The 46,733-nt window shown below is 34.5% G+C and carries 28 protein-coding genes; 21 read left to right on the plus strand and 7 right to left on the minus strand.

Features of this window, described 5'->3' with window-relative positions; translation table 11 throughout:
- The coding region (locus CRO00_RS20060) for an InlB B-repeat-containing protein (RefSeq protein ID WP_202615598.1) at positions 1-2,274 on the plus strand (2,274 nt) is incomplete at its 5' end.
- Positions 2,275-2,562: 288 nt separating this feature from the next.
- Here the strand turns inward: CRO00_RS20060 and CRO00_RS00960 are convergent.
- Both CRO00_RS00960 and CRO00_RS00965 read right to left on the minus strand, forming a co-directional pair.
- A complete protein-coding gene (locus CRO00_RS00960; RefSeq protein WP_097071780.1) occupies positions 2,563-3,744 on the minus strand; it encodes an alginate O-acetyltransferase AlgX-related protein in 1,182 nt (393 codons plus the stop codon).
- Positions 3,745-3,753: 9 nt separating this feature from the next.
- The gene (locus CRO00_RS00965; protein ID WP_097071781.1) at positions 3,754-5,178 is read right to left on the minus strand and encodes an MBOAT family O-acyltransferase; all 1,425 of its coding nucleotides are present in this window, start codon (positions 5,176-5,178) and stop codon (positions 3,754-3,756) included.
- Between the two features lie 276 nt (positions 5,179-5,454).
- Here CRO00_RS00965 and CRO00_RS00970 point away from each other — a divergent pair, with 276 nt between their 5' ends.
- Together CRO00_RS00970 and CRO00_RS00975 are read left to right on the plus strand one after the other, a co-directional pair.
- Positions 5,455-7,029, plus strand: a complete 1,575-nt coding sequence (locus CRO00_RS00970) for a plasmid pRiA4b ORF-3 family protein (RefSeq protein ID WP_161946582.1) — start codon at positions 5,455-5,457, stop codon at positions 7,027-7,029.
- A 53-nt stretch (positions 7,030-7,082) separates the two neighbouring features.
- Positions 7,083-7,274 (plus strand): hypothetical protein, encoded by a 192-nt coding sequence (locus tag CRO00_RS00975; RefSeq protein ID WP_097071783.1) that lies wholly within the window; start codon positions 7,083-7,085, stop codon positions 7,272-7,274.
- 87 nt (positions 7,275-7,361) lie between these two features.
- Here CRO00_RS00975 and CRO00_RS00980 read toward each other — a convergent pair whose 3' ends face one another.
- Positions 7,362-7,856, minus strand: a complete 495-nt coding sequence (locus CRO00_RS00980) for a sigma-70 family RNA polymerase sigma factor (RefSeq protein ID WP_161946583.1) — start codon at positions 7,854-7,856, stop codon at positions 7,362-7,364.
- Positions 7,857-8,193: 337 nt separating this feature from the next.
- Between CRO00_RS00980 and CRO00_RS00985 the strand changes: the two genes are divergently transcribed.
- From CRO00_RS00985 to CRO00_RS01005, 5 genes are all read left to right on the plus strand, one after another.
- Entirely contained in the window at positions 8,194-8,661 is a 468-nt protein-coding gene (locus tag CRO00_RS00985) for a competence protein ComK (RefSeq protein ID WP_161946584.1), read from the plus strand.
- Between the two features lie 149 nt (positions 8,662-8,810).
- Positions 8,811-10,355 (plus strand): Ig-like domain-containing protein, encoded by a 1,545-nt coding sequence (locus CRO00_RS00990; RefSeq protein WP_161946585.1) that lies wholly within the window; start codon positions 8,811-8,813, stop codon positions 10,353-10,355.
- A gap of 220 nt (positions 10,356-10,575) precedes the next feature.
- Positions 10,576-11,358, plus strand: a complete 783-nt coding sequence (locus CRO00_RS00995; protein WP_097071787.1) for a hypothetical protein — start codon at positions 10,576-10,578, stop codon at positions 11,356-11,358.
- A gap of 63 nt (positions 11,359-11,421) precedes the next feature.
- On the plus strand, positions 11,422-12,828 hold the full coding sequence (locus tag CRO00_RS01000) for a tetratricopeptide repeat protein (RefSeq protein ID WP_097071788.1): 1,407 nt from the start codon (positions 11,422-11,424) through the stop codon (positions 12,826-12,828).
- 301 nt (positions 12,829-13,129) lie between these two features.
- Positions 13,130-17,575 carry a cadherin-like beta sandwich domain-containing protein gene (locus tag CRO00_RS01005; protein WP_097071789.1) on the plus strand — a complete coding sequence of 1,482 codons (4,446 nt, stop codon included), beginning with the start codon at positions 13,130-13,132 and terminating at the stop codon, positions 17,573-17,575.
- A gap of 5 nt (positions 17,576-17,580) precedes the next feature.
- On the opposite strand, the gene CRO00_RS20065 is transcribed toward CRO00_RS01005, so the two are convergent.
- On the minus strand, positions 17,581-17,718 hold the full coding sequence (locus CRO00_RS20065) for a hypothetical protein (RefSeq protein WP_161946586.1): 138 nt from the start codon (positions 17,716-17,718) through the stop codon (positions 17,581-17,583).
- Between the two features lie 94 nt (positions 17,719-17,812).
- On the opposite strand from CRO00_RS20065, the gene CRO00_RS01010 reads away from it, so the two are divergent.
- The 3 genes from CRO00_RS01010 to CRO00_RS01020 all read left to right on the plus strand — a co-directional run bounded on the left by CRO00_RS01010 (position 17,813) and on the right by CRO00_RS01020 (position 23,766).
- Positions 17,813-18,901: an acyltransferase gene (locus CRO00_RS01010; RefSeq protein WP_097071790.1), complete on the plus strand. Its 1,089-nt coding sequence runs from the start codon at positions 17,813-17,815 to the stop codon at positions 18,899-18,901.
- A 108-nt stretch (positions 18,902-19,009) separates the two neighbouring features.
- Positions 19,010-20,761: a transglutaminase domain-containing protein gene (locus CRO00_RS01015; RefSeq protein WP_161946587.1), complete on the plus strand. Its 1,752-nt coding sequence runs from the start codon at positions 19,010-19,012 to the stop codon at positions 20,759-20,761.
- Positions 20,762-20,928: 167 nt separating this feature from the next.
- Positions 20,929-23,766 carry an Ig-like domain-containing protein gene (locus tag CRO00_RS01020; RefSeq protein WP_097071792.1) on the plus strand — a complete coding sequence of 946 codons (2,838 nt, stop codon included), beginning with the start codon at positions 20,929-20,931 and terminating at the stop codon, positions 23,764-23,766.
- Between the two features lie 49 nt (positions 23,767-23,815).
- On the opposite strand, the gene CRO00_RS01025 is transcribed toward CRO00_RS01020, so the two are convergent.
- Positions 23,816-24,811, minus strand: a complete 996-nt coding sequence (locus CRO00_RS01025) for a hypothetical protein (RefSeq protein WP_097071793.1) — start codon at positions 24,809-24,811, stop codon at positions 23,816-23,818.
- A 288-nt stretch (positions 24,812-25,099) separates the two neighbouring features.
- Between CRO00_RS01025 and CRO00_RS01030 the strand changes: the two genes are divergently transcribed.
- The 3 genes from CRO00_RS01030 to CRO00_RS20510 all read left to right on the plus strand — a co-directional run bounded on the left by CRO00_RS01030 (position 25,100) and on the right by CRO00_RS20510 (position 32,202).
- A complete protein-coding gene (locus tag CRO00_RS01030) occupies positions 25,100-28,354 on the plus strand; it encodes a hypothetical protein (RefSeq protein WP_097071794.1) in 3,255 nt (1,084 codons plus the stop codon).
- 14 nt (positions 28,355-28,368) lie between these two features.
- A complete protein-coding gene (locus tag CRO00_RS01035; protein WP_097071795.1) occupies positions 28,369-28,971 on the plus strand; it encodes an Ig-like domain-containing domain in 603 nt (200 codons plus the stop codon).
- Positions 28,972-29,145: 174 nt separating this feature from the next.
- Positions 29,146-32,202 carry an S-layer homology domain-containing protein gene (locus tag CRO00_RS20510; RefSeq protein WP_097071796.1) on the plus strand — a complete coding sequence of 1,019 codons (3,057 nt, stop codon included), beginning with the start codon at positions 29,146-29,148 and terminating at the stop codon, positions 32,200-32,202.
- Between the two features lie 72 nt (positions 32,203-32,274).
- Here the strand turns inward: CRO00_RS20510 and CRO00_RS01045 are convergent, their stop codons facing one another.
- Positions 32,275-33,744, minus strand: coding sequence for a carbon starvation CstA family protein (locus tag CRO00_RS01045; protein ID WP_097071797.1), 1,470 nt, complete (start codon positions 33,742-33,744; stop codon positions 32,275-32,277).
- Positions 33,745-33,929: 185 nt separating this feature from the next.
- On the opposite strand from CRO00_RS01045, the gene CRO00_RS01050 reads away from it, so the two are divergent.
- The gene (locus tag CRO00_RS01050; RefSeq protein WP_097071798.1) at positions 33,930-34,898 is read left to right on the plus strand and encodes a macro domain-containing protein; all 969 of its coding nucleotides are present in this window, start codon (positions 33,930-33,932) and stop codon (positions 34,896-34,898) included.
- 81 nt (positions 34,899-34,979) lie between these two features.
- Positions 34,980-35,600, plus strand: coding sequence for a vWA domain-containing protein (locus CRO00_RS01055; RefSeq protein WP_097071799.1), 621 nt, complete (start codon positions 34,980-34,982; stop codon positions 35,598-35,600).
- Positions 35,601-35,660: 60 nt separating this feature from the next.
- On the opposite strand, the gene CRO00_RS01060 is transcribed toward CRO00_RS01055, so the two are convergent.
- Complete coding sequence (locus CRO00_RS01060; protein ID WP_097071800.1) at positions 35,661-36,149, minus strand: hypothetical protein; 489 nt, start codon at positions 36,147-36,149, stop codon at positions 35,661-35,663.
- 664 nt (positions 36,150-36,813) lie between these two features.
- Here CRO00_RS01060 and CRO00_RS01065 point away from each other — a divergent pair.
- From CRO00_RS01065 to CRO00_RS01085, 5 genes are all read left to right on the plus strand, one after another.
- Positions 36,814-41,124, plus strand: a complete 4,311-nt coding sequence (locus tag CRO00_RS01065) for an Ig-like domain-containing protein (RefSeq protein ID WP_097071801.1) — start codon at positions 36,814-36,816, stop codon at positions 41,122-41,124.
- Between the two features lie 228 nt (positions 41,125-41,352).
- Entirely contained in the window at positions 41,353-42,042 is a 690-nt protein-coding gene (locus tag CRO00_RS01070) for an S-layer homology domain-containing protein (RefSeq protein ID WP_097071802.1), read from the plus strand.
- A gap of 186 nt (positions 42,043-42,228) precedes the next feature.
- Positions 42,229-43,347 (plus strand): CAP and S-layer homology domain-containing protein, encoded by a 1,119-nt coding sequence (locus tag CRO00_RS01075; protein ID WP_237658282.1) that lies wholly within the window; start codon positions 42,229-42,231, stop codon positions 43,345-43,347.
- Positions 43,348-43,571: 224 nt separating this feature from the next.
- Positions 43,572-44,495 carry a C40 family peptidase gene (locus tag CRO00_RS01080; RefSeq protein ID WP_097071803.1) on the plus strand — a complete coding sequence of 308 codons (924 nt, stop codon included), beginning with the start codon at positions 43,572-43,574 and terminating at the stop codon, positions 44,493-44,495.
- Between the two features lie 264 nt (positions 44,496-44,759).
- Positions 44,760-46,514 (plus strand): N-acetylmuramoyl-L-alanine amidase, encoded by a 1,755-nt coding sequence (locus CRO00_RS01085; protein ID WP_097071804.1) that lies wholly within the window; start codon positions 44,760-44,762, stop codon positions 46,512-46,514.
- Positions 46,515-46,733: the final 219 nt, after the last annotated feature.

Raw genomic sequence — 46,733 nt, forward strand, 5'->3', positions numbered from 1 at the left:
CCCGTACCACCAACAAAAGAAGGGTACAATTTTGCTGGATGGTATAAAGAAGAGAACTTAACCACTGCATGGAACTTTGCGACAGATACAGTTCCTGAAAATGGTATTACCTTACATGCAAAATGGGACATTAAAAAATATACGGTGACATTTAACAACCACGATGGCACAGAGATATTGACAGTAACCGTGGAACATGGATCGAATGCCATAGCCCCATCTAATCCAACAAGAATCGGCTACACTTTTACAGGATGGGATAAAGATTTTACTAATGTAACAAGCAATATTACAGTAACAGCCCAATATAGTGTGAATGAATATGCCATTACTTTTAGCAGTAATGGAGGAAGTACAGTTGCTTCGATAAATGCAAACTATGGATCATTACTGACATCCTTACCCCAACCAACAAGGACTAAATATACTTTTGAAGGATGGTATAAAGATAAAGAATTAACAAGATTGTGGGATTTAGCAACAGATACTGTACCAGTAAATGGAATTGAGCTTTATGCAAAGTGGAATATTAGTCTTGAATTGAATAATTTAACTTTAAGTGCGGGACAATTAAGCCCAAATTTTGATTCGAGTATATTAAGCTACACTGCAAACGTTGGATATGGGGTAACAAATATAACTATTACTCCTACTTTGGCAAATGATCAAGCTACACTGACAATAAATGGACAGAACGTGCTAAATGATCGTGCAACAGAACCTATTAATTTAAATGTAGGTAGTAATGTTTTAACTATAGAAGTTACGTCAGTGGAAGGATTGACAAAAACCTATACAATCCTTATAAATCGTGCACCATCAACTAATTCGGGTGGATATTTACCACCACCCCAATCAGAGCCATATCCAGGAGAAACACGAGTCATTCCTGTGCTCACTGGCGATCAAACACAAGTTGATGTTGAAATTTCAAGATTGATAAAAGATGGGAAAAAAGTAGATGCTGTATCTCTTGATGAAAAAAATTTAAATCAGGTAATTGGACAAGCAATTCAAAGTGGTCAAAACTACGTTAAAATGATGGTTACCGATTTACCGAATGATCCAGTACAAAAAGTAGAAGTTTCCATAAAAAAATCTTTTTTAAAAGGTCTAGGCGATAATAACATTGAATTAACAATCGAAACTGAAAATGGAGAAATTTCAATTCCAACACACACTTTAACAAATAATGAAAATAAGGATATTTTAATTGAAATTGAAAAAGTAACAGATCCTACTGAGTTAGGAAATACAAAAAATATGATTTCACAACTTACAAGTGGTGGAATTCCAATTAGCACACCATTAGAAATTAAAACAAACTATACAGGTGAATCAAAGATAGCATTATCACTCACAAATATTAATTTTCCATCGAATCCTGATGAATTACGAGAATTTTTAAATTCATTAGCTGTCTTTATTCAGCACAGTGATGGAGAGAAAAAGGTGGAAAAAGGAACTATTATTTATGATAGTTTTGGAAATCCTACAGGTATCGCATTTGTTGTAAATAAATTTAGTATTTTTACAGCTATACAGATACCAGAAAATCCTGATAATAATTGGGATATAAGAAAAGCAGAATACCCTGTTATGCCAGATAAGACATGGACAATTTCATTTAGTGAGCCAATTGATGAAACGAGTTTACATCAAAATGTTTATGTAGAAGATCAAGAAGGAAACAGAATTAATGTCCAAATCAATGTCACAGATGCTTCCAAATTAGTTGTTTCTCCTGTTACTTATTACGATCCTAACAAGGTATACTACTTGATAATAAACAATTTAAAATCAAGTTTTGGTAAAGAACTTTCACGCCCAGTTAAATTTGAATTTGAAGTTGCTAATTTTTCGCTTTCAGGTCAAAGTAAAAAAACTCAAGTAATTACAGATGTGCATAAACAATGGATAATTAAGTTTAATGAATCTTTAAATGAACTATTCATTACTCAAGACAATGTTTTTATTGTCGATGAAAATGGTTCAAAACATGAAGCAGTGATACAACTAAGTGATAATGATACAATTATTATCCAACCAATTGTGCCATATGACTTATCAAAAGCTTACTACCTCTTTATCCAAAATATCGAATCAACATCTGGAAAACGATTAAATCAAAACGTTTGGATGAAATTTTTTATTAATGAAGGAGAAGTAGTTAGTAAGATGTTAGATATTTCTGAGGAAAATGACTTTCTGAAAGAGAATGTTGGAGATGATGAATTACCGAATATAGATTTAATCATGGAGTTAGACAATTAAATGCCTAGATTATTTGAATCTCATTAAGGTTAAATTCTTTACCTTTGATGAGATTTTTTTGTTTAGTGGAAGAAAAAGGTGGTTAAAGAAGGGAAAAAAAGCGTTACTGTATGTAAACCCGAAATATAAAAAAGGGATTTATTGCACGTAAAGTGTGAGTCTCTATGAAGTTTATTCTTAGCGGTCACTATTTTTTATTTTTAGACAAGTTTCTTCACTAAAATTATTAGATAGAAGTTCCCTATAAATAAAAAAGAACAGCCCAAATTGAACTGTTCTTTCTATAAATTAATACTGCTCCACCACATTAAAGTTCCGATCATTATACGCAAAGAACACGTAATCCGGGTTAAGCTCTGCAATTAAATCAACCGGGTCGCCTTGTGTATGACGAAGGTCCACAATGGTTGTTTGCTTGAAATGGCTTGCCACGTGGAATTGGATGGCGTTCATGTATGAATCCTTAACAATGACGATATGCTTGTCTGAATCATAATCATTATTTAAAAATGTTAACATCGCGTAGTCTAAAGAATATCCAGTAGCATATGAAACGAGTTCATCTTGAGGCATATTCTTTGCTGCACCGTAAATATCATTAAACTTAAATTCTTTTCCTTCACCAACTTTCCCCATATATACTGTGAATTGACTTTCAAAGTTTTCAGGGTAGTTGTAACATATTTGATCATCGTTTTCGACGGTCATATATAACACTTTATTCCATGAGCCGCTAAAATCATTCGATAAACAGTTCATGTTGTTTTCGTCAAAAGGAATCGGTTGAATCTCTTCACCAATTCGCGCATTCATGTTTTTCATCATCGCCAAATAGCCTTGGTAAGCACCGTACATATTCCAGTGATGGTCGGTTTTGAAGAACATATTGTGGACGTCTACACCATTCGGAATGGCATCCATCATTTTTGCATTATCAATTCCGTTTGCCGTTAACTTTTCGTGAAGACGAGCGTTGTTTTTGATACCCATATCTTCCGGTGCATAAGATGGGCTTGGTTCACGAACGTACGTTGCTTTCGCAGGGAACGTGAAAAATGCCATTGGGATGTTGTGCGCGGACAAACCTTCATTGATCTTCGCAAAATCACCAACAAATTTATCCAAATCTTCTTCTGGAACAAGGTCTGCTGCTTTTGAAACAATCCAGCCTGTTCGAGCGTCTACATAGTATTGATCTTTAATGACGGTTTTTCCAGTGGCACTTTGGAATTTTACAAAGTTTTTCATCCAATCATCGCGAAAGGCAAATTGGTCGGAAATATAAGATTCCACTTCTTTCGTTAACTTTCCTGAAATAATATCCTGAACACTTGTTGAAAAATGCGCTGTTTGAAGCTCTCGATTTTCCATTTCTGAAACTTCTCGATCCTCTGTTGTAAAAAAGAGGGTTAAGCCTGTTACGAGCACTGCCAACATTGCAATGGGTAACAGGAGATTTAATATTTTCATGTGTCTCACCTAGAATCTAAAGTAAATAAATAGATTATGTGTTGCATTTACTAAAAACATCGTAATGATTAAAATCAACCCAACATAGAGAACGGTTTGCAAAATACGTAAAGGAATCGCAAACCCAATTGAGTTTTCTGCTTTTGTTTCGGACCATTTTTGATACATCATGTACACAGGAATTGCAAGTACAATTGCCGCTACAAAATAGATTGCATAGTCCATTAAATAAACGATTGTATTATAATCATACGAACCGTTTTCTGTCATAAAGAACATTGTTTTAATATAGTCCCATGAATAGGAGAAATTATCGGCTCTAAAGAATACCCACCCAATCATGACAAGTATTAGTACATACACATGACGGAAGAGGCGCGGTATTTTTTCTAGCCATTTCAATATAAATTTCTTTTCTAGGCAAATGATGATTCCGTAATAGAAGCCCCATGCCATAAAGGTCCAGCTTGCACCGTGCCAAAAACCTGTTAAAGTCCAAACAATTAATAGGTTACGATACACTTTCCATTGATGGCTTACACGGCTTCCGCCAAGTGGGAAATAAACATAATCTCTAAACCATGAACTTAATGAAATATGCCATCTACGCCAAAATTCTGTGATGGATTGGCTAATGTATGGATAATTAAAGTTCTCTTCAAAGCGGAAACCGAAAATTCGAGCTAATCCAATCGCCATATCACTATATCCAGAGAAATCAAAGTAGATTTGTAGTGAATAAGCGATAATTCCAATCCAAGCTGTACCTGTTGTTAGGTCACCAGCAGAAAGAGCAAAAATTTGGTCAGCCACTTCACCCATTGGATTCGCGATTAACACTTTCTTCCCTAAACCTTGAATAAAACGTCTTGTCCCAACCATTAAATCTGAACTTGATGTAAAGCGAGATTTAATTTGTTCGTCAATCGTTTGGTACCGAACAATTGGCCCAGCTACAAGTTGTGGGAATAATGTTATAAATAGGGATAAATCAATTAAACTACGATTTGCTTTTACATCTTTTCGATACACGTCAATAATGTAGCTTACGGCTTGGAATGTATAGAAAGAAATCCCAATTGGTAGGGGCACTGCTTCCCATACAATGTTCTGTCCTGTAATGTCGGAATAGATGTCGATAAAGAATCCCGCATATTTATAATAACCTAATATGGCTAGGTTAATGAGGATTGTGACAATCAGCAAGGTGAGTCGTTTTGATTTTGCATCTGCCTTATCAATGACAATCCCCATAATGTAGTTCACAATAATGGAGAGAAGCATTAATACAACATATTTTGGTTCACCCCATGCGTAGAAAAACAAACTCGCAATTAATAGCAGCGTGTTTCGAAACCACTTCGGTGAAATAAAATATAAAATAATGACAATTGGTAAAAATACGTATAAAAATATAAGACTACTAAAAACCATGAAGAATACTCCACTTTCTACAAAATTTGATTCAATGTTAGAAGTATACACTAGTACCCGGTACAGATACAAATGTGTACCGGGCACCGGAACAATTCTGAATTGTTCCGGTGCCCGGTACGCAAACAATTCTGAAAATTTAAGTCGATTTTATAAAAGATTACGTTTATTAAAGGATTTGCAATTTAGACGGATTGATACAGAAGTTGATGATATAATTTAGTTGAATTATGGAGAGAGTTTTAATAATAGATTAGAAATGTAGGTGCAATGAAAATGATATTTCAGTTTAAAATTACATTAATGGGTTCAAAACCACCAATTTGGAGGAGATTCGAAATTAAGGATACGATGACGTTTTATCATCTTCATCAAATTATTCAATTTGCTTTCGAGTGGGAGGATTATCATCTTCACGGTTTTGATGTGAGAAAAACAAATGGAGTTGCAATAAATGGAACGAACTCTATAGGGCCAACAGGAATGGATGATGATTTCGGATTTTTTGATCCAGAATATGATGAAGAAGACGTTATCCTTAAAGACGTATTTAAAAAGGAAAAAGATCGTGTCCTTTATACGTATGACTATGGGGATGATTGGGAGCATGAAATTGTATTAGAAAAGATTTTGCACGAAGAATCCAATACCTTCTATCCTCGTTGTACAAAAGTAATGCGAGAAGCTCCACAAGAAGATAGCCGTATGAGGTATCTTCAAACAGGGATTATTACTGGGGCGATAAATGGAAAAGAATATATGGAAGAACTGAATGAGATTTTCCAAGAAGTTTTCAGTGAAGAGCAATTAATGGATAGAGAAAATAATCGTTCGAATGTTGGAAGTACTAGCTGGTATACATTGCTAGATTTAATAGATGAATATAAAGAGCTACAGCCTTGGAAATGGATGGATGATGACCAAATTTTCATCGTACAAGACCCTGAAACAGAAGTATTGGTCTTCTGTAGCGTCTTAGGGAAGGCTGGGATTGAATACGGTCTAGCTGCTTTTATTGGGGATAAGGGGCATACGTTTCTACAAGGGCTTAACAAACTCGAAAACGCTAATTCTAAGTTCTTTATGAAACAAAGAAGTCTGCATTTAAGTTTTTCCAACAGAGACGAGTTAGCACCAGAAGATTACCAATTGCTCAAAGCACATGGCCGTTCATACCGTGGAAAAAATCAATGGCCACAAGTTCGAAGCTTTGTTCCCGGTTTTTATCCATGGTTCCTAAATGACGAAGAGGTAAGGTTATTGGCGATTGTTTTAGAGCAAACAATTCAAGTATGCAAGATTTCAAAACAGAACCCTTATATTATAGGAATGGATGAGGGAACTCATTATTATGCACGTGTACTTAATGAAAAAACGAATAAGTGGGAAAGTGGAGAAATTACATTACATCCAAATGAAAATTACAGAAAAGATCTTCCATTATATATAAACGACATTGAAATAATGAAATTAAAGAAAGTAACGAAAAAATTAAATACATCTGTGGAATTTGATTGTGGTTACTTTATAACACCTGTTCAAGATTTTCCTGATGAACGCCCATATTACCCAAAGATGGTACTTGCTGTCGATAAAAAACGCGGCATGATCCTATTTAATGACTTAATGAACTTACAAAATGAAGTGGAAGCTGCGCAAATTGGCTTTGTTAACTTTATTTTGCAAATGGAGAGCGTTCCCCGAGAAGTGTTCGTGAATAAAGAAACAGCTCAATCTATTCAGCCAATCGCAAAAATGCTAAACGTAAAGCTAATTATCGTTAATTCACTTCCTATAATTGAAGAAGTATATGAAGATATGGAAATGATGTTTAAAGGTGGGCTTTTATAGAGGTTGAGAGCGATGAATAAAGTAATAATACAAGAAATTAGGATGGAATGGAAATGCAAAGTGATGAAAACTTATCTTTTGTCAATTTGCAAACAGGTGAAATTGTTCAAGTTTCACAAGAGATGCTATCGATTAAGGAAGATAGTAACGAGTGTGACGTACCTGAATGGCAACAAGATGAACTCGAGGTAGCGAATACTATTTTAGAAAATGAAATGCAATTTGCTCAACTTCCTCCAATGTAGGTTGTTTGGGTCTCAAAAAATGGGTGGTACAGTTTTCCAGAGCAATGTATTGGAAGGGGATGTCCTTAAAAAACATCCCCTTTTTACTTACCCCTCGTTCAATCGTTTCCGAATCTTCTCCATCAACCGTTGACGTCGTTTTTTCAACGTTGTAATCGGAACACCGAATCTTTCAGCCAATGTATTATAAGAATAGCCAAAAAAGTAAAGCCCGATTAGTAGCTCAAATTCCTCCTCAGTTAATATTTGCTGGATCTCCTCAAACAACGCTACGTCTTGTGCGGTATTATGTTTCATCTGATAATAATGAGCAGCATGCGTAAGGTCCTCCTTTTCCATTGCAATTTGAACCTCACTATATTTATTATCCTTTGTCATCTCCTTTAACAGTGTCGTTTTAATCATTGTGTACGCATAATTCGAGAATTTCCCCTTCGCTTCATCAAAATTCTGCCATGCTTGCCAAAGTGCTATTCTCGCGGTTTGTCTAAAAGTATCATAGTTTTTGTAAATATTGAGTTTACGAATTATCGAAGAAATCATAGGTTCATATTGTTCAAGAATTTCCTCGAACGTCTCCATAACAAATCTCCTTCGACATGTGCACATATCAAATATTCCTAGGTGGCTCCATCATAAAGTGATTTTCAAAATAGTTCGAACAGGCTATAATCGGACAGTTTAGTGGAATTTATGAAATTTCGTAGGAAAATTTCAAGAAAAAACTGCTGAAATTTAGAAAATTGATAGATTTTTTGACGAAATTTTTGTTGGAAATATTTACATTTTCGGTTGGATAATTTAGAATATTTCGTAAATGGGGGTGGAGATAAAGGATAGATATTTCAGGTCGTTCAATGGAATTTTAGGTCTTACGTGAAATAGTATAAGAATTTTTATTTTTGAAAGGGGAATGGAGTTGGACAAAACGTTGCAAATGATATTGATGAAGCACGAAAATCTATGCATTGTTCCTCATTATGAAGGTAAGATTTCTTCTATTATTTATACAAAGAACGAATCCTTCAAACTTGAGGAAAAAGTAGACACGGTAATCAATTTATACTGCTTACAATTTGCCTCGAATTTAAATGGGAGAATTCAGGCTTCCCGTGAACGATTTGGCTTTATAAAAAAACCACCAATTGTCATCTCAGAACTAAATAGCATTGTCGCCATGCAATTGCCTGTACCTCACTATTCAGAGAGTATGTGGATTTTTGACCTAAGTTTCGGTGTTGAAGAATTAAATAAGCAGAGTGAAATTGAATTTCAAAACGGTTTGAAATTTAAAATACCATTATCAAAAACCGCTGTGATGCACCGAAAGTTGAACGCTTTCCAATTGGTAGTGGAATGTACAAATACTCAAAAGAAACCGCTATAAAATCACATCATCGTAGTACATAATGAAAGCGCTATCACTAAGGGTGACGGAAGTTTATAATTTTCGTCACTTTTTTATTTTTATTAACTATCAAGTACGAGGTGTTGTTATAATTATCCTGTTAAGTAATTTTTATGGAGGTGTTGGATTTGAAAAAGATTTTTAGCTTGCTTATTGTTTTATCGTTATGTCTTCAATTTAATATAGTCAGCGCGAGTGAAGTTTCAACGTTACAGCAAGTGGCGACAATCAACAATTCTAGTACAGTAACTTCTGTCGATTATAGTAAAGACGATCTATTTATCATTACAGGGAGTACAGATGGCAAAGTTTCAGTGTGGAATGCAGATAGTGGGAAAATAATCAACTCTTTTGAAGTTTGTAATTGTTCAGGACCGATTCATGTCAAATATAGTCCGGATAATTCAATGATTGCAACTGCGGATACATATGGAAAAATAAAATTATGGGATACAACATCAGGCAATTTAATTAAAACACTTAGTACAACAGAAGGACAAGGTAAACCAATCAATGACATCGTTTTTAATGTAACAGGATCGGTATTATATTCTGCCAATGTTGACCGCAATTCGATTACGTTATGGGACGTTTCGAAAGGTACTACGATAGAGGAATACTCATTTAATTCAGAGCCAAAAACCATCGTCTACAACCCGAAAAAACTTCAATTAGCTGTGGGTCTAGCAAATGGTAGTGTGAACATTCGACATTCTGATACGGGCGCATATATAAAGGAAGTTACGAATTTAATGGATGGGCATAGTGTGGAGCAACTCGATTTTACACCAGATTATCAATATCTTTTTGGTATTAGCTCGAAAATTGATCAAACGCAACCATATATGTTGGACGTATCGAAAAATTACGAAAAAGTAACCCTTACAGCGAATGAGTTTAACATCCAACCTGCTGATTCAGAATGGTTAGGCTTTTCTTTCAGTAATGATGGTAAATATTTGGCTGCTGTTACGAGTGAAGGAAACACATTAAACATTTTTGACGTACAAACTAGAGCTTTAATAGCATCAGTGCTTGCCGGTGTACGACCAGAAGCTGTTGCCTTTAGCCATGATCATGACAGAATTTTTGCAGGAAAAACGATTTTTGATTCTACTACATTACCAACATACCAATATAAAGGGATTGTAGCCGTGCCAGAATCAGATACAATTCGTGTTGGGGAACCATTGAATTTAAACGTTTTTGCCATTCACCATGACGGAAGAAAAGAGCAAGTGAGTTCTTATCAAGTAACTTCTAGCAATACAGACGTGTTAAAAATAATGTACGGTAAACTAATTGCAATTAAAGATGGTACTTCGACAGTTACGGTTGACAACGGGACATTCAAAACGTCGATTAAGGTATATGTAAACAATTTTAAAGAGCTTGAAAAGAAAATCAATCAAGCACCGAATAGAACATGGGTTGTAAAATTTAATGCCCCTGTTGATATCTCGTCTGTCAATAAAACAAATGTTTACGTGACGAATAAAAACAAAGAAATCGTGGAAGTCAACTATTCATTAAAGTCGAGTTCTGAAGTACAACTAACGCCAAAACAAAACTACACATCAGGCGAAACATATACAATTTGGGTGAAAGAAATAAAATCGAAATCAAACCAAACAATCAAGCAATTTACGAAGATGGATTTTCAAATTAAATAGTTTCAAAGGATCCTGCATTTTTATAATGTGGGATTTTTTTATATTAATATAATTTATAATTCCCTATTTATATAGGGGATACGTTATGTCTTAGTAGATTTGTCGAAAAAAAGTTATTGATTTAAAAGTAATTGAAACATAGAATAGTGCTAATAAATAAACATTTCCATAGATAGGGAATTTACTAATTCTATGGACCCTAAATGAGAAGGAGGAAACAATGAGGAGAAAATTATCGGTTTGGCTCTTGCCTACACTACTAGCGGCTATTTTCCTTATCCCAATGAGCGCTTTTGCTTCAGAAGTTGAAATTAGTGATTCAGAATTAGAGTTATTAAACTTAGGTTTTGAACCGCTAGACATGAACGACGATTATATTGTAGGCACCACTGCTCCGAATAATAAAATCTACTTTTATGAACGAGCAACAGGTACAACTTATAATGTAGGGTTTACTGATCCCTATACGTTTGTAAGAGATGTGGATATGAAGGTTCAAGGTCGTTATTTCTATTTCACAACCTATCAATATGCGGGGTATAGTGAGCACGACTACACTATTATGAGATATGATTTTTTAACAGATTCTAGTGAAGAACTAATCTATAATCCCAAAATCATAACAATTCAAGGAGTATCGGATAGTGGTTTAATCTATACTCAGGATAATATCATTTATGGCAATGAATTATATTACTATGATTTTAGAACAGGCAAGGAGACACATTTAGCATCAAAAGTCGGTTCTGCCCATATGTCTGGCAATATCATTACGTATTCCGTTGTAAGTAGCAATATTATGGAGAGAAATGAATCGGTATATTATGTTCAAACCAATGCATTAACAAATAAAATTCCAGTTCCATACGGTGGGGAATATGTTAAAACGAATGGGAAATATATTGCATACTGGTACAATAATTCTTTCTTATCCAATGAAAGAACCGTACTAATCTATAACATATCTACAAAAGAGGTATATGATTATTCATATTATTACTAGGGAGATGCTGCGCTAAGGCAAAATATCGTATTTGCTGGGGGAGATTTCGCTCTATGGAACTCAGTGGAGAGTAAAAATCCGAATGGGACAACCGGCTATGATTTACAAAATGATGTTAGATACTATTTTTCTAGAAGTTATATGCCAATAGCAGCAACAGAGAATGAGGCAATTTTTTATTCACCATCTTCTTATGACTACTACTATTTAGATTTTAGTAATTTATCTGGTGGTGGTGGTAAAACAGCATATGATTATTTCAATGAAGGGGTAACTCTCTATAATCAGCAAAAATATCAGGATGCCATCGCACAGTTCGACCAAGCGATTTCTTTATATAGCGGGGATGAGCGTTTCTACCTATATAAAGGGTACGCTTTATATTACTTAGGGAAATATCAAGATGCAATTACTGCCTTTGACAATTCCTTGATGCTAACAAAGTCGGAAGAAGCGTATTATTTTAAAGCAAAATCTTTATTTGAGTTAAAAAGGTACACGGAATCACGGGCGATTATCTTAATTGTGATTAGTTATAATAACCAAAGTCCGGAATATTATAGTTATCTCGGAACGATTTTAATAAATTTAGGCCAATATCAAGATGCGTTGGATGCATATAACAACGCCCTACGAATTAATCCATCCTATCCAGAGGCAGTTGCTGGAAAAGATCAGGTTGAGGATTTGATTAATGATGGAGGTTCGAAACAATTACCTTCCAAATCAAATGTACCATTAGATCACACATTTACGATTAATTTCAATACGGCAGTGAATAAAAATACGGTAAATTCTAGTAATGTTCAAGTTTATGAAGTGTCTACTGGGCAACTAATTCCGATTTCAATTTTGAGTGGCTCGAATCCGAACGCAATTTCATTTAAACCAGTGACAAATTATAAACCAAGCAATTTATATCGAGTAACTGTGAAAAAAGATGTGAAATCTACATCTGGCAAAGCATTAACACAAAATGTAGAAATGACTTTTACAACAGTTTCGCAAGGCCCGGTGTATGGGGAAGGGCAAAAGTTAGATGAGATGGAAGAGTTGCTTGATGAAAGCTCTTATATTCTTAAGGGAGATCAGGCTAGCGAAGGATTAAAGGATATTAATTTTACCGAATATGAAAATGGATTTTTTATTGGGTATTACGATGTTCTTATTGAAAAATATAGAACCGGACAATTTTTAAAGGAGTATCAGCTTGGAGGCGGTTACAAGAGATTCACTGCTACCGTTGTACCTTCTTATTATTTCAATTATAAGCAACCAGAAAACCCTAATGATATTGGTAGAATGAAAATCTATGGTGATGGCCAACTGCTTTATGATTCTGGAATAATTAGTACATCGATGAAAACACCAAAGCAAATTGATATCAATCTTCAGGGTGTTAATCGCCTTAAGATTGAAGTGAAGAATGGGGTTTCATTAGGCTTCTTTAATCCAAAACTTTATAATTAATTTATACAACCCGATTAGATTGCTAGTCGGGTTTTTTATTTCGGCAAAGTTTGGGGAAATCCGCCAAAATGCCTCTTTTATCCGCCAAATTTGCCAAAATATCCGCCAAACAGCTCTTAGCAGTTGCAAGTCGGTTATTTTAATCCCGCCAATCTACTTATCTTGTAAGTTTTTTGTAAGAATGTTCTATTTGAAAAAAGTTTCCTAATAACTCATAATCTGTTAATAGGTTGATTAGGACTTTAGTCTGTAATTTACAATATTTTCAATAAAATAACACGGTATTTGAGGTGAACATTGCATGATAAAAAGGCTAGGTATTATTAGAAATATCATTTTAGCGGTTTTTTTATTAACATTATTTAGTGGGGGAAACCACAAAGTATTTGCAGATTTGAATACTTTTATTGATTCGGAAGGTTCGAATGTAAATTTATTTTACGCAAATAGATGGCAAAATCTAATTGCAAATCTAGGTGGCACTACTCTAAATTATCCCAATCCTACAGATGAGAATTTTGAAAATGCTGAAGCAACAGGGTGTAGTACTTCCAACACAACAATAGGGGGATGGACTTACGAAATAAAGTATGATGCGAGTTTTGGTAGTGAGCCCTGTTTAGATATAATCGAAATTAATTCTGATAAAATGATTGATTTTATGAGTACATCAGGTGGAAACCAATTTATAAGAATTTCAACTTCCTCAGGTATTGAAGTTAAGTTGAATTCATTTGAATTGATAAACCATTACGATTCAGGACCGTCCAGCTATAAAGTAGTAGGATATAAAAACGGTATAGAAGTTAATGGTGCAACACAAGAATTTACTTTGATAAATCAAACTGTCAATTTAACTAATCCTGCATGGGGAAATATCGATGAGTTTCGTATTCTAAGAACAGATAGTAGTACGTCAGACATAGTTTTGCAATTAGATGATATTGATATTTCAATACCTAAAAGCAACAATACCAATCTAAGTAATCTTAGTCTATCAGCTAATAACTTTTCTAAATCTCTTAATCCCAATTTAGATTATCAAACCGTTGAAGTACCTTCTAGTACGATAAATATTTTGATAATGCCAATTTTGCAAGACCCTAATGCAGCAGTGATGATAAATAATCAACCAAGTAATCAACCGATTTTTCTGGATTCAAATAGTAAATTAATTGAAGTGAATGTCACTGCCGAAGAGCCAAGCGTGAAAAAGATGTATCGAATCATGGTTATTCGTTTACTTCCTCCACCAAACGTTCAGGCAGATGATATTAATAATGTTATTACAGGATTTAACGAATCTTATGAATATCAGTTTAATGGGGGAAGTTGGAATCATTATAACTTAGCTAACTTGCCAGATCTTAGTGGTGATGTGACGGTGAAAGTACGTATTCCAGCAAATGGACCAGGAATGCCTCCAAGTGAAGAAGCTGCCCTGACCTTTTCTAAAATAGCAAGTTTACCAACTGTAACACCAGCAACCACTAAAGAAGTTACTATGAATGACAACGGGTTAGAAATTACACCACATGCAATTGATGAACAACAAGTAACACATTTTAAAATTACCGGTATTACTGGTGGAACTCTTTATTATAATGATGGTACTTGGCCAATAGGAGAAGGAACTTTTATTAGTAAATCAGAAGCTGCGAAAGGGCTAAAGTTCAAACCTAATCCAGATGCTAACACTAAAGCTGGTGACACATTCAATTTTAAAGTCCAAGCAGCATTTGACAACCAAGGAACAGGTTTAAGTGATCAAGTGACAGCTACTATAACCGTAACAGAAGTAAATGATCCACCAAATGCAGCTGATGATCAATTACCTAATATCGAACAAAATTCGAATCCTATTAGTATTCCGTTTTCACAACTTTTAGCAAATGATACACCAGGTCCTGTAAATGAAAGTGGACAGGAATTAATGATTAAAAGTGTTCAAAATGCAACTGGTGGAGAAGTTAGAACCGAAAATGGTCATGTGATTTTTACGCCGAACACAAATTTCCGTGGACAAGCGAAATTTGAATATACAGTTGAAGATAATGGTACAAGTGATGGTGTTTCCACTCCAGAGACAAGTCAAGCAGTTGTTACGATTAACGTCCTACCAAAAGCAGACGCACCGACAGTTACGAATGCCGATACGAGTGAGGATACACAAAGCTCAAGTGGTTTAGTAATTACACGAAGTGATTCAATAACGACACACTATAAAATTTCAAATATCACTGGCGGTAAACTTTATTATAATGATGGAACAAGAGAAATTCTCAGCGGCGATTTTATTACTGTTTCAGAAGGAGAAGCAGGATTAAAGTTTACACCTTTGGAAAATCAGTTTGGTTCAACTGGATTTGGTTTCTCGGTACAAGCTGCTCCGAATACGAAGGGCACTTTATTAAGTGATGTAGTGGAGGCAACAATTAATGTTCGTGAAGTAAATGACGCACCAATTGTTCAAAATGACCAGTTAGGTGATTTTGCAGTGAACACACCACTAATAACGATTCCGGTTAGTGATTTGCTTTATAATGATAAAAAGGGACCAGATAATGAAGATGGACAAACTTTATCGATTATAACTGTAGGAAATGCACAAGGTGGTACGGTAACAATAGTAAATGGTGAATATATAGAGTTTACCCCCGATAGTAATTTCCAAGGAACAGCAGAATTTGACTATATGGCTCAAGATGATGGAAAAACAAATTCGACTAATGACTTTAAAACAGCTACAGGAAAAGCGAGTTTTAATATTTTGGATAAAACACCACCGACAATAACACTAAATGGTGACACAGAGATTTATATTGAATTAGGTAGTGTCTATCAAGAGCCAGGTTTTTCTGCTGAGGATGATATAGATCAAGATCTAACTGGCCAGGTTGTAGTCTCAGGCGTAGTCAATCCAAACGAACTTGGGCCGTATCAACTAAAATATAATGTTATAGATTCAAATAATAATCATGCCAATGAAGTGATTCGTACTGTACACGTTGTTTCAGCTGAACTAAATACGTTATCCATATCAAAGGGTAACTTAACGCCAGCATTTGTTCCAAGCGAGCTAAATTATACTGCAAAAGTACCGAATTCCATTGATAAAATCGATGTAAATTTAAGTGCTTTAGATAGTACAGCAACAATGACTTTAAATGGCGAACCAATTGGACAAAATGCCGCGAAAACTGTTCCGTTAAAGGTTGGTTCAAATCCAATTACGGTCGTGGTAACTTCTTTAGGTGGAGCAACTAAAACATACACTTTAGTTATAACTCGTGAGGTATACATTGGAGGAGGGGGTTCAACACCGCCACCACAACCAAAACCTGAAATTATCACCGTTCCAGTTGAAACAGGTGGATCTCAACAAGGTTCTAATGTGTCGACAGCTATAATTGAACGTACAACAGATGCAAATGGAAACAAAAGAGACAATGTGGAATTAACTGCTGATAAAGCGAAAGAAACCGTTGAAAAGTTGAAAGAAGCAGGTTCAGATACGGCGCGTATTGTGATTCCGGATACAAAAGATGAAGTTTCAGAAGTAAATGTTTCAGTGAACAAATCTTCACTTGACGCATTAAAACAAGGAAATATTAATCTGGAAATTTTTACGGATAACGCTCGTATTGCCATTCCAAAAGATTCCTTAGGCGAAATTCAAAATGATCTTTATTTCCGAGTGGTTCCTATTAAGGAGCAACAAAAACAAAATGAAGTGAAAGAACGTGCAAAACAGGAAGAGGTTGTTCGGGAAGTTGCAGGAAGCCTTAACATCAATGTTGTTGGTCGACCAATGACAATTGAAACAAATATGCCAAATCGCCCTGTTGATTTAGTGCTTCCATTGAAAGATGTTACAATCCCTGAAAATGCTAAGGAACGCGAAGACTTCTTTAATAAACTTGGCGTATTTATTGAACATAGTGATGGCGAGAAAGTCTTCATTAAAGGTGAAGTGGTTCCATATAAAAATGGCGAGTTAGGGTTAAAGTTTACCATTCGTAAGTTCAGTACATTCACGATTATTAATATGGAAAATGGATGGGACCAAAAAGAGCCGAATTTTAACGACCAATTTAAAGGAAAAACATCAGAAGCAAAAACAAAAGTAATGGCTGACAAAGTATGGAACGTTCAATTGAATCAAACATTACAACCAGCATCTATTAATGAAAAAACCGTTTACATGTATAATGAGGCGGGAGAAAAAGTTGAAATTAAAGTTCAGCTAACGAATAATAACCGTACAATTTCAGTTAGTCCAAAAACGTATTACAAGCCGGGCACAAAATATTATTTATATTTAAGTGATGAAATTAAGTCATCTTTTGGAACTCCATTAAAAGAGACAGAACGGTTTGTATTTGAAACAACAGCATATTCCCTTGAAACTGGAAAATGGTTAGAGAAAAACAATGTCTCTGCACAAAAAGCATGGACAGTTTCATTCAACTCTAATGTAAAAAAAGAGTTAGTAAGTGGGGAACGAATTTTCGTTACAGATGAACAAGGTCAGAAAGTAGCGGTCAATTTAGAAGTAACAAGTTCCAATATTGTTACAGTTACACCGAAAGAACCTTATCAAGTTAACAAAACTTACTATTTATTCATTCAAGATTTGGCATCTAGTCAAGACGTGAAACAAAAAGAGCAAACATGGATGAAGTTTACAGTTGGGTCCGATGTTGCGAAAACAAGTGTTGTGACGAAATCATTTGAAGTGAAGTAGAATATTTAAATTTCTAGCAATCTATCTTGGGTTGCTAGGAGTTTTTTGTTATCCGCCAAAATCAGCGAATTATCCGCCATTTTTAAAAAAATATCCGCCAAGATGCCTCTTTTATCCGCCAAATTTGTTGAAATATCCGCCAAACAGCATCTCCCACAAAATATATTTGAAGAAAAAGATTACTTTTCCACCAATACAGTTAAACTAATCCCAACAAATTTGTAGGGGGACCGGGATTTGGTAAGCTTACAAAAAGAACGCGTGGAATCGATTAAATTCATGAGGGTAGTCGCGATGTTATTAGTTGTACTGATTCATACAACTGGTATTGGGATTCGGGAGTTAACTCCAGACAATCCGTTTTACTTTCTATATTTATTTTTAAACCGATTCACTCGTTTTGAAGGCGCGGTTTTCGTATTTTTGAGCGGATTTGTACTATTTTATAATTATGAATCAAGACCATATACCGTTAAAACGTGGACAACCTTTTACAAAAAACGGTTTATGTATATTTTAGGTCCATTTTTAGTGTGGTCCATTTTTTACCAACTTTTTTCTTTCTACATGGGGACCCGTAAATATATCGGCATTGGCCCGATGATTGAAAACATTGCGACGGGACAATCGTATTACCAGCTATATTTTATATTGATATTAGTGCAGCTGTATTTTTTGTTACCAGTTTTTATTTATTTCATTCAAAAATTTCATTGGTTTAAAAAATATTTGCTGCTGATTGGCTTTATCATCGAGTTAGGTGTTCAAGTATTATTTAAAAAATATAACATAACATTCGCTCTCCCTTTGTTTACCGGATACCTTGCAAGCTTCTTTTTTGGCGGTTGGGTGGCGATGTATTATCCAAAATTGAAAAAGGAATGGTCTAGAGGATTGATGGCGGGTGCAACTATTTTTACAGTGGCATTAGGAATCCTCTATATGCTTCTTTATTATCAATTTCACATTTTAGATAACCCATCAATTCCATATGCTCCTTTCAAAATACTAGCCATGATTTACTATTTAAGTGCCTGTTTTATCTTATTTAAATGGAGTATTATTTTGGAAAAGTATGGCTCGATAAGATTTAATGAATGGGCTGAACGGCTAAGGGTTTATTCGTTTGGCTACTATTTAGTTCATCCCTTTATATTAGAATTGGCAAAGCTCGTTTTCGTTCCACAGACCCTATTCCAATTCCACTTATTTATATTCATCAGATATATTGTTGTGGTCATTGGTTGTTACGTTTTTATTCGAGTAATCCACATACTTCTTCCGAGAGCGTGGATGATTTTTGGAAAGTTGCCGAGTTGGAAGTAAGGTCATTTAGAGTTCGATTATTCTAAATGGCTTTTTTTTGTAGTGGAAATCTACTAAATATTTGATAGAATCTAACTTATAATAATAAAAATCATAGGAGGAACTATGATGGATCAACGAAAAATTGTAATTGCTACAATTATGGCAATATCGATGTCACCAGTTATAGTAGCGGAAACACATGCATCAGATAATCACCTTATAATTGAAAACTCAGGAACAATCATAAATCCAAACTTAATGGGAGCAAAAGTAGCAGAAACGAAATCAGTAGCTACAGTTTCAAATTTAGCTGCCACAAATATAACAGATCTTACTAGTATTTTAGAGAATGAACTTAGTAAACGAAGTACGGCTATTTCAATAAAATATACTGGAGATACGACGAATATCTTAGAAAAGGTCAATGAAATTATCAAGAATTATGGTTTTAAAGATGATTATTTTCGAGGAATTTTATCTAAATGGCAGTACGGTACCTATGGATATGAGAATAACGTAACGATTACGGTAAATCTTACATATTTAACAACGCCTCAACAAGAAGCCTTTATTCAATCCGAGGTTGAGAGAATAGTAGATAGTATTATCAAACCATCCATGTCAGTTGTTGAGAAAGTAAAAGCAATAAATGATTATGTAGTTTTAAATACAACCTATTCTTTTGATTCATCAACAACACCACATGCAGCTTATGCAATATTAAATGAAGGTAAAGGTGTTTGTCAGGCATATGCTTTATTAACTCTTAGATTATTACAAGAAGCTGGTATTGAAGCGAAGTATGTAACTGGTGAATCAAGAGGCGAGGGGCATGCTTGGAATCTTGTGAAAATTGATGGGCAATGGTATCACCTAGATACAACTTGGAATGACCCTGTATTTGCAGATTCCTCTGTGGATCATAGTGATTATGTTCAATATAAATATTTCTTAATTACTGATAGTGCAATCCGGGAAGATCACACAATTGATAATCATGGATACCCAACTGCTACAAGCGAGCGTTTTATGGCATTCCGTTATATTGAAGAACCAGTGCAAGTTGGCTCTACTTTGTACTTTCCAAATCAACTAAGTAACTATCAACTATATAAGCTAGATATGACAAAGGAACCGTTAAAAGTTGAAAAAGTTTCATCGACTCGTGTTCAGTATATAGTTCCTGTAGATGGTTGGTTATATTTCAGTAATTACTCCTTCAACGCCTTTTTAGCAAAAATGAAACTTGATGGCTCAGAGGAAAAAATTTTATTGGAGAAAAGAGTGGATTCTGTAAGGCTGGAGGGTAACGAAATCGTAGCTTCCTTTGGTGGAGTTGAGTTATATCGTGAAGTAGTGATGGATGCTGTCGTAGTTGGCCAACAAGAAGAAATCCAACAAATTCGTTCTATTTTAAACTCGATAGAATTTTTAAGTCCTAATTTTGAAGCTCAAGCTATTCAGTTAAAAGCTTTATATAATATTTTAAATGAGGATTCTCGTTTGTTACTTTCTAATTCAGAGCGAGCAACAATTCAATCAATCCTATCAAAGTATGAAACAATGAAAAACTTAACTTTTGATACGATTCAATGGGAAACTGCTCGTAAAATTACGAATCCAAAGAAAGAATGGAAGATTAATTTAAATCAGGAAGTGGCAAATACAGCTGCTAATAAATCGCAAATTCGAATTGTGGATATGTTCGGGGAGTCGATAAGTGCAACAGTTACTATAAATGGTAAACAAATTGTAGTGACGCCGCTAAATGAATATGTTGCAAATGTTCCATACACTTTAATAGTAGATAAAGGACTTTTGAGTGTAGATGGAACAAAAGTGAAAAATGGTGTGCATTTAGAGTTTGAATTGAATTAGGAAAAGATAAGGAGGCGGCTCATTCGTTTTGAGTGGCCTCCTTTTTGTTAGTAATTAAACTAATGGGTTAATTTGTAACAAATGGGGTTATTATATATAACTACTACTTTACTCCTGTTTATAATGCTATATACTTATACTAAAAGTGACGACAGGAGGATAATAGTTTGAAGAATAAAAGATTTTTAATAGTTTACATAGCTTTGTTGCTTCTCACATTACAATTTTTCCAAATGGAGCAAATTGCTTTTGCCAATGAAAAAGTAGAGACAAGTTGGAAAGATTGGGGTAAAAAAGATAATGTCCCGAAAAATAAAACATGGACAGTTAGTTTCAATCAACCAATCGATGTCGATTCTATAACTGCTGACAATGTTTATATAGTAGATTCATATGACCAGAAAATGGCTGTATCATTTACAATTTCAAATGAAGGTAAAGAGTTGATCATTGAAGCTCCGACCTACGATTATACGCCCTATGAGACATATACATTATATATAGAAAATGTTCAATCTCAAAATCAACAAGTAATAAAAGAACCAATAAAAATGGATTTTACAGTCGATGAAAATGAAATAATTGAGGAATCCGAAAAATTAGTACCACGACAAGATAGTAAAAATGAAGTTAACTACCGAGATAATGTAGAACTAATGAATGAACAACAAAGTCAATCTATACAAGTGATTGATGATAATACAATTGTTTTAAATTCAGAAAATCACACACTGGAAAAAGGTGAAATTTTCATTCTACCACCTTCAGATGAATATCCTTTTGGCTTATCTAAAAAAATTATTTCAATAGAAAAAAATGTGGATCATTATGTCATAAAAACAGAAGAACCGACTATTGAAGAAATCGTTGAAAATATTGATATATCACAACGTATTCCAATTACTATGAATCACATTAAAGGTGATATGAGTTTAGAAGGTGCTATTGCTTCTACTAATTACGATTTTTTAAATGGAAAAGAGTCTAATACAAAGATATTAAATAATGGGGTAGTTGCTTCTCAAGACTTAAATGACGATATTATCCTTAATTTAGCCAAGTTGAAGATTGGGGATAATTTCTATGTAGATGGTGCAATTACTTTGAAGAATGCCGACCTTTTTGTAGATGTTAATGACAGCTGGTGGTGGAAAGGCGTAGAGTCGGGAGTTGTTGAATTTGAAGGAACCATCGATATTAAAGGGTCGGTAAGTGCTAAGAAATCAAACAAAGATAGTAAATTAGCAAAAAGAGTAAAAGTAACAGATTTATATGTCCCAGTTCCTGCATTTCCGGTTGTTGGTGCATCGATCGAATTATTTTTAGTTGTTGAGTTAAATGGGGAAGTCCGATTTGAGTACAATAAAAAAATGGATTTCCGTTTAGGTGCAAAGTTTGATGATGGTGATATTAAAAAAATTAAAGACCTCGAATTACCCAAAGAAGAGAAGCCTCCTACAAATGAGTGGACATTTACTAAAGAGATAAACTTTAATGGAAAACTTGGCGTAGGCGCGGGACTTTATTTGTCATTAACTCAAATTGATTTAGCAGGCTTAGAGATGGATGCAGGTCTCAAAACAAAATTAGCAACCTATCTATACAAAGACACAGTTTGTTATAAAGGATCGAATTCGCTCTATTTTGATGCTGGAATTAATGTTAAAGTGTTAAAAAAATCTAAACTCACTTTACTCGGAATAGAAAAGTTATTAGATAACGGGAATATTTGCGAATATGTAGAAGAATTGAATGTTTCTCCGTTTGAAATAGCACTACAACCAGGTGAAAGTGAATCGATTCATGTTGAGAAAGTTTTTAAGGCTGGCGGTTCCGATTACACGTTAAAAGACATTTCATTTACTTCATCTGATGAAAATGTAGCAACGGTTGATCGAGACGGGGTAGTTATAGTTAGTAACGATGCAACTGAAGATTCAACAGCAGAAATTACCGTTATCTATAATAATGGAAAAGGCAATGAAATTAAGAAAACTGTTAAGGTAAATGTATTTACACTTGAAAACGAAGATGAAGATGAAAATGCAATAAAAGAAAGTCAAAGAATATATGGCAGTTCCCATTATGTAAGAAAGATTGCATTTAGCCCAGATGGACAGACAATGGCATTCAGTTCGGATGGTAATCCCCAAAATATTGAAGTATGGAGAAAATCTAACGACAAATACGAGTTAGATTATATTATTTCTGATGCACATGATAATCATATAGGTGCTTTAGCGTTTTCTCCTGATGGTAAATATCTAGCGTCAGGGGGAGAAGTGATTTATCTTTGGGACATTCATACAGGTGAAAAAATTAAAACATATAAAGCAACGGGTTCTTCCATGGAAATGATGGTTATGGATGTAGCATTTAGCCCTGATGGACGTACATTAGTTTCTGCTAATTGGTATGATTCTGTATACGTTTGGGATGTTAATAGTGCTACGTTAATTCGATCATTTTTACAAGACTCTGACATCAATTATGAAAGATCAAGCTGGAGTATTGCCTATAGCCCTGATGGAAGTATCCTCGCATATGGTGGTGGCAATGATACAACATATATAAGAAACGCTTCAGATTTAAGTATTATACGATCTCTTCCGTATATTGGGGATGACTACTGGAAGGGTGGTTCTGATGGTTGGGATGCTGCCATTAGAAGTGTAAAATTTACAAAAGATGGCCAACAAATCATTACTGCATCTTCAGCGGACAATGCTGTAAAGATTTGGAGTTTAAATGGTCAATTACAAAAAACGATTGAAACAGGCCACGATGATATTATTTTGGATATGGATATACACCCAGGTCAAAGAGTAATTGCAACCTCAGCTGAAGATGGTGTTATCAAGCTATGGGATAAAGTATCTGGTAAATTAATTACTACCTTATTTGGACATTTTGGTGGGGTGACTACAGTAACATTCAGCCCAGATGGAACACAACTAGCTTCAGGCTCTTATGATGGAACCGTAATTATTTGGGATTTACCATAGGCTAGAACAAAAAATATCAAATTTCTCAATGAGAAATTTGATATTTTTTTTAATTTTTATAAATCAAATACCCCTTCGCAACTGGATCATAGAATAAAATCTCAGTTTTCGATGCAGCAATTGGCATGAAACTCTCATCTGTTTCTAGCACGTCATCCGTTTTCAAGTCGTACACTGTCGTTGCTTTTACTTTTGTTTGTGAATTGTCCGTATTCCAAGCGATGACTGAGTTCCCCATAAACACGATATCTTGATTTACAGAATCACCTTCTTCGACAATGGAATAATCAAAGGTTTCTTTTGTTGCAATGTTATAGATGTATACAGAGCGATCTGTGGATAGATTTGTGTTATTGCACCAAAACGCAATGTACTTTCCATTTGTTTTCACGTTCTCCCCATCAAATGGAACTTGTACTTTGTTCTTTAAATTTTTTGCGCTAACATAATAAACCGCCTCATTTAACTCCATTAAACTCGCACTTGGCACTGTGTATGCGATGACATCCCCCGACATATGCGCGGAGCCAACTGAAGACTCAAGTTTCGTTTTCTTTTTCGATTTATTGTCGTAGTACCACAATTCGTTACCTTTAATGGCGGAATCCACCGTATAAACGAGCCCAGTATTGGAAGCTCCCTGCAACGTAATTTGGCCTTTGTTAAATAAAAGCTCGCTCAAAGTCCCCTTCGCAATGTCGTATTTCATAATTCGATAGTTTTGCTCACTGTAACCTGCAAATTCGTAAGTTGAAAATACAATGCTTTGATCGACAAGCTTCATATCTTTCACTTTAGTGTACTTGGACATTTTCGATAATTTAAAACTAGATTGCTTGTTCGATTTTCGATTTAAATAAACAAGCTCTACATTCGGCGCTTTTGTCCCAACGATATAAGATTCATTTAAATCATGTGGTACGAACTTTACGTTTAAATCCTCAAGAGTTCCAGATTCCTGTGCGGCTGATGCAAAAGTCGGTATTGCTAGTAGCGAAATTAGCAAAACGCCGGACATTAAGATTTTTGTTAGTTTCCTATTCATTTGAACCTCCTACTATTTTTATTTTCCTAATAATTACATATGAATTACGAGTAACTTTAATACCAGTTTTAGTGGGAAATTAGGTACAAAATTGCTAAACTCTCTCAAAATAGTAAACTACCCTTTATTTCATTTAAAATGTTCCGATATAATTAGTATATGCAGATTTATCTGATGACAAATATTGTTAATGTATGGGTAAATAGAAGGGGTTGATAGAACGGAAATCAAGTGATTAACTTCACAATGAATTTTACATATCAATAGACGAATAGAGGGGGAAAAATAATGAAAAGGAATAAAACGATGAAATGGTTATATGCGATTCTAGCTTTCTTACTAGTTTTTTCTACAATAACTCCATTTAATGTTACAGCAGCGGGTGGAATAACGGTTGAATTAGATCAACAAGACTTGATTACGGAAGAAAGAATTGTAGCTGGTAATCAAATTATTACTCTAGATTTACCTGATGATAAAGAGTGGGTAAAAAATGCTAGTAATAATCTTTCAAAACTAGATGTATTGATATCAAGCATGGTAGCTGATGTTGATAACGATAAGTGGGAAGAATATAAAAATACACCGGGTAATATTACTGCTACTGTAAGCAGTTCTGATGGTTCTAATGATTTACTGACAATTACATTAAAAGGTGATGCAAGTTTTAAAATTAGTAAAAACCAAACAATTACGATTAATTTAACAGGAGCACTTATTGAAAACTGGCCGGGGGAAGTTGAGCCTGTTGAGTTTATAATATATGCACAACCTGAAATTTCTTTATCTGGTAGTGTGCAAGAAGCTTCAGCTAGTGAACTTAAAGGTAAAACAATTGAATTAAATTTATTAAATGCAATTTGGGATGAAGATAAATTAAAAGTCTGGACAAACCTAGGACCATTCCTTGATAGATTTAAGGACAAAGATGGTAACACTTGGGATGTTGTAGAAGATACATTAAAGAAATCCGATCCAAATGATTTTCTTTCATTTGAAGACAATAGTCATATTTTAAAAATTAAGCTTCCGACAATTTTAGCAATAGTTGACACTAAGACGATTACGTTTGATCCGGGTGATGGTGACGATTTAAAGGTTGCTGGTTATATTTCAATGGAAAACGATGGGGATCTTTTAAATAAGGGTTCTTTATCATTCAAAATTAATCAGGCTAATTCAGGAAATCTTGACCCATCTGATTCTGTTAATTTAACGGAGAAAGCAATTAACAACAATGAACCTTCAACTACAACAATCACATTAAATTTACCAAATGGATCAAGCTGGAATAATATTACTAATGACAAATATAAACAAGAACTTCTAATTGATTCTTTTAAGCCATCTTCTGAACCTGAAGAATGGGAAAAAATAAAAAAAGAGCTGAAAAAAAATACCACTAATATAGTAGTGAATTCTAATACACTTACAATAACAATTCCAAGAGTAGAAGATTTCACTTTAACAAAAGATATGGTATTAAAACTAAATGTTCCATATCAAATTCTGCCTGACGGTTTAAAATTGCCAACTCAAGAATTTGTTATTGAAGCAGAACCTAAAGTAATAATTTCAGGTAATGCTACCCCAAAAATTTCACACGACACATTAATTAAGGGTGGAAAGGTAATTGAATTAACTCTTGTAAATGCGAATTGGGATTGGGATGTAGCATTAAGTACTACAAAACGTGAAGCACTATTATCTGCTTTTAATTGGGGAGATTTAGGGGACTTGAATGCTGGCGAAGTGATTTCAAAAGCGGATGTTGTTCGTACAAATAACCAAAAACTAAAAATCACTTTACCTAAATTAGCATCATTTAAATTAAGTGCAAACCCTGAGTTAATCTTTAATCCGGCAACTATTACAAGCAGCTTGACAGATGAAGATATTCAAGCGGATAAAGCAGATGTCTTCACTGTAGAAGCCTTAGATGAAGTGAAATTCAAAATTAATGCACCAACTGGAATAAATGAATTTGATTTTGCAAGTGAAGGAATTAAATTTACTGTTACATTAACAAATGATAAGTGGGATCAAGATGTTGAAATAAAAGGATTACCAGCACCTACTGGAACAGCTCCGTTTGTTTTAAAAGATTCAGATGTAAACTCAACGCTAACAATTGGTTCAATTGATAGAAAAAGTGATACGGTTATTGAGATTAGTGTATTAAAGAAAGATTTATTGCTATTTAAAGATTCAGTTTACGATTTAACAGTTCCATCTAATTTACTTGAATTCGCTAGCGCTCCTAAAACTGTTAAAGCAGCCATTAAAATTGCGGGTGTAAAAGCAAAACTAGAAGGAACAGCAACAGGGGGAGACCTTGATGCTGTAAGTCTTCAAAAAGGTGGAAAAACGATTATCATTACCCTTGCTAATGCACAGTTTATTGAAAATCTTTCAGTTAATGATTACCTTGGTGTTATTTCATCCTCAGATCCATTAACGACTAAAGTAAAGGCTGCGATTACTAGCTCAAATGATCCTAAAGTAGTTGTTGTTAAGGGAAATAAATTAACAATTAAACTTCCAGCCGTTGATTTTAGCGGTAATGGAACACTAACGTTTAATGTTCCAGAAACCTTAGTAAAAGATTCAGAATATAACATCCCAATAGAAAATAATGAAACCATTGTTGTGGGTGGCGAAGCAAAAGTAGTAAGTAATACGTACACTATTTCACAAGCATTTATTAAAAATGGGACAACTATTACACTTACTCTAACAGATGCTAAATGGGATTCAACTATTACAACGAATAGCTCAAAAAAATCTGCATTAATGAAGGGATTCACTGTTGAGGATCAAGCAGATGAATGGAAAAAAGTAATTGATGAAACGATTAAAACAGGATCATTTGTAATAGATCCTAATTCGAATGGAACTGGGCTAATAATCACGATTCCGAAAGTAAATGATTACTCAATAGTACGTAATCAAAAAGTTTCCGTAAAAATTCCTAAAAACGCATTTTCAAATTATAAGTACGATATTCCATTAGATCAATTAATAACTATCACTATTCCACCTGTTTCTATTAATGGTTCATTTGAAGAGGTGTTATCTGAGATAGCGGATCTTGCTAATAATGAGTTAGAAAATATTCGAGTTGTTGTTCCGGAAAAAATGGTAGAAACAATTAAAGTAACGACAGTAGATATGCCTGGCGAACAAGAGACAGCTGTAACGACTGTAGAAACTACATTAAATAGTTCTCTGCTAAATTCTGACACAACTGTTGTTGTATCTTCGGGTGGACAAGAAGTAGAAAGAGCAGGAGATGAACCGCTTGTATTTGTTCTTTCAAATGTTGACTTTAAAGAAGATTTAAAAATTACTGTCACTACTGAGGATAAAACAATCGAAATCTATAAAAAAATCGGTAAAGGTAAGAAAACATATTCAGAGTTACCAAAAAATCCTTTATCAGGTAATTATTCATTATATCAACTACTTACTGATGATAAGCTATTAAAAGATATCTTTAAATACTATTCTCCAAGTGAACTTGAAGTTGGTACTGTAAATTAAGGAGGATATGAAACATGAAAAAAGCATTAATTGTGTTATTTAGTGCAGTGATGTTTCTACTTCTTCCATTTGAATCATCACTAGCAAAGACATGGAACTTTCAAACAACAGAGGATGTTTACAAAGCGTGGAAAGTCAATTTTAGTGGGAAGCTAGATTCGGCAACTATTAACTCTAGCAATATTTATGTATTAGATGGACAAACTAAACATCCAACGACGCCAACTGTGACTAATGGTGGAAGTTCAATTGAAGTTAAACCAAACTCATCGTATCAAGTAGGGAAACTTTATCAACTGGTTGTTACTACTAATGTAAAAAATGCCAATGGAACACCATTAAAAGAGACAGTAACAATGCCATTCAAAGTGGTGGATTCTGGGGCAACTATTAAGTCGGTTTATAGTGTAACTAGTCTAAATGTTACAAGTTTGACTGTTGTAACAAACGATGATGTGTTTTATGTAAAAGTAGATGGAGAAGAAATAAAGTACCAAGGGACTAATACATTTTTGTATGGTCTAGTTGGTAAAAAGATTGGGGACAAAGTTACTATAATCGCATATGATAAGGATAATAAGGTCCTTCAACGATTAACTTACACAATCGGTCAATAAAGCATGAAAACCTAACTCTGCACATGAGTTAGGTTTTTTCTATTAGAATACAAATGATACATTTTTGTTACATGAATTAATTTCCTGTATCAAATAATAGATTTATATTATATACTCAATTTCGTTAGACGTTATCTAACAATAATAATCTACCGAAAAGGGGATAATATATAAATGACTAAAACAAATGCGAACAAATTTTTCAAAGCTGGAGTTGCTGCTGCAGTTGTAGTATCTAGTGGGGTAGTTGCGGCACCGATCGTATCACAAGCTGAAGAAACTCAAAATAGCATTTCTTTTAAAGATTTATCAACAAAAAATCCGTATTATACTGACATAATGAATTTAGCTGAACGTGGAATTATTAAAGGATTCCCGGATAAGACATTTGGTACATATAAAGATATTACTCGTGGACAAGCCGCAAAAATTCTTGCGCAAGTCTTACATTTAGATACAGAAAACGTTACAGACCCAGGATTTGTTGATGTTAAAAAGGACAGTGAATATTATGGTGCAATCGCTGCATTACAAAATGCTGGAATTATTAACGGCTATACGAACGATAACACTTTCCGTGCTGGTGAATTTGTAACACGTAACCATATGGCAAAAATGATTGCAATTGGTTTCGGTTTTGAAACTAATAGTACGGCACCATTTACAGACATGCACGATTCATATAAAGAGTATATTTCAGCTTTATTTGAAAATGGCGTTACAACAGGTAGAACGTCGACAACTTTCGATGGTCTATCCTTTGTAACACGTGGACAAATGGCAGCATTTGCAGTACGTGCTGAAAATGTAACGAAAGAAATCACTTTTACAATTAATGACATCGAAGCATCTAAAATTGTCACATCAGAAGGTCAATTCAGATCGTCTCTTCCTATATTTAATGCAGCGAACTCAGCAGCTTTAGAGGGTGCGGTAGTAAATGCTGTTATTACAAATGGTGAAGTAAAAGCTATCAACGCATTAACGTTAAATAATTCAGGTTCAGAGGAAAATCCTGTTGTACTTGATGGTGGAAACACGATAATTGATGGCGTTTTAACAGTTAACGCAGACTTTACAAACCTTAAAAATATCACTGTAAACGAAGATGTGATTTTAACAAGTACTGTTGCTAACAACTTTGATGCAAATGGTTTAGACATTAAAGGTGAATTAGTTATTGTCGAAGAAGTTCAAGCACAACTTGCATCATTAACAATGTTTGCTAACTTAACTTCGAATGGTCCAAAAGTTAACTTAACAAACTCTGCAGTAAAAGCAGTTAATGCAAAACGTGACAATGTTATCATTTCTTCAAACATCAAATTACCTGAAGTAAAAGTAGCAGCAAATGTAACTTCAATTGAAGTAAATGCAAATGTTGCAACGGTAACGGTAAATGCATCTGAAGCGCTTCAAATTAAAGGTTCAGCTTCAATAGATAAAGTAAATGTTCAGCAGGCGACTCAACTTGCTTTAGAAGTAACAGGTTTAGTTAAACAACTTGACTTAGCAAATGCTGAAGCAAAAGTTTCTTTAGGAACAAATATTTCAGTAGAAAAAATCGTAGTTCCAACTGGTTCAAATATCTCTACACTTATTAATGACTATGAAACTGTGAAAGAAAAAATCGTAGAAGTTGTAGACAATTCAGGTGCAGTTGTCGAGCCTCCAGTTAATAATGGTGGTAATCAAGGTGGAGAAGGTACACCAGGAGAAAACGGAAACCCTGGTAGTGGTGGAACTCCTGGAGATGAAGGAAACAACGGAACACCAGGTAATGGAGGGACGCCTGGAGACGGTGGTAATAATGGTACTCCGGGGAATGACGTTACGCCAACTGATATAGAAAAAATAAATGCTACTATCGCAAGCGTAACTGGAAATAAGGTTGAAGAATTAAAATTTGCTAATGTAAACGAAAACTTAGTAAAAGACTTAGCTGCTTTATTAACAGAAGAAAATGTTGATTTAACACCAATCGGTTCATTAATCGCAGATGCGGATGGTGACGATGCAGATGAAACAGTATCAGAAGCGGAATTTGTGGCATTCTTCACAAGCTTAAACCATGATCAAGTCATCGCTCAATACGGTGCAGTTTTAACAGCTGACCAAAAAGCAGTACTTGCAAAACTTAAAGAGATCTATCCATCTCCAGTGGTAAAAACTGATGTGGAAAAAATCAATGAAGTAATCGCAAGCGTAACTGGAAATAAGGTTGAAGAATTAAAATTTGCTAATGTAAACGAAAACTTAGTAAAAGACTTAGCAGCATTATTAACAAAAGATAACGTTAATCTAACACCAATCGGTTCATTAATCGCAGATGCGGATGGTGACGATGCAGGTGAAACAGTATCAGAAGCAGAATTTGTGGCATTCTTCACAAGTTTAAACCATGATCAAGTCATCGCTCAATACGATGCAGTTTTAACAGCTGACCAAAAAGCAGTACTTGCAAAACTTAAAGAGATCTATCCATCTCCAGTGGTAAAAACTGATGTGGAAAAAATCAATGAAGTAATCGCAAGCGTAACTGGAAATAAGGTTGAAGAATTAAAATTTGCTAATGTAAACGAAAACTTAGTAAAAGACTTAGCAGCATTATTAACAAAAGAAAACGTTGATCTAACACCAATCGGTTCATTAATCGCAGATGCGGATGGTGATGATGCAGATGAAACAGTATCAGAAGTAGAATTTGTGGCATTCTTCACTAACTTAAACCATGATCAAGTCATCGCTCAATACGGTGCAGTATTAACAGCTGACCAAAAAGCAGTACTTGCAAAACTTAAAGAGATCTATCCATCTCCAGTAGTTGTGAAAACGGACTTAGAAAAAATCAATGAAGTAATCGCAGACGTAACGGGCGATAAAGTAGATGAGTTAACATTTACGAACGTTGACCAAAACTTAGTAGAAGATTTAGCTAACTTATTAACAAAAGAAAACGTTGATCTAACACCAATCGGTTCATTAATCGCAGATGCGGATGGTGATGATGCAGATGAAACAGTATCAGAAGTAGAATTTGTGGCATTCTTCACTAGCTTAAACTATGACCAAGTAGTAGCTCAGTACGGTGCAGTATTAACTGACGATCAAAAAGATGTCTTAGCTAAACTTAAAGAAATCTACCCAACTCCAGCACAACCTGTTGCTTCTACAATATTAAATATGGATGATACATTCACAGTAGAAAATGGCGTTGTAAAATTTATCTAATATAGATAACTTAAAAAAGTCCTGTAGAGACAGCTCTACAGGACTTTTGCTATTTTTAAAGGGGCTGAATATTTATTCCTTCTCCGCTCCAGCCACTTGATAACCCGAAACATCTTCATCTAATAAGAAGGATGTGCCGCGTTTTTTGTGGGCGGAGTTGAAGAAGATGGCTACAAGGGCAATTGTTGCAACGATGCCACCAATATATGATGCATTAAGCGGAATACCAAACCCCATTGTTGGTTCGAATAAAATATAGACAATAACCATGTACGTCATAAAGATTGCTGGAATGGTTGCAATCCAATGATTTTTCCTAGCTAGGAATAAATACATCGCACCAACCCAAAGCGCAATTACTGCGGTTACTTGGTTTGCCCAAGAGAAGTATTGCCATAAAATTTGGAAATCAATTTTTGTTAACCCATACGAAATGACGAATAATGGAATGGCAATCCATAAACGGCTCAATATTTTTGCTTGGCCAAATTTAAAGTATTCTGCAATAATCATACGTGCCGCACGGAAAGCTGTATCTCCAGAAGTAATTGGTAAAACTATAACACCTAAAATTGCAATTGTTCCACCAATGGACCCCATCATCAACAATGATACTTCACTTACCACCGCAGCAGGCCCACCAGCTGCCAGTAATTCATTTAATCCACCATAACCATCAAATAGACTCATAGCAGCAGCAGCCCAGATCATGGCGATAATCCCTTCAGCAATCATCATTCCGTAGAAAATTTTACGGCCTTGTTTTTCATTTTGAGTTGTACGTGAAATGATTGGTGTTTGCGTTGCATGGAATCCAGATAAAGCCCCACAAGTAATCGTAAAGAATAATAACGGGAAAATCGGTAATTCTTTTGGATGCATGTTTACAAACGTTAATTCAGGAATTGGCGCTCCTGTAAAAATTAATCCTAATCCAATACCGACAGCAGAAATTACTAACACTGCACCGAAATATGGATAAAGTCGACCGATAATCTTATCAACTGGTAAAAGTGTTGCCAGTATATAATAGAAGAAAATCACACCAACAATAATAGCTAAAGTAGTCGCGTCACCTTTTAATAAATTATTAATTAACATTGCAGGTGAAGATACGAAAACAGTTCCAACTAATAACAATAATAAAAGTGCAAAAACATTCACTACATGCTTCATGAATTTCCCTAAAAATTTAGAAACTAGTTCCGGTACATGAGCTCCTTTGTTCCGGATTGAAATCATTCCAGTTAAATAATCATGCACAGCTCCAGCGAAAATACATCCAACAACAATCCAGATAAACGCAACAGGACCATAAAGTGCCCCAGCAATCGGACCGAATACAGGACCAGTTCCGGCAATATTTAATAATTGAATAAGTGAATTTTTTGGAGTGGACATGGGTACATAGTCAACACCATCTGCATTCACATAAGCAGGTGTTGGTCGATCAGGCTTTTCCCCAAACACTTTTTCAACATACTTGCCGTAAGTAAAATAACCAACGATTAAAATAACGATACATACTAGAAAGGTAACCATTCTATTAGCCTCCGTTTCTTTTGAATTTTCACAATAATTACTATTACAATGATGTTAACACACCATGTTATATAACAGCAATATCTTTTATATAACAGTTGAGTAACCTTTTTTTTAAGTTTTCTAAATACTATGGAACTTTTTTGTATAATAGAAGTAAATATTTAAGGGAGTTGTCCGACTATATGCCATTGCAAATTATCAGAAATGATATTACGAAAATGAAAGTAGATGCCATTGTGAATGCAGCTAATTCTTCATTGCAAATGGGTGGAGGAGTATGTGGTGCAATATTTCGTGCAGCAGGGGCAAAGGAGTTACAAGTAGCTTGTGAAAAAATCGGCCAATGTGCAGTTGGCCATGCAGTGATGACGGATGCATTTCAATTACAAGCTAAATATATTATTCATACAGTTGGACCAATCTGGCGTGGTGGTAACCAAAAGGAAGCAGATTATCTTGCATCCTGTTACAAAATTTCGCTGCATTTGGCAAAAGAAAATAAATGCTCCTCTATTGCGTTTCCATTAATTTCTGCTGGTATCTATGGGTATCCAAAACGAGAGGCATTACAAATTGCCATTTCTACGATCACTGAATTTTTAACGAAAAATGAAATGGACGTTACAATCGTTGTATTCGATAAAGAAGCCGTACAAATCAGTGACAAGCTTTTTCAATCAATTCACCAATACATTGATGATCATTATATAGAAGAAACAATTGTAGTACGTGAACAAATTGAAAGTGAATTCCACCAAGTTTACGCGGAAATGCCGAAATATCAATCATTAGAAGAAATATTATACGAACTGGATGAATCATTCTCGGAGCGATTACTCAGATTGATTGATGAAAAAGGGAAAAGTGATGTAGAAACGTATAAGAAGGCAAATATTGATCGACGTCTATTTTCAAAAATACGCAACAACCCAGACTATGCGCCTATGAAGAAGACCGTCATTGCATTTGCCATTGCACTAGAATTGAATTTAGACGAAACAATGGATCTGCTATCAACAGCAGGGTTCACATTATCGAATAGTAGTAGGTTTGATCTGATTATCCGCTATTTTATAGAAAATCAAAATTACAATATTTTTGAAATCAACGAAGTATTATTTGCGTTTGATCAACTTCTGTTGGGAGCATAAAAAATGTCGCTTCCTATGCGACCTATTCTGAATCTGAAATTGATATCCTTCATTTATAGAAATTGAATGGAGGAATTATATATGAAAGAAAAATGTACAGAGCTTGTGTTTATCTTAGACCGAAGTGGATCGATGGCAGGGCTTGAGGCAGATACAATCGGTGGATATAATTCAATGCTTAAAAAGCAAAAAGAAGCTGAAGGTGAGGCATTTGTTACAACGGTTTTATTTAACCATGATTACGAAACGTTGCATAATCGATTGGATGTAAATAGTGTAGCGCCATTAACGGGAAAAGATTATGAAGTTGGAGGAACAACTGCTTTATTAGATGCTATTGGTACAACCATCCATAAGATAAAGGGGCAAAGTTCAGAACAAGTACTTTTTGTAATAACGACTGATGGTATGGAAAATTCAAGCTGTGAATTTAACTATCAGGAAATTAAGAAATTAATTGAGCAACAAAAAGAACTAGGATGGCAATTTATTTTCCTAGGTGCCAATATCGATGCAATTGGTACAGCTTCAGACTTAGGTATTGATAGTGATTACGCCGTTGAGTATCATGCAGATGAAATCGGGATGCAAGTAAACTTTTCGGTTGTAACGGAAACTGTATTGAAATACCGTAAAGAGGGCAAGATTGAAAGCTCATGGAAAGAAGAAATTGAGGAAGACTATAAAAGTAGAAAATTGTAGTGAATTTTCAGAATTGTTTGTGTACCCGGTACGCAGTAAAAAAAGCGTACCGGGCCTTTTTTATGCTAAAAACGGTTTTTTCATCATTATGAGTCCATAAATCATAAAGAAAATACCACCTGTTATAAATGTAAGAACGACAAAAAGAATGGCTTTCCCTGAATCACCAGTCCATCGATATAAGAGACGATACATGTAATAAATAGCAATGATCATCATTGCAATAGAAGCTAGGAAGCCGATTATTGGAATGATGGACAGAATCGCGAGTACGAAATAGATAATAGTAAACTTAATTGCATCTTTTTTAATTTCTTCTATTGATGTTTTAGTGGAACCTAATGCAAATAATACATAAACATTTAATAGTGGAATCCACGACCAAAAGGCAATGTCTTCTAATCCGTTTGTTTTAGCAGTTTTATAATAAATAATTGCAGTAAGGACATAAGCTAAAATGGCAAAGAGTATGATAAATATTCCGAATGTAACAAGTAGCCCTCCAAGAAACAAATCTAACTCTGCTGGATAACTTTCGTAAGATGACATTTTTTCAACACCTCCCTGTTAATTTTCACCCGAAGATGAATTTCGATAGTAGTATATGTTTTAAGAAACTGATTTATATGTTTTCGATGTCTTTAATTTTTCATGTTAAGTTTTAAAAGTAAAAAGTCCGAATACTGAGTTAAATTTGTGTAATGTTGCCAAAAAAATACAATATTTTCTGTTTTTTTACGAAATAGTACAAAATCAAATCATTGTTCTTTTATTAAAGAAGTGATAGACTAAATTTGTAAAAGAATTTTTCCTCTTTAGCTATATTTTTACAGTAGTGCAAGAAAAATAGGTTGGTAGCCCAATAACAAGAGCACAAGTGATCTCACTTGTGCTCTTGTTATTTTTGTTTCTTAAATCCTATTAATATATCAGAAATATAACAAAACTAATCGGATTAATAATTTTTTGATACAATGGTGTAAAGAATGTAAAAGTTATTCCGATATATTGAATGTAGTGGTAATAAAGTTGAAAATATAATAGAAATATGGATTATTTAGCATAATAAACCAATATACTAGCTAAAAATACCATTCTATTATTTTCCTTTGACAACCAACATATGTTACTACTATAATAAAAATAGTTATTGTACTTAACAATAACATTTATGAGAATATTAACTATTTGATATATTAGGAGGAACCTCTCTATGGCTCAATATAAAAAATTCGTAGCAACTGCTGCTACAGCTACATTAGTAGCATCTGCAATCGTACCTGTAGCTTCTGCTGCAGCATCATTCTCTGATGTACCAGCAACAAGCTCGCACGCTGAAGCAATCGACGCTTTAGTTGCAGATGGTATTATTAATGGTTACCCAGGTGGCTTATTTAAACCAGGTAACGATTTAAGCCGTGGTAATGTTGTTAAATTACTAGGTAAATGGGTAGAAAAACAAGGTTACTCAATTCCAGCTGACTGGGACATAAACCAACGCTTTGATGACCTACCTGTTACTGCTGAAGCAGAACTAGTAAAATATGCTGCATTAGTTAAAGATGCTGGCGTATTCAAAGGTGTAAACAACAAATTAAATTCTTCTGATAAAATTTCTCGTGAAAACATGGCACTTACATTAGACCGTGCTTACAAAGCGGTATATGGTAAATCATTAGTGGAATTAGCGGAAGGAACTGAAGATTTAGCAGTTGCTGACTTAGCATCAGCTAAAGCAGAATCACGCGATGCTATCCAAGCATTACGTAACTTAGGAATTACAACTCAAACTAACTTTGATCCAAAATCTAACGTTACTCGCGGTCAATTCGCTTCATTCTTATACCGTACAATTCAAGCTGAAACTACTCCAGCTCCAGAATTAACTGTAGACGAATTAGGTGTTAAAGATGCTTCTACGTTATTAGTTACTTTATCTAACGGAACTGCTCACGAAGTAACTTTAGAAAACGCACTAGTTGCTAACACAGACACTGAAGTAACTTTCCAAATTAACGGTGTTGAATATAAAGAAACAGTTAAATACGTTGTTACTGTTAAAGAAGCGAAAGTTGTAGACGCAACTACATTAAACGTAACTTTATCTAACGATGTGAAAAAAGAAATTAAACTTGAAAAAGCATTAGAAGCTAACAAAGCAACTGATGTAAAATTCGTTATTGACGGAGCAGAGTACACAGCAAAAGTTACATATGTTGTACTAAACAAAGTAAGCACAATCAATGCTATTACAGACACAACTGTAACAGTAACTTTAGCAGAGACTCCAGCTAAAGAATTAACAGCTGATCAATTCACTGTACAAGCAAACGGTGAAGCTGTAGTTGTATCTGAAGCTGCTAAAGTAGCATCTGACTTAACAGGTAAAACATACAAATTAATAATCGCTTCTTTAGTTGGTAAAGAAGGTAAATTAACAGTTAACACTGCTGAAAAAGAATTTGACTTCAAAGCTCCAGAGTTAACTAAAGTGGATGTTCAAGGTAACAAAACTGTTGTTTTAACATTTAATGAAAAATTAAGTGAAGCATCTGTAGCAAATATTAAAATTTATAAAGGTGCATCAGAAGTTCAAAAAGCTACTACTGCAGGTACAGTATTAAGCGGTGATGGCAAAACTGTAACTATTAATTTAAAAGCAGATTCAGATGCAAACAAATTAACAGTTGCTGACTATAAAGTTGTATTAGGTACATCAGGAAATGAAGTGAAAGACTTAGCAAACAATGCAATCTATGCTGGAACTGAAATTTCATTCCGTCCAACACAAGCTCAATTACAAGCAGTAAAAGCTCCACAAGCAGTAAAAGCTTCTTACGATAACGCTCGTGGAAAATTAGTTGTTACATTAGATACTGCAGCTAGCTATGATGTTACAAAATTAGCAATTAATAATGTTGCTTTAACAACTGCTGACAATATAACACCGGTAGGTAATGAACTACAAATTACTTTAGGTGAAAATTCTAAAAAAGCGGTTAATGCATTAACTGGTGCTTTAACTCTAAATGTTGCAAAAGATGCATTAGTAGTAGGAGAAGTAGGTTCAGCTGCACATAGTGTGAAAGTGGATACTATCACACCTGCAAAATTAGTTTCTACAACTTATAACGAAGAATTAAATATCTTAACATTAAACTTTGACCAAGCTGTTAAATCACCAAACCTAGCTGGAATTTCATTTGGTACTTCTGATTCAGTGAAAACTGTTTTAACAGGTGCAACTGATAAAGAAGCAACAGTTACAGAAAAAGCAACTTGGAATTTCGAATTAAGCGCTGGTGCAATCACAGCAATTGAAAGCACTTATTCAGATAAAACTGCAATTAAAGTACTTCTTGCAGATCAAGCTGTAACAAATGTTTCTGATGCTACTATTAAAAGTGCACAAGTATTATACAAAGACGCAGTAACTGTAAAATACGTTAAAGATGAAGCTAAGCCAACATTATCTTCAGTTTCATTCAGTAGTGTAGAATCTGCAATTAAATTTAAATTTAATGAAGCATTATCTTCACAATCAGGAGATATTATTGTTGATACTGCTGAAACTGCAACTGCAAATCGTGTAGTTATTAACTCTGCTAGTCTATCACAGGACGGAACAGATAAAACTTTATACACTGTAGCTGCTAACGGTGCAACAAAAACTGCTCTGAAAAATCTTTACAATTCAGGTAAGGAAATTAAAGTTTGGTTTGCGAAAGATGTATTTACTGATACAAACAGCCTAAAAAATGATGCTTTAACATTTGCTACTGGATTAAAATTCAACTATGCTGACTACGATCGTCCTGTATTAGAAGTAGCATATGATACTGATTCAACTCTAGGCGCTGATTCAAAAGTTAAAGTGATTGACAATACTCATATTGAAGTTAAATTCAATGAAGTAGTAACAAAAGAAACTGCTGAAAATGTTTCAAACTATGTAATCCAAGGTCCAAGTGCAAAATTACAAGTTGTTTCAGCTAAATTACAAGTGGATAGTCAAACGGTATTACTTACAACTGCACCTTCTGTAAATAATGTTACTTATGATGTAACTGTTTCAGGTGTGAAAGATACTGCAGGTAACGCAATGAGTAATACTGAATTCAGTTATACAGGTACATCTGCTGTAGTGGATACTAAAGTTGAAGTTGCGAGTGTGACAGCTTTTGCTCCTAAGGCTTCAAATGATGATACTTTAGCTGTTGAATTCAACCTAGATGGTAATGCAGGTCTTGCTGCTTCCGCTAAAGAATTAGCGAACTACCGTGTACTAGAAGCGGCTGCAGATACACCAGCTGCTTGGGAAGCTGCTAAAGAAGTATCACTATCTGGTGCAGAGATTACAGTAAGCGGTAATGTAGCAACTATTAAACTTGCAAACAACCTATCACATGGAAAAGTATACAAAGTAATTGTTTCAAATGTAACTGATACTTTAGGGAATGCTTTCGATATGGATAAAAATACAAAAGTTTCTACAGCTCTAAACGCTGAGGCAACTGCATTAACAAAAATCGCTCAATCAAATACAAAAGAAATGGTATTGTCATTTGATGGTGCATTAGATCCAACTGAAGCAGCAAAAACAACAAACTATATAATCGATGGTAAAACAGTACAAGCTGCTGTATATAACTACGATGCAACTAAGAAAACATCGACAGTTACATTAACTCTTAATGAAGCACCAACACAAGCAACTACAACGTCAGTAACACTTAAAAACTTATCTGGTAAAGCTGTAACAGGTACTCCAAGTCCTGTATTCACTGATTCTGTAGCTCCACAAGTGAAATCTGCAGAAGCGAAAATTGTTGCTGGTGTCGAAAACGATGAGTTAGTTATTACATTTGATAGTAATGATGTATCTAAATCTGCATTCGATGCTGGAGTAGGGACTGTAACATTAAAAGATTCAAAAGGTAATTCTTACTTATTAGCTGGTAATACTACAAAATATGCAACAAATTCGTTTGATAATCAAACTGCTGCTGATAAAGTTGACAGCATTAAATTTACATTTGCAAGTGAAGGTGATGATGCTGTTAACTTACTAGCTAGCGAAACTTACACTGTTGAAGTTAAAGGATTCGTTGATGCATCAGGTAATGAATTAGTAACAACTACTTCAAATGTTACATTTGCAAATGATTCAGATAAAGTTGCACCGAAAGCAGCTTCTGAAACTCCATTTGTTGTTACATCTAATACTGCTTTAACATTAACGTTCGATGAAGTAGTAAACGAAGCAACTTCGAAGGTTCGTGGAAATTACGTAGTTGAATATTCAGCTAAAGGTGACTTCACAGATGCAGTGACTTTACAACCAACATATTTAACAACAACTACTGACACAGTAGTATTTAACTTCTCTTCAGCATTAACACTAACTGAAGGTAGTAAAGTAAAAGTTAAGTTCGTAAATGTTGAAGACCTTGCTGGTAATAAACAAACTGAAGAACAAACTGTTGAAAGCGCTGCATATGTACCTTCAATCGTTACTCCATAATAATTATAAAATAACTATGGATTGTTAATTATTTCAGAATAAAATGATTTAATTTTTACCTCGCAATCATTATTTTTATGATTGTGAGGTTTCTTTATATCTAACAAAAAATATTAAAAATACGAGATTTTGTTTATTTGACAACAAAATTTTATTATAATAATGATTGGGATTAGATTAGCTTAATAATACTAACTATTAAATTTTTAAGAAGAAAGGAGAGTTATTATGTTTCGTAAAATATCCTCAAAACAAAAAAACAAGAAATATAAACTCTTCACCGCTACAACAATCGCTCTAGCCACAACAGCTGTAGCAGTTGCGCAACTTCCTGCATCAGCCGAGCAAGAAAATCCGTTCACTGACGTTAAACCGGGTACATCACATTATGATGGAATCGTTTCGTTATATAATGAAGGAATTGTAACTGGGGTAACTTCAACAAGCTTCAAACCAAATCAAAAAGCTACTCGTGGTGAAACAGCTTACTTTATTGCAAAAGCTTTAAATTTGGATACTACGAATGTGACGAATCCAGGATTTAAAGATGTTCCAACAACACACAAATATTATGGGGCAATTGCAGCACTTTATGAGCAAGGGATAATTGGTGGATATGGGGATGAGTTTAAACCAAATAACTTGTTAACCCGTTCACAAATAGCGAAAATGCTGACGTTAAGCTTTGATCTTGAGTTAGCGGCTTCTAGTAGAACGAAATTTACTGATGTAAATAAAATTAAAGATACCAATACAAAGGTCTATATTCAGACTCTAGTTGACTATAGTATAACGATTGGAACGAGTCCAACCACTTTTAGTCCAAATGGCAATTTAACACGTGGTCAGCTTGCTACGTTCTTGTACAGAGCTATCAATGAAACTGAAAATTCTTTCGATATTATTGGAATTGAATAATTAAATTTAAACGTCCTCTCTTTTGAGGGCGTTTTTTTTGTGAAAAAATTTTGTATTCCTCAATTTGTTTGATAAGATAAATTGAACCTCAACTTTGTCAGTATTTCACAAATGATGGGGACTTACACTAGAACTAAAAATTATTGTGTTATAATAAGAGGAATATATTGAAAAGGGGCGTTTGATGTGAAAAAGAAGAAAATTATTACAACATCATTAGTCGTTGTATTAACGAGCACTTTATGTTTTTCAAAAATAGAGGCATCAAACGTCGTAGAAAGTTCTGCACAGAAACCAGTAATATCCCAAGCGTATTCTTCCACTCACTATTATAAAGATGTGAAAAAGACGTTTTGGGCAGCAGAATCCATAAAATCTTTTGTAGATCAAGGCTTTATTTACCTTAAATCAGACGGTTCTTTTAAGCCGAATAGCATCGCGACAAGAGAAGAAGCTGCTTGTGCGATTGCAAGAGCTATGGGGATTTCCTTAGAATCTAATTTTCAGTTAAATGCTATGGATGTACCGAAAACACATCCGTATTATAAAGAAATACGTAAACTTGCTGAATTAGGGATTATCCAAAACAATAGTAAATTCAACCCGAAACAGCCGTTAAATCGAGCGCACATTTCTAAAATGTTAGCAAATGCTTTTGACATCGAAGTCGATCAAAAAAATACAAAAACGTTCAAAGACTATTCACGCACTTTTTGGGCAAAAGATATTATCGAATCATTGGCTGATGCTGGCGTTATTAATGGAACAACAAATTCAACGTTCTCACCCAATAAATCGGTTTCTCGAGTACAACTAGTAGAATTAACGAAACGAGCAATGGAGTTTCGAGGAAAAATCGAAAATTTAGATGTTGCTTATGATTATTTGGCAAAAGATTATATTGCAACAACGGTTACTTCTGGAAATTGGGCAAAAGAAGTCGTTTCACTTGTGAATGTGGAAAGACAAAAAATGGGGTTACCAACTTTACAAAATGATGAAAATCTACAACAACTGGCAATTATTAAAGCGCAGGACATGATTAAACGTAAATACTTTGAGCACAATTCTCCGTATTACGGTTTACCGTGGGATATGGCGACACTTTTCGACTATGAATACACAAGTTTTGGAGAAAATATTGCCCGCAACTTTAAATCTCCCAAAGAAGTTGTAACTGCTTGGATGGTCTCCGAAAAGCACCGTTCAAACATATTAAAGGAAAACTATACAAATATAGGAATTGGAATTAAGAAAGACAGTAATGGAAAATACTATTGGGTTCAACTATTTTCTAGCAAATAAACTGGTAAATACTTGTTTTATTGTTACAGTAATATTACGTATGTAATATATTACTTACGAATATATCTATTAAAACCGCTGAATTTCTAGATTTATGTAGAAATTCAGTATTTTTTGTTTACTAGAAAACGTTACATAATTGAAAAGTAATTTGGTAATTTTCTATGATACTCTTTATTTAGGCAAAAAAAGCTATGGGCTTTTTGGAAGGAGTATCTAACATCATGAAAAAAAGATTGTTATTACCAATCTTTGCATCATTTATGCTATTTACTGGTATCGGTGCAAATGAAACAGAAGCAGCTACATATTCAGATATAAAAGACACAGCAACACAATACATAGGAACACCATATAAATACGGTGGAACAACATTAAATGGAATCGATTGTTCAGCTTATACAGGTTTAGTTTTTTCAAAATTCGGCATTGATCTAGAACGTACTTCAAGAGGACAATATACACAAGGTTCAAAGGTGTCGAAATCTGACCTTCAAACTGGAGACTTAGTTTTCTTTAATACATCTGGTTCAGGGATTTCCCACGTTGGAATCTTCATTGGCGATGGTAAATTTATTTCAGCAACTACTAGCAGAGGAGTTGCAATTGATAGCATAAACGATCCTTATTATTGGGGTTCTAAATATGTTGGTGCTAAACGAGTAGCTGACTTTAGTAATGAAGAAGCAGCCGAAGTTAAGGACGCATCTATTGATTTTACTTATTATATTTCTCGTGGCGATGTAGCATTAAAACTTGCAGATGCCTTAAAATTAGATACATCTGATACGAACTCAACTTTCCCAGATGTAAAACCTACATCTGAATACGCGGGCGCTGCAACGGCACTCAACAAATTAGGAATTTTCACTGGTAATGCGGATGGAAAATTTAATCCTAAATCTGCATTAACACGTGCTCAGCTCGCTAAAGTATTAGTGGAAGCGTTTAAATTGGAATTAAAAGATGGTGCTGAACAATTTACAGATGTTTCTGAAGATGGTTGGTCTCATCAATATATTCAAATTCTTTCATCGAATAAAATTACATATGGAAAAGGCGACGGCACATTTGGTGTAAATGAAAAAGTGACAATCAAACAAATGAATGCATTTATTGATCGCTTAACTCGTAATTCGAATAATTAATTTTGTATGTAAGTTCAAGCATACTGGGCTACCAACTTTGTAGGCAAGAACTTTTACATAAAGCATTCAATTCGAATGCGCAAGAAGGGGAGCATTCATTTGCACCTCTTCTTTTTTATTACTTCAGAAAGGGAGTGACGAATTACTAGGAAAAATCTATTTATTTGTAGCAATTTGTGAAATAAGGTAGAAAAGCCTGATGCAACATATTGTCTATTTTGGTAGAATAGGAAATACAAATAAAAGAAGGGAGGAAGTGGAACATTGTCTTTAAAAAAGGTCAGTCTGCTTGTAGTATTCTTCATGTTGTCAATGTTTTCGATACATAATGTAAGTGCGAGCCAACGATTTGCAGATGTCCCTTCGTCAAACGGAGCTTATGAAGAAATTAACTATCTCGTTGATCGGGGCGTCATCAAAGGGTATGTCGAAAATGGTGTAACAAACTTTAAGCCAAACAACCCTGTTACTCGTGGACAAGCAGCCAAAATGGTGATCGAATCTACTAATAACCAATCGCTAGTTGTATCCCAATCTTCATTTACAGATATAAAGGTAGGGACGGAGCTTTCTGGATATGCTGAAAGTGCTGTAAAACATGGTTTCATCGCGGAAAAAAGTAAAGGTAAATTTTCGCCAAATACGCCACTAACACGTAATGAAATGGCCAAAGCATTGTCGATTGCTTTTAACTTAAACGCAGAGAAATATGCAAATCTATCAATTCCTTTTACTGATGTTGCAGTAAACAATGCTTACTATAAATATATTGCAGCAATCTACTATAATGGAATTACAAAAGGTAGTGCAACAGGAACAGCTTTCAATCCTACACAATCTGTAACTCGTGCCCAATTTGCTTCATTTATCGCACGTGCATCTGAAGAGAAGTTTCGTTTAGAATTACCAGTTCAAGGTGTTACGGTTCCGAATGAAGGCGATAAAATTGGACAAGTGGTATCAACAACAGATAATTTAAATGTTCGTACTTCAGTATCTGTTGCTGATAATTCAAATATTATTGGTCAAATTAACGAAGGAGACACTTTACCATTATTTGAAGTTCTAAATGGATGGTATAAAGTTTCATATAATGGACGCTATGCCTACATTTCTGCAACTTATTCAAAAGAGGTTGTATCTGAAAATGTAGAGCCAGAAAGTCCAATAGAAAGTCCTGAAGTGGAAGTGCCAGAAGAAGAAGAAGAAGAGCCTGAAATTGAAGAAGCAGAAGATCCGGTTGTGGAAAGTCCAAGTGCTACAAATACAATTGGTATCGCAACAGTAAATAGCTTGCATATTCGTGCTGCTGCTAATGGAACTTCAAAATCTTTAGGCGTTATTAACCGTGGAACAGAAGTAAATGTTTATTCTACTGATGGGAAATGGGCTAAGGTTTCATATAATGGTGTCGAGGGTTATACTTCGAAAAAATATTTACGATTAGTAAATCTAACAGGAAGTGCAGTGAAAGGGCGTATTATCGTCTTAGATCCAGGTCATGGTGGAAAAGATCCAGGTGCATCAAAAAGTGGCGCTGTTGAAAAGAAAATCGTATTAGAAGTTGCGAAAAAAGTTCAACAAAAACTAGAAGCTGCCGGTGCAATCGTTCATATGACACGTGTTTCTGACACATTCCCTACATTAGATGATCGTGTTGTCTTTTCAGAAGATAAATTTGCAGAAATTTTTGTGAGTATTCATGTGAATTCAGCAACAAATACGTCAGCAAATGGAACTGAGACTTACTATAGCATTTCAGCCAATGATAATGAGAAAGAAGATTATCGTTTAGCAAATGCCATCAACACACAAATCGTTAACAATGCAGATATGAATAACCGCAAAGTAAAACGCGCAGATTACTACGTTTTAAGAAATCAACTGATTCCTTCTGTATTAGTTGAGTTAGGTTTCGTATCAAATGCTTCAGACCGTGCAAAACTAGTAAACAGTGAGTACGTTGAAATTTTTGCAGACTCCATTTATAAAGGAATTCTACAATACTATAGTAAATAAGTAGAAACTGATGAGAACGTTCTTGTTTTCATCAGTTTTTTCATTTGTAAGGGAAGAAGGAGTACTAAGTTTTGTCGCACCGGGATAAACATTGTCTATATAGCACCCGGGGGAATAGCAGCATTTTCTATTAATAGGCGAAAAAATTCTATTAATGGCATTGAATTTTCTATTAAGTAGCACAAAAATTCTAATAACCCTTAGAAATTTTCTATAATG

This window comes from Ureibacillus xyleni, assembly GCF_900217795.1.
Lineage (GTDB): Bacteria > Bacillota > Bacilli > Bacillales_A > Planococcaceae > Ureibacillus > Ureibacillus xyleni.

Bases quoted from the DNA above. Each gene is read 5' to 3' on its own strand.
- CRO00_RS00960 (WP_097071780.1), bottom strand. From the start codon at position 3,744: ATGAAAATATTAAATCTCCTGTTACCCATTGCAATGTTGGCAGTGCTC.
- CRO00_RS00965 (WP_097071781.1), bottom strand. From the start codon at position 5,178: ATGGTTTTTAGTAGTCTTATATTTTTATACGTATTTTTACCAATTGTC.
- CRO00_RS00970 (WP_161946582.1), top strand. From the start codon at position 5,455: ATGATATTTCAGTTTAAAATTACATTAATGGGTTCAAAACCACCAATT.
- CRO00_RS00975 (WP_097071783.1), top strand. From the start codon at position 7,083: ATGCAAAGTGATGAAAACTTATCTTTTGTCAATTTGCAAACAGGTGAA.
- CRO00_RS00980 (WP_161946583.1), bottom strand. From the start codon at position 7,856: ATGGAGACGTTCGAGGAAATTCTTGAACAATATGAACCTATGATTTCT.
- CRO00_RS00995 (WP_097071787.1), top strand. From the start codon at position 10,576: ATGAGGAGAAAATTATCGGTTTGGCTCTTGCCTACACTACTAGCGGCT.
- CRO00_RS01005 (WP_097071789.1), top strand. From the start codon at position 13,130: ATGATAAAAAGGCTAGGTATTATTAGAAATATCATTTTAGCGGTTTTT.
- CRO00_RS01015 (WP_161946587.1), top strand. From the start codon at position 19,010: ATGGATCAACGAAAAATTGTAATTGCTACAATTATGGCAATATCGATG.
- CRO00_RS01025 (WP_097071793.1), bottom strand. From the start codon at position 24,811: ATGAATAGGAAACTAACAAAAATCTTAATGTCCGGCGTTTTGCTAATT.
- CRO00_RS01030 (WP_097071794.1), top strand. From the start codon at position 25,100: ATGAAAAGGAATAAAACGATGAAATGGTTATATGCGATTCTAGCTTTC.
- CRO00_RS01035 (WP_097071795.1), top strand. From the start codon at position 28,369: ATGAAAAAAGCATTAATTGTGTTATTTAGTGCAGTGATGTTTCTACTT.
- CRO00_RS20510 (WP_097071796.1), top strand. From the start codon at position 29,146: ATGACTAAAACAAATGCGAACAAATTTTTCAAAGCTGGAGTTGCTGCT.
- CRO00_RS01045 (WP_097071797.1), bottom strand. From the start codon at position 33,744: ATGGTTACCTTTCTAGTATGTATCGTTATTTTAATCGTTGGTTATTTT.
- CRO00_RS01050 (WP_097071798.1), top strand. From the start codon at position 33,930: ATGCCATTGCAAATTATCAGAAATGATATTACGAAAATGAAAGTAGAT.
- CRO00_RS01055 (WP_097071799.1), top strand. From the start codon at position 34,980: ATGAAAGAAAAATGTACAGAGCTTGTGTTTATCTTAGACCGAAGTGGA.
- CRO00_RS01060 (WP_097071800.1), bottom strand. From the start codon at position 36,149: ATGTCATCTTACGAAAGTTATCCAGCAGAGTTAGATTTGTTTCTTGGA.
- CRO00_RS01065 (WP_097071801.1), top strand. From the start codon at position 36,814: ATGGCTCAATATAAAAAATTCGTAGCAACTGCTGCTACAGCTACATTA.
- CRO00_RS01070 (WP_097071802.1), top strand. From the start codon at position 41,353: ATGTTTCGTAAAATATCCTCAAAACAAAAAAACAAGAAATATAAACTC.
- CRO00_RS01080 (WP_097071803.1), top strand. From the start codon at position 43,572: ATGAAAAAAAGATTGTTATTACCAATCTTTGCATCATTTATGCTATTT.